Raw genomic sequence first — 57,056 nt, forward strand, 5'->3', positions numbered from 1 at the left:
TTGCAGTCGGATATCAAAATCCCGGCCGACCTCACTGCGAGTGTCCATAGCGCTTCGGCGATCGGTGAGCAGTACGTGGATCTAGTGCCGCGCAGCGGCAAGGGCCCGACGCTCAAGAACGGTGACGTCATTCCGCAGGATCGCACCACGATTCCGCCGAACATCAATTCGCTGCTGTTGGCGGCTACTCGCGGTTTGGACGCGATCCCGCGCAGCAACCTCAAGACGGTGGTCGACGAGTCCTACACCGCGGTGGGAGGGCTCGGGCCGGAACTGTCCCGATTCATCGGTGGCGGAGCCACATTGGCCATCGATGCCCGCAAGAACCTGGACGCGATCCTGACCTTGATCGACGAACCGATGCCGCTGCTGGACAGCCAGATCGACTCCGCGGATTCGATTCAAGCTTGGGCCGCGCACCTGGCCCACATCACCAAAGACGTTCAGACGGCCGAGCAAAATGGCGGCAACTTCGGCGGATGGCTGAACAAGATCGGCCCGACGTTCGACACGCTGCGCCAAGTGATCGATCGAGTCGAACCGACGCTTCCGCGTGCGGTGTCCAACCTGGACAAGGTCGGTGAGGTTGGGTTGACGTATCGCGACAATCTGGAGGCGCTGCTGGTGCAGGTGCCGCAGATTGTTGCTGATGCGCAGGCGATCCATTTGCCGGATAAGGATCTCAAGGGTCCGTATCGGGGTCTCGGGTTGAGCTTCAACCTGAACCTGAACTGGCCGCCTCCGTGTACGACCGGATTCTTCCCGGTTCAGCAGCAGCGTTCGGCGGTGTTCGAGGACACTCCGCCGCGTCCGCCGGGGCTGGTGTATTGCCGAATACCGCAGGATTCGCACTTCAATGCCATCCGGGGTGCGCGGAACTACCCGTGTGAGACGCGTCCGGGCAAGCGGTCTGCGACGGTTAAGTTGTGCGAAAGCGATGAGCCCTACATTCCGCTCAACGATGGCTATAACTGGAAGGGCGATCCGAACGCGACGCTGACCGGACAGGGTGTTCCACAATTCGATCCGGCGGAGCCTATTCCTTCGGGATTCCCCGGGGGGCCGCCGGCTCCGACGGGGCAAGCGCCAGCGGCTTCGCTGGGGCAGGCGCCGCCGATCGCGGCAGCCGAATTTGATCCGGCGACCGGGGAGTATGTTGGTCCGGACGGGCAAAGGTACAAGCAGCCCACGCTGGCTGGGGTGCCGGCAAGGAGCGAACATGGCAGCAAATGCTGACACCCCCGACGGGGAACTGAAAAAGACAGCGGAAAACGCAACTTCAGACGGCGACGTCGACGAGGCCGAGGATTACGATGCCGCGGTCGCAGACGACGCCACCGACGACGCCGCTGACGAAGACGACGCCGGCGAAGAAGGTGCCAGTGAAGACGACGCCGGCGAAGAAGGTGCCAGTGAAGACGACGCCAGCGAAGAAGGCGCCGACGACGAGGATGCAGCGCCGGCCAAGCGACGCGTGTCGCAGCTGCGGCTGGCCGCGATCGTCGGGGCGGTCATCATCGTTGCCTTGGCGGCCACCGTCGGGTGGCTGGGTTTCCGCTCGTATCAGTCGCATCAGGCCGAAGCGGAACGGCAGATGTTTCTGCAGATCGGGCGGCAGTGCGCGCTCAATTTGACGACGATCGATTGGCAGCATGCCGAGGGAGACGTTCAACGCGTTCTTGACTCGGCGACTGGTCAGTTCTACGACCAATTCTCCAAGCGCAAGCAACCTTTCATCGACGTCCTCAAGAAGGCACAGTCCAAGTCGGTGGGAACGATCACCGAAGCGGGCGTGGAATCCGAGTCGGGTGACAAGGCGCAGGTGCTCGTCGCCGTGTCCATCAAGACCACCAACCTCGGTGTGGAGGATCAGGCGCCGCGGCAGTGGCGAATGCGAATCACGGTGGAAAAGTAAAACCAGAAGGGGGATCAGCCGCTGTGGGGGTTCGAACCGACGCTCAACGTAAGCAGGCCTCAGCGAAGGCGAAGACGACTGATCCAGCCGACAGCGATCGGGACGACACCGAAAACTTATTGCGTGCAGAGGATTCCAGGGAGACAGACGCGATCGACACCGACGGGGAAGATGGCGAACAGAGCCCGGATATCGGCGAACCGGCCGAGGCGAAAAGCCGGCGGCCGTGGGCACGCGCGCGTAGCGTCATGGGCCGGCGGACAAGCCATCGTCCGCAACCTCGCGCCGGTGGCCAAAGTAACACCAAGTCCGAGACCGCCGACGACGAATCCGCCCAGCCGCTCGAGGAACCACTTGACGACGCCGCAGCGGAAACGCCTTCGGACGACCCGGATCTGTTGGATGCATTGGACAGTGACGAGGCCGAGGCCGCCCTATCCGACGATGCTGACGCCGAAGATGCGGCCGAAGGATCGACGAAAGTCAAACGCCGCATCAGCTGGCCGCAGGTGGTGGTGTACGGGTTGCTACCCGCTCTGGCATTGGTATTGGCCGGGGCTGCGGGCTTTTTGAAATGGCAGGATTCCTCGGCTCGCGAGACACAGCTCGCGCGCATCGAATCGTTGGCGGCCGCAAAGGATTCCACGATCGCGTTGCTGTCGTATAAGTCCGACACCGTGGAAAAGGACTTGGAAGCCGCCAAAGGTCGCATGACCGGCGCGTTCAAGGATTCCTACTCGCAGTTGATCAACGATGTGGTGATCCCTGGCGCCAAAAAGGAGCACATCTCCACCACGGCCACCGTGCCGGCCGCTGCTTCGGTGTCGGCAACTCCCAGCCACGCGGTGAATCTGCTTTTCGTCAATCAGACGGCGGTCGTTGACAAGGGCCAGCCCTCCGACTCCATGTCGTGTGTGCGAGTGACGTTGGACAAGGTCGACGGACGTTGGTTGATTGCCGGATTCGATCCGGTGTAGGGCTACAGCGTGACGCGCGACGGCGCGATGTCCTGGCACACCGTCGAGGGCGTGGCCGGGCTGTTACTACCCTCCAGGATGTCCGCGCATCCCATCCCCTTGACGATGTACGTCGCCCCCGGCCGGTAGGGGTAGTAGACCACCGCAGCCGTGATGTCGTATCCGTTCCCGCATTGCCCGGCCGATTCGTCGCCGGCAATGGATAGGCACACGGTGGCTTCGGTGTGCGCGTGCAGTGTGCACTCGCCGGCGTGCACCGATGCCATCACCTGATTCACGCCCGAGTTGCTGACCACTTTGGGCCCGTCGAGCACGAACGAGCATTGCCCGCTTCCGCCCGGGGGAGTTGCGGCCGAACCGGCGGCGTAGTAGACCCCGAGCGGGCAAAGCGCCAAAACGGTCGAAAAGACGCCGAATGCGCGAATCATGTGCTCAGCGTAGCGTAGCTGCAAACATTTGTGACCAGCTGAATCAAAGTTAAATTACCGATATCGCTGCTGGATTACCCGGAATCGCTTGTCGCAGCTGAATTTAACCGGGCTGCCCGTACACCGCGACCGTCACGGTGCGGTCCAAGCCGTTCGTCGACGTCCACACTCCGATCTGAGTGTTGGCGCAGTTAGCCATAATTGCGTAGTAGTCGGGGCGGTTATACCAATTATTTAGAATCACCAGGCCGTTGGGCGACAGTTGCGGCAGAATGGCCACCGTCTCCGCCACGGTGCCCCTGTAACCCGCAGCTTGGGCGCGGTCTTGCGCCCCGGCTCCGTTGGAGCCGATGTCGCCGTCGAGGCTCCGCTTGTTGAGCACGTCATCGGCATGCCATTGCGCCGCCTGGTTCAGTGCCGGGTTCATTTTCAGGTCGGTCGTGCATCCGGCCTGGCGCTTGACGCCGTAGACGCTCTGGGCGACACCGTTATTGAGACGGTTGTAGTCCGCGCTGGCCGGCGGTGCGGTGATACCCAGCGCAACTATAGCGGCACTAAACATCGCGACGGTTGGGAGTGCCGCGGTGTGTCGAGCGGGCGCGCTGACGGTCATAGCTTGTGATCATTTTACAGTTGATCCTGCAAATCTACGAGTTTGGCCGCCTGGTGCTCCAACCTCGAAACGCGTTCCGCCACCGACCTACTGACCGGTTCGTCAATTCTGTAGGCGATGGTCCAGACGTACAGTGCTGCTATATTTGATGCACGATTAAAAAGGTCTAGAAATTCTGAACCTTGGCGTCCTAAAATGCTTGTGAGCGCCCGCCGAGTGGCGATAGACTTCGAGCACGATCCGCGAAGAGGGGGATTGCCGTGTCGAACAGGGTTGGGTTGGTCGCTGCAGCCGCGTTGGTGATTAGCAGCAGCGCCGCCTGCTCGTCTGAAGCGCTCGCTGAGCGGGCGGCGGGGACGTTGCCCCCGGGCTCGGCTCAGGTCGCCATCGACGGCAATACGCGCCCCGTGATGCAGTCCGTACGGTGCGCACCGCCGGAGCGGCACTTGAGCACGATCTCGGCGGGCAACGATGCGTCAGGCCTAACGGTGATGGTGTCCAACGCGGGCAAGCTCACCGTTGAATTTGTCCGGATCCGTAATCTCGACGGCTTTTCCGGCGATTACAACCAGGGTCTGGCTGGCAATGACGCCACCGTCGTCCTGAACGACAGCACGTACCAGATTGCCGGTGTCGCGGTGGGTTACGGCTCGAAGTCGCCCGAGCCGACGAAGACGCCGTTCACGATCAAGGTGTCGTGCTGACCCACTAACGCATCAGCGTGCTGACCCGCCAACGCATCAGGTAGTCGCGTCGTGCGGGGGTCTACCTGGTAGTTACCTGATGTTCGACGCCAGGCCGCCCGACAACGCGCCCAGCTGCTGGCTCCAACTGCCCCAGTCGTTACCGCCCCCGGCGCCCAAATCGAAGTGGCCATTGTGGCCGCCGGCACTGCGGTAGCTGGCGTAGAAATCGCGGCAGGTGCTCTGCCAGATATCCGGGTAGGCGCCCACCGCGCCCCCGTCGCTGGGGCTTCCGGCCGCCGGGCTGTACACCCACAGTCGGGTGTTCTGGTCAACCAATCGCACGATGTGCACATTTGGAGAATGCCATTGCCAGCGGCCGAACTGGGGAGCTCCCCCCATGTTCACCGGGTCGACGCCGCCATCGTTTTTGAGAACGTTGGTGATAGCGCCGTTGACTCCCGTTCGTTCGGGAGCGAGCACCCCGGACAACGATCCGGCGTAGCGAAATCGGTCAGGGTGGAAGGTGGCGAGCGCTACCGCAGCGTAACCGCCTTGCGCGGCACCGACGACTCCGTGCCCGCCCGGCGCCAGCCCTTTGTTGGCGGCCAACCAATCTGGGAGTTCGCTCGACAAGAAGGTATCCCACTGCTTGCCGCGATCCTGATCCCAATCGGTGTACATGCTGTAGGCGCCGTCGGCAGGTGCAACGACTGAGATTCCCTTGCCCGCAAGCATATTCATCGCGTTGCCGGCCGTCACCCAGTTGCTCACACCCGGCGCGGCGTTGAACGCGTCCAAGAGATACACCGCGTGCGGTCCACCGCCCAGAAAGGCCACTGGGATGTCACGACCCATTGCCGCCGACGGCACCATGAGGGATTCGAAGTTCGGTGCTGCCTTGACGGTAGCGGTGGAACCGGTTGTCGCTGTGATGCCCCACAGTGCGACGGCGAGGATGACAGCGCTGGCAACCCGCATCGACAAAGCTTTCACATCAACCTCATTCGTCTACCGCCACACCAATTGCGGTAATTCAATTGGCAATTGCTAAACAGTCAACCACTATTCGCTGCTGCGCGGCAAGATCCGGAGCGGTCAAACGCGTCCGATAATCCGGCGCTGTCACTTTGCTCTGCCAGCGAACGTGAGGCGGCGCGTGGATCGAAGGTTATGTTGCCAGGCCGGCGGACGATCGTTGGTGGAGATCATCAGGCGCTGGGGTCGGTGTCGAACATGATGACGTCAAATACGCGAACGATCTTTCGCTCGGCACGCTCGACGGCCTAGACTCGAGCTTGTTAGGTTGAGGCGAAGCCAAAGCAGTACGGAAAAGGTGATCACAGATGGATCAGTACCCCGACTACGACGCGAGTGACGAGCTGGAATACGGCATTGCGGCCCTCGCGTGGCTTGCCAGGGGGCAATACCCGCCGCCGTACTACGGATCGAACTAACGCACGTCTGAGCCGCGGGTGATCACAGGCTCTCGCGGCTAACCAGCAGAAACGCCGCATGCTTGATCGACTAGCCTGCCGGCGACCATGTCGTTGACACCGTAATCGACGAACGTCGGGTGTTGTCATCCCCGGCGTCGCGACAACCGGCAGCGGGCTGCCATTTAACGGCGTTTCAATTTCCGTGTGCGCGCCCGCGAGGTTGACCGTCACGTCGCCGCATCCTCGGCCGGCGCCTTCTGGTGCGGTCCCCGACAGTCGGGCCGAGGCGGAGACCCGTCGCCGAGGTACTCCGTATGCGCCCCCAAAGTCCACAATCCGCCGTCGCAATCGTTCGCACCGGCCGGGGGGTGCAGGGTATGGCTTTTTCGCGCGAACCGAATATGGTAGGCGTGTGAACGATCGTTCTCGCACGATTGCACAATGAAGTCAATCCGAGGAGCGCAGTCATGACGCTATTCCCCCACAGTCGGGTCGGGGTATCGCTGCCGATGCTGAATCAGCCTTACGACCGCTACCCCGAATTCGCCGCACTCGCCGAGGACGCGGGCTTCGATTCAGTCTGGGACTACGAGTTCTACCGAAACCCGTTTATTACTCATGCGCTTAACGCGCGCGCGACGTCGCGGATTCAGCTGGGCACCGGAATCGCGACCGCCGCACCGCGCACTCCCTACGAGATGGCCAATGCCGCAGCGGATGTCGACGAACTGTCCAACGGACGGGCCCTGCTGGGTCTGGGCACCGGAGGCGCCGGCTGGATGGAATGCTTCAGCGGTACGGAGATCGACCATCCGCTCAAGCGCATCCGAGAATACGTCCATGTGGTGCGCCAACTTTGGCGGCACTTCGAGACGGACGAGCCGTTCGACTTTCAGGGCGAGATCTACCGGGCATCCAGCCCGCCGCTCAACCCCTGGGGCACGCGCAATCTGGTGCGGCCACAGATACCGATCTATCTGGCGGGATTGCGGCCGGGCATGCTTCGGTTGGCCGGTGAAATAGCAGATGGTGTGTTCGGTTTCCTGCCCACGCCCTCGTTTGTCCAACAGCACGTGCTGCCCAATGTCGCTGCAGGCGCGGCGAAGGCAGGCCGCGATCCATCCGATGTCGACGTCACCGCGCTGGTGATCTGCAGTGTGTCGCACGATCGTGACGAGGCGCTGCGGCGGGCCCGTATCAACGTCGGCAACTACGTCGCCTATCCGGTGAGTTCTGTCGTCATCGATTTCATGGGACTGCAAGAGGAACGCGATTACGTGCTGCGCAGGCTCCTCGAGGACGGGCCCGCGGCGCTGGCGACCGCCGCGTCAGACGCTTTGGTGCAAGCATTTTCGGTCGCCGGTACGCCCGATGAGGTGGCCGGCCAGCTCGCGGCCTATGACGGCGTGCTGCCGCACATCGTCTTGCACACGCCGTACGTGCCGCCGATCGATCGGGAGTCAAGTGACGACGCGTTCCGGTCGATGGTGCAGGCATTCGCGCGTGTCAATGCGTGACGCGGCAACACCGTGTCTGTTTGCGCTCGGCTGACACGTGCAGCATTCGCGACCCGGGTCGCTCACCACGTCGCCAACGAGCACATCACGAATCCGCGTCCCGTGTCGTTGCGGGAGGTTCCGCCGACACCGGAGCACCTCACCGACGAATGGCTGACACTGGCCCTGTGCCGGGGAACACCGGGTGCGAAAGTTCTGGGCCACAGCCTCGGTCCGCGCAACGACGGAACCTCGTCGCGTCGAATGTTGCGGGTGGAGTTCGACGACGTGGGTCGTCAGGCCGGCCTGAACGGATGGCTTTTCACCAAGTCCGCGCCTGGATACATGACGCGGCTGGTGTCGGCCGCGGTTGGGCTGGGCAAGATCGAGGCGGCGTTCTACGCGCAGCTGCGCGCCGAATTGCCGATCGAGGCGCCGGCCACTCGACACTCGGGCTACGACCCCGCGACCAATCGTCTACTGCTGATCATCGACGACGTATCACACACCAGGGGAGCGCAATTCGGCAGTATCCTGACGCGCCAGCTGGACCGCGAACAGGCCGGGCAGATGATCGACACGCTGGCTGCGTTGCACGCCCGATTCTGGTGCACTGCGCTGCAGGGGCGCTTCGGCCGCTGGCTGCTCGACTCGTATGAGTGGATGGCGCGGTTGAACGTCACCATCAATGCTCCCAACCGGATCCTGGTGGGCTTTACGCGCGCGCGAGAGGTGATACCCGCGACGCTCTTTCGCCGACGCAAAGAAGTGCCCGAGGCACTGATGCGATCGCTGCAAATCAACGTCGCGGGCCCGCAGACGTTGCTGCACGGCGACGTGCATCCCGGAAACTGGTATGTGACAGGCGATAACCAAATGGGCCTTTATGACTGGCAATGTGTGGTGCGTGGGGGAGCGGCCCGCGATGTTGCTTACGCATTGGCCACGCATCTGACCGTCGAGAACCGTCGAGCGTGGGAGCGAGATTTGCTGGCTCGTTATTCCGATCGGCTGGCTGCGGCCGGCTGTCGAGTTCCCAACGCCGAGGCCGAATTCCTGGCGTACCGGCAACAGATGTTCCATGCCATGTTCATGTGGTTGGTCACCATTGGGCGCTACCGGTTGCAGCCCGAGATGCAGCCGAGGGATGTCGCGATGGAGAGCGTGCGCCGAACCTGCCAGGCGGCAGCGGATCTCGACTCGTTGGACGCGGTCACTGGCGGCGATTGCGATCGGGCGGAACTGGGCAGTTGAGGACCGATACGAAAGGAACCATGCATGTCCAGAAGTGTTGAATTAGGCGTGAACTACTGGCCGAGCCGGTATTTGCCGCCACAGGCCGGCGCCGAGTTCGCCAGCCAACTGGAAGCCACCGGCGTCGTCGATTGGTTCCAGACCTGGGATCAGCTGGTGAGCTTTCTCCCGCAGGCGTTGTGGCGACCCGACGTCACGCCGATGGCCCGGCTCACCGCCGACTGCGATTCGTACTACAACGCCGCCATGGTGGCGGTGCTGGCCGCGAACGCCACCACTCGGTTGAACATCACCACCACGCTGGACGCGGTCCGCAACGGTCCGGCCGAACTGCTCCAGCAGATGTTGACGTTGGCCGCGGCTACCCCCGCCACCGTGGCGCTGCAGTTTGCGGCCGGCGAGCTCAAGCAGTGTAAGCCGTTCGGGTGGAAGCGATCTCAGGGCTTGGCCCGCATGGAAGACATCTTTGTGATCGTGCGAAAGATGCTGGCGTCCGATGGACTCATCGACCATGAGGGCAAACACTGGACCTATGACGGTGCCTGGATCGGCAGCCATTTCCCCAAAGTTCCCAAACTCTGGGCGCTTGGCGGTGGCCCGCAGTTGATTGATATTGCGACATCCCACGCCGACGGGTTCATCAGCATGGTCCCGAGCGCCTTCGCCAGCCCCGACCAATGGGCCTCGCAAGTGGATGAAATCCGTGCGCAGCTCGAGCGCAAGGACCGTGATCCGCAGGCGTTCACCTGTGGCTTCTGGCCGTTTGTTCTGCTTTACCAGAACGAGGATCAGCGCGAACGCCTGGTGAACAACCCGATCACCAAGTGGATGACGGCAGCATTCGGGCGGCTTCACCACGGCGCGTGGAAAGCCGAAGGAATCGATCTGATCTTCCCCGAGGATTGGCACTACGCACTGCGGATGCTGCCGCATCAGATGAGCCGGGCCGAGGTCGACGATGTGGTAGCCCGGGTGACACCGGAAATGATCGAGAAGTCCTGGCTGATGGGAACACCGGAAGAAGTCGCCACGCAGTTGCGGCCGTGGGTAGATGCCGGCGCGGACTACATCGCGCCCAGCGACCTGGCGCCGTCGATCATGGAGCCCGAAGAACAGCCGGAGGTTCTGGCGGCCATGATCCAACTCTGCGCCGAGCTGCGCGTCGGTAGTGGCGCGGCTGTCGGAACGTAGCGAACGACTACTTGCGGCGCGTCGCGGCGAGGCGTTCCGCGAACTCCGGGGCCTGGATCGAGGTGGCCTGGGGGCCCAGCTCGGCGTCGACGGCGGCCGCGTGCAGCTTGTTATCGAGGCTGCCCGGACTGTAGGTCGCTCGCATGGTGGACTTCGTTGCGATCACGACGTCCCGCGGGGCCGATGCCGGGCCGGCGGCCAGCTCTCGGGCCGCGGCCACGGGATCGTCGGCGACTTTGAGCGCCAGACCGTGGCTCACCGAGGCGTCGGCGTCAAAACGTAGCCCGAACAGCAGCGCGGCCCGGGCTACCTGGGGTCCGACGGCGCGCTGCAACATCCACGTCATGCCGCCGCCAGGGTGAATGCCGAGCTTTTGGAATCGAGGGTCAAACAGCGCACCCGGCCCCGCGATCCGCACGTCGCAGGCCAGCGCCAGGTTGAGCCCGGCGCCAACAGCCGGCCCGTTGACCGCCGCCACCGTTGGCAGCGTGCAGTCGGCCACCGCAAGGAAGCCGTCATAGAGACGGCGTAATCCGTCCTCGGCAGCGGAGCCGAGGGCGGATAGATCCGCACCGGCGCAGAACGCCTTGCCCGCACCGGTGACGACCACGGCGTGCACGCTCGGATCGTTTTGCGCGGTGTTGACCGCGCGGCGCAAGCCGGCGGAGATCTCGTCGGTCACCGCGTTGCGCCGATCGGGGTCGTTGACGGTAATCAAGGCGACACCGCTGTCGACCTCAAGCAGTACGCGATCCACGTCAGTCCGTTCCTTTCTCGGCCGCGTTCGCGGCGGGATAGTGGGGAGCACCGATCAATGTTTGCGGCGCGGCGACGCCAGAACGAACACTCATCGCCACGCTACGAGATCGGGTGCGACAAAATCAATTCTGGTGTGAGCGATCGTTCATGGCAGTAGAGTTCGTTGACGAACGGCCTGCTCGCTGCCTACTATTGAGACGCATTATCATCAAAGATGAGCTTGTTGCGCCGACGGCAAAGGACTTGTGCGTGACCGATGTGATCGGGGTGGCGCGGTCCGCCGACGGTAACCGGTCGAAGACGCCCGAACGTCACGCTCCGGGTGAGCCCGGCATCTGGGTGCTGCTCTTCGGCGACATGATGGTGTTCACCGTCTTGTTCGCGGTGTATCTGCACCAGCGGGCCGGCAAGCCGGGGTTGTTCGCCGAGTCCCAGGGGGCGCTTAACCGAACGCTGGGTGCGACGAACACCCTGGTGCTGCTGACGAGTTCGATTCTCGTGGTGTTCGCCACTCGTGCTTTGCGTCGTCCCGAACAGCGTCGCTTCGCGCGGCCGTTGACCCTGGCCGGCGCGGTGGTGGGCTCGTGCTTCGTCGGGATCAAGGCTTTTGAGTACCACGAAAAGGTAGCGGCCGGAATCACCCCGAGCACCAACGAATTTTTCATGTACTACTTCGTGCTGACCGGACTGCATCTGGCGCACGTGATCATTGGGCTGATCGTGCTGACGGTCCTGTCGACCTTGGCCCGGAAACCGGAGCCGACCAAAACACATCTGGCCTTCTTCGAGGGCGGTGCGTGTTTCTGGCACATGGTCGATCTGCTTTGGATCGTCATTTTCCCTTTGATCTTCCTGGTGAGGTGAAACGTGAATTCGGTGGTACGGACCAATGCCTCGGTTGTTTGGTTTGTGTTGTGCGCCCTGACAGTCGTGTCATGGGCATTGGGCACTGACCACGGATTCGGCGAGGGACATCATCTGCCGGCGAGCCTGGCAATCTTCGTTGTCGCGATCTTCAAGGTCCGTCTGGTCGGCTTGTATTTCATGGAGCTCAAGATGGCCCCGCGCCCGCTGCGCGGCCTCTTCGAGGGTTATTGCCTGGCGCTGTTAGGGCTGCTGACAGGCATGTTCGTCTTCGCCTGATGTCGCCGCGAGCACGACTTTCCACATTGTGCGACATGTAGCCTCTAAACTAGGCACAACTGTTGTAAGGGAGCTCAGTGCCGAAAAACGTGAACGGTAGGACCAACGGCCGCCCGCGGGGGCGGCCGCGCCTGACCATCGACCGGGACGCGGTCGCCGACGCCGTGGCAGAGCTCTTCCATTCGGGCGGGTACGAGGCGGTTTCCATCGTTGACACCGCCGAGAAATTGTCGGTATCCCGCGCGACGCTTTACCGAACGGTCCCGACCAAGCAGGATCTGCTCGGCATCCTCTTCGAACGCAGTACCCGCGAGATCACCGAGCGAGTCGAAACCGCGATCCGCGACATTGCCGATCCAGCGGAGCGGCTTAGGGAGATGGTTCGGCTGCAGTCCGAAGCGGCGGTGCAAATGCGCAGCTATATGCCTGTTTTCTTCGACGGCGGTGACTTGCCCAACGATGTCGTCCAGCGCTGGCACAAATGGAGCCGGCAATTCGAGAAGCTGTGGGCTTCGGTGGTGGCCGCCAATATGGAGGCCGGCAACATCGAAAAAGGAGATCTGGTCGTCACCACGCGATTGATCCTCGGGATGATCCTGTGGGTGTCGCGGTGGTATCGCCCTAAGGACAAGATCACCGCCGACGAGATCGCAGAGCACGCGATAGGGCTGCTGCGGTTGGGATACGTGCCGGCGGACGATGGCAGTCGCAAGTCCGCCGCGCCGCGACGCCGGCGCAGCACCAGCCGCTAGCCGACCGCAGCGCGCACGGTCGTTCTCTCGAAACTGAGTTTCTACTCGTAGCGCCACGATCTAAGCCTGCAGTTCAGAGTACTATTTGACCGGCGATGACGTCGTCGCCGGCGAACGGGCTTTCGCACAATGATTCGACCGAAAATGTTGCGCCGGCGGCGAGATTTGCCTTATATTGAGACGGCATAGTTGAAAAAGAGACGACCCTGCTACGCGAGGTTTCGCCGTCGGGCGCTGACCGGGTGTCGTGACGCAGGAGTCGGAGGCGGAGGAACCTTCATGACCACTGCCGTATCGGCGCCCTGGGAGCGAATTCCCGAATGGGTTGAGAGGCTTCGGGTAGCGCTTGAAGACGCCAATCTTCCCACGCTGCTGCTTGTCTTACAGCACCTCACCGGTGACGGAAAGTGGACCAGTCCGCCGTTCCGCCCTTTACGGAGAAAGCCGTTGGACGACAACGACTCCGGTGGATTCTCCCCGGAGATTCAGGCACAGGTGCGGGCGTCGGCGCTCGAGGCGGTGATCGCCTACTACGAAGGTCGCCTGGAACCCGCCACGCCTTCTCCGGACGAAGTGACGCGCATGCTCGGCTGCGCCATGGTGGAAGAAGTGCCCCTCGAGTACGGCGAACTGCTTTCGGAGGAAATGGATTTCATCTCACGGGACGTCGCGATCCCGGCCGAAGCAATCCCCAGCGGCTTTCGGGTCGCGATCATCGGAGCGGGCTTGTCCGGGATCTGCATGGCCATAAAGCTGGCAGCCGCTGGCGTCGACTTCGTCATCCTGGAGAAAGACGACGACCTGGGCGGCACTTGGCTGGAGAACGTCTACCCCGGTTGTGGTGTGGACACGCCGGGCCATCTCTACGCATTCTCGTTCGCACCAAACCCGGATATCACCACTTACTTCGCCAAGCGCGACGAGGTACAGGCCTACATCCAGCGCGTTGCGGCTGAGGCCGATGTCAAGCGGCACATCCGATTCAGCACGGAGGTGGTGCGTGCACACTTCGAAACCGCCGATGCCACATGGCAGATCGAAATCAAGAACCCTGACGGCGACACGGAGACGCTCGCGGCCAATGTGTTGGTCACTGCCGTAGGCATGGTGAACCGGCCCTCGATTCCACCCATCCCGGGGCTGGACGAGTTCCCCGGGCCGGTGATGCACACCGCGGCGTGGGACACCTCGGTCGACCTGACCGACAAGCGTGTCGCCGTGATCGGGAATGGTGCTAGTGCAATGCAAGTGGTGCCATCGATCGTCGACACGACGCGTCATGTGACCGTCTTTCAACGATCAAAGCAGTGGGCCATCCCACATCCCAACTACCATCGCTCGGTCAACGAGTCCGTCCGCTTCCTGATGAGCGAGGTGCCCTTCTACATCCAGTGGTATCGGCTCCGGTCGTTCTGGAACTTCAGTGACCGGCTGCACTCGGCGCTGCGGATCGATCCGGACTGGCCCCACCCGGAGCGAGCAGTCAACGAGGCCAACGATCGTCACCGGATATTTCTCACCAAGTACATCACCGAGCAGCTCGGCGATCGGACCGATCTAATCGACGCCTGCCTGCCGGACTACCCGCCCTACGGCAAGCGTCCGTTGATCGACAACCACTGGTACAAGACGATGTGCCGCGACGACGTCACGCTGGTCACCGAAGCGGTCGAGCGCCTCAACGGTGAAAACGTGGTGACGCACTCTGGAGTTGAAGTGCCGTCCGACGTTATCGTCTTGGCGACCGGATTCAAGGTGCTGCAGTTCCTCTGGCCCATGGACATCATCGGGAACTCCGGCGAGACATTGCGTGACCAATGGGGCGCCAACGATGCCCGGGCCTACCTCGGGGTGACGGTTCCGGATTTCCCGAACTTCTTCATCGTCAACGGCCCGAACACAAATGCCGGTCACGGCGGAAGTGCGATACACGCAACCGAGTTTCAGGTCCGCTACATCATGCAGGCGATTCGTCATCTGCTTGTCAACGAGGCCGCCACCGTCGAGGTGGACCGCGACGTGTTCGAACGCTACAACGAAGAGCTCGACGAGGCATTGTCACACTGCATCTGGTCGCACAAGGGGATGACGACCTACTACCGCAATGATGCCGGACGCATCGTTGTCACCGGCCCGTGGAAGTACATCGAATACTGGAACCGGATCAACGAATTCGACGCGAGCGACTATCACGAAGTGACAGCCTCCTCGGAGGCCGCCGAGCTGTTCGCGTAAACGTCGCCGCCGGCGAAGAGGATCGAAGGTCAATGGCCGCTGACACGGACACCATGTGCACCACCGGGCAGGAAGAGCAGGCGATCCGGGATGCGGTCGGTGGAATCGCCGGCTCGTATGGACCCGCCTACTACCAGCAGCAGGTCGATGACGGTGCTAATTGCGCGGAACTGTGGGAGGCGTTGGGCGACAAGGGATACCTCGGCGTGCATCTGCCCGAGAAATACGGTGGCGGGGGACTGGGGCGGCGCGAGCTGGCGATCGTTGTCCAGGAGACCGCGCTCGCCGGCTGTCCGTTGCAGGCGATGCTGTTTTCGGCGGGAGTCACCGGAACCATTTTGAGCCGCAGTGCCACCGAAGAGCAGAAGGCGCGATGGCTGCCTGGGGTGGCCAGGGGCGAAACGCGTTTGGCGTTCGCGATCACCGAGCCCGATTCGGGGGCAAACGCCCATCGGATCTCCACCGTGGCCAGCCGCAGGGGCGAGCACTACGTCATCAATGGCCAGAAGGTGTTCATCACCGGCATGGAGTCGGCGCAGTGGGTGATGGTCGTGGCCCGCACCGGTGTCGACGAACGCAGCGGACGTGGACGTCTGTCGGTCTTCATGGTCGAAGCCGATACCCCTGGCTTGTCGTGGACGCCAATCCGAACGGTGATGAACCAGCCGGACAAAAGCCATCAGGTTTTCTTCGACAGTGTCCAAGTTCCAGTCGAAAACCTAATCGGTCTCGAAAACAACGGGCTGGCAGTGGCTTTCACCGGACTCAACACCGAGCGAATCCTGACGAGTTCAATCTGCACGGGGATCGGGCACTATGCCCTGCGCAAAGCGGTTGCCTACGCCAACCAACGGCAGGTCTGGGATCAGCCGATCGGCGCGCATCAGGCGATTGCCCATCCGCTCGCCGCCGCGCACATCCACCTGCAAGCCGCGCAGTTGGTGGCCAACCGAGCCTGCGAACTCTACGACTCCGGGGCCGAGGTTGGTGAACTAGCTAACATGGCCAAATACCTCGGCGCCGCAGCCGGTTTGGAGGCGCTCGATGCAGCGGTCTCCGCGCACGGCGGCAACGGTGTGACCTATGAGTACCAGCTCGCACCCTACTTTTGGCTGATGCGCATGCTCAACATGGGGCCGGTCTCGAAGGAGATGATCCTGAACTTCGTCGCCGAGCATTCCCTCGGGTTGCCGCGCTCCTATTGATCGCCGGCTTGCGGTGCGCGGCGGCCGTTGGTTCGGCACGGTCGAAAGTGCCAGAAGGTCATCGACATTGAACCAGCCAAGGCCGTGACGACCCGCTGACGGTCGTGCATCGTGCCCGCGTCGGCATCGGGGCATGGGTCTAGCCGACGGCGATCCCATCGAACAGGATGGTGGTGAGCTCGACGGCCTGCGTGCGCGCGTCGCGAGCGCCGTGGCTGCCCAGGTGGCCATCGACAGCCATCATGAAGCCGAGCCCGATCACGATGCGGGCGAACATCTCTTCGTCGAAGTCCTTGTGTAACCAGTCGCCGATTGTGGCGCGCGTTAGCGTGGCAATGCCGGCGAACGCGGTCTCGATGTGTTCGCGGTAGAAGTGCCGACCGCGGTCCTGGTCGGCGAACAGGACGACCCCGAGTAACGGCGCGATCTCGCTCATCGCCCGCAACAGGTCCTCGAAGAAGGTCACGGTCCGCTCGCGCATCACCGCAGTCCCCGTGCCCTGAGGCTCGTCAGGCCAGGGGCGCTCGATGATGCTTCTGACCGCGTTGCTGATCGGTCCGGCGACTGCGGCCTCGAACAGCTCCTCCTTGCTCTCGAAGTGGCGGTAGAGCATCGCGTCGTTGACGCCGGCGCGAACGGCGATCGCCCGGACCTTGGTGCCTGCGTAGCCGGTGCGGGTGAACTCCTCCCGGGCGGCGTCGATGATCACTTCGCGTCTTTCCTCGGCGCGAAGCCGTGTCTTGGGGCCTGTCATTGCCCCAGTGTACGGAGTCGGCGCCGACTAGCTAAACAAGTGAGCGCCGACTACGCTTCCGAGAAGGGCTTAATCCAGTCGGAGGAGAGGTCGACATGTCCGAGCACCGCCCATTGGAAATCGCGGTTCCGGTTGGTTTCATGCGGTATTTGTCGCCAGCGAGCTTGTCGCAGGAGGCCGCGGCGCTGCACGCAAGCGGGCTGGTCGACTATGTCCAGACCTATGACCAGATCACGGGATGGCTGCCCCGGTCGTTGTGGAAGCCGGAGTATGTGCCTGCCGCGGCCTTTTTGCCGGATGGTGATTCGATCTACGACACGTTCGCACTGACGGCGGCGATGCTGGCGCACAACCCGGAGGCCGGGGTATGCATGAGCACGGACGCGATCCGGCGCGGTCCAGTCGAGCTCGCCCAGACGCTGCTCACGCTCGGCACGCTGACCAGCGGGAAGGTGATGGTGCAGATCGGCGGGGGCGAGGTCCGGCAAGTCAGCCCCGGCGGGTGGAAACGGTCGCAGGGGCTCTCGAGCCTGGAGGACCAGCTGCGGTCTTGGCGTGCTCTGTGGCAGGCGCACGAGCCGTTCTCGATGGAGGGCAACCGCTGGAACCTCGATGACTGCTATCTCGGAATGCAGCGTCCGGTCCGACAGCCGATCGTGTGGACGGTCGGAGGTGGTCCGCGGCTGATGGATCTGACCACCAGCTACGCCGACGGCGTCAATGTCGCGATTCCCGCCGTCCAGGCTTACCCGCAATCGCACGGCGAATGGATCCGCGGCGTCAAATCCCAACTCGCGGACAAGGGACGCGATCCCGACGACTTCGGGTTCGGAGGCTGGGCCGTGATCCTGTGTCACGAGGACGAGAGCGTGATCGACCGGGCGCTGGACAACCCTGTGGTCCGTTGGGAGGCGGCGATCTGGGGGCGGTTCAACAATGGCGACTGGGCCAAGGAGGGTATCGAGTCGGCGTTCCCGACGGATTGGCATTACGCGATGAAGTTCAGGCCGATGAAGATCTCGGCCTCGGAAGCGCAGGAGATCCTCGGCCGCACCAGCCGCCAGATGGCGGAGAAGTGCATGCTGCACGGAACGCCGGCGCAGATCGCCGAGCAGCTCAAGCCGTTCGTGGATCAGGGCGTGAACTGGTTCAGCCTGACCGACTTCCTGCCGATCATGCTCGACCCAGAGGACGCCGCGCGTAGTCACGAGCGAACGCTCCAAATCGCACGCATGCTCAAGGACTACGGCCAGCATCGTCATGTCGGCACTCGCAACACCGAAAGCGTGCCGGTCGGGGCCGCCCGATGATCGGACGACCGACGTACAACCGGGTTCAGACCTACGCCTCGGACATTGTTGATGTGGCCGCGGAGGACTATTGGCAGCTCGTCACCGATTGGCCTGCGATCCTCGACTGGATGCGTGAGGAAGGCCGGCCGGTCCCGCTCATCCGCGTCGAGCTCGAGGCGGGGCACGAGGTGGGACGCTTGCCATGCACGCGCAACTGTCACTTCGACACACGCCGGCTTCCGGTCGGCATCGCGGTACCCGAGTGTGTGCCCGAAACGCTCTTGCACTGCGATCCGGTCGCCCGGTTTCTCTACTACAACATGGAGGGCGAGGGACCGTTCGGGATGCGCAACTACCTCGCGACGACCGAGGTCGACGACCTCGGCGATAAGCGCGCGCGTGTGACATTCCGCGGCCGGTTCGATCTTCCCGCCGACGCTCCAGACGCGATCGTGAAGCCGTTCATCGAGCGCATCTACGACTCGATCATCCACGACATCGCGACGACGGTCGCCGCGCGAGCCGGAGTGGTGTGAGCTGCGCATGAACCCCGATCACGTCGGCGCAGCGACCGCGCTGCCCAGCGATGCGCCGATCGAGCCCAGGACCACCCGGCCTGTCAAACTCTGGGCTGTCATCGGTTGCCTGATGTGGATTCTGCAGGTGTTTGTGTTGGTGAAATGGCTGACTGGGCCATTCTTCGAGCAAGTTCCCTCGGGGCCTGTCGATCCCCCAACATCGATGAAGGTCGCGATCGTCGCATTTCTCGTTGTCGAGTGGACCTTGTTCGCGGTGTTCGGCTACCGATGGGTCATCAGACCCCTCGTTCGAGATCGGCGGTTGTCCTTCGACGGGATGATGTTTCTCTGCTGGTGCGGGTGGTACTGGTTTTGGGATCCGTTCGGCAACTACCTCAGCATCACCTACAGCTACAACGCGTGGGTGCCCAACGTGGGTTCGTGGACGAACGATATCCCCGGGTGGAATACGCCGGGATCGCCCGGCGCGCAGGTGCCCGAGCCGTGGCTGTTCACCGGGGGTCTTTACGGCACCGTGATCGTCGCGACATCGATGCTTGGGTGTGCCATCATGCGAGCCTTGCGACGGCGATACCCGCACCTGGGCGTGGTGGGGCTACTCATCACCACCTACGTGATATTCGTTGTGCTGGCAACACTTCTGGAACTCTTGTGGATGCGCGTTGGCTTCTACACCTACCTCGCCACGCCATCGGGTCTCCCTGTTTTCTTTCCAGACACCTACTACAAATATCCCTTCGTCGAGGGCATGTTCTTTTCCGGGATGCTGACGTCAATGGTCTATCTGCGTTGGTCGATCAACGACCGCGGTGAATCGGTCGCTGGACGCGGTATCACGACCATGCGGATCGCCAACGGGCCGAAATCAGGCATCCGGTTGATGTCCATCGTGGGATTCACCAACGTGATCGTGTTTCTCGTCTTCTACGTGCCGTATCTGCTCATCTGGAGTCCGCACCCGGAAAAGGTCCCACTCGACATCCAGCGCCGCTCCTACTTCATGAACGGGTTGTGCGGGCCGCAGACACATATCGCCTGCCCGGACAAGAACGTTCCGCTGTTGAGGGAAGGCTCCGTCACGATCACGCCCGATGGCAAACTCTACATCCCCGATGGTGTCCAGTTGCCCAGCGGACCAACCACTTTCGACGAAGCGCAGCGCCTATATGAAGAAGGGCGGCGATGATGGACCGCGACGTATTACTGGGATACGCGTGTTGGGCGATCGCGACAACACTGGGAGTCGTCATCGCGATCATCATCATCGCCAGCGTCGTAACGTGGACAACCGCCTGACGCAAGCCCTCGTCAGCTTCGGCGACGAGCGCTCGCGCGCGTTGCGCCACTCCTATTGATCGCCGGCTTGCGGCGCGACAACGCCTTCGGTAATCATCCAGTCGCGCAACACATCCGCCGTATCTGCCCCGATCGGGGGAGGCGGTGTCGGACGCCGCGGGACAGTTCTACTGAACCGCGGTGCGGGTGCCGGCTGAGTTATCCCGCCGACCTCGATGAAAGTGTCCCGGGCCGCCAGGTGGGGATGACCGGCGGCTTCGGTCAGTGACAACACGGGCGCCACGCAGGCGTCGGTGCCTTCGAACACTGTCACCCACTCGTCCTGAGTCCGCGCCGAGAATGCTTGTGCGATTGCCTCCCGCAACTGTGGCCACATCGACGCATCGTCGCGCCCGGCCAGGTCTTCTGGAATCCCAAGCAGCTGAGTGAATTCGGCGTAGAACTTGGACTCCAGGGCGCCGACGGCCATCCACCGGTCATCGGCGGTGCGGTAGGTGTCGTACCAGGGCGCGCCGGTGTCGAGGAAGTTGTGCCCCCGCTGATCGACCCACTGCCCGGCGGCCATCAGTCCGTGCAAGAGCGCGGTCAGCGAGCTCGCGCCGTCGACGATCGCCGCGTCGACGATCTGACCGCGCCCGGAGCGGCTGGCTTCCCACACCGCGGCGAGCACGCCGATGACGAGAAATGTTGAACCACCGCCGAAGTCACCGACCAGGTTCACCGGTGGGACCGGCGGTTGACCGGCGCGACCGATCGAGGCGAGCGCCCCGGTGATCGCGATGTACCCGATGTCGTGGCCGGTGGCCGATGCCAACGGGCCCGACTGACCCCAGCCGGTCATGCGCCCGTAGACCAGTCGTGGGTTGACGTTCCAGCAGTCGGCCGGGCCCAGCCCGAGGCGTTCGGTGACGCCCGGCCGGAATCCTTCGAGCAACACGTCGGCCTGGGCGGCCAGGGCCAATACGGTGCGCACCCCTTCGGGCTCGCGCAGGTCCACGACGATCGATCGGCGGTTGCGCCGCAACACATCCTGTTCGGGGGGAACCGAACTGGCGGCAGGACCGGGACGCTCGACCCGCACGACGTCGGCGCCCATATCGGCCAACAGCATTGCTGCATAAGGCCCGGGACCGATACCGGCGAGTTCAATGACCTTGAGCCCGTTGAGGGGGCCTGTGGTAGAGCTCTCCGTCACGACTTGGGCCGCCGGCCCAGCCGACGACGCCAGTCGTGCATCTCGACCAGCCGAAGTACGGCGCCAACGATCCGGGCCTTGCGCGATAAGTAAGGGTACCAATGTGTTTCGGTGGGCAGGCTGACCTTCTCGCTGACCACTGCTTGGGTGCGACAGTATTTCCGGATCCCGTCGGCCCCGCCCATCCGGTGGCCGAGGCCGGATGCCTTCCAGCCGCCCATCGGCAGTGGAAATTGGAATACGTGGATCATGGCGTTGTTGATGTTGACTCCGCCGGCTTCGATACGCCGGCTTACTCGTTCGGCGCGATCCTTGCTTGCCGTCCACACGCTGGCTCCCAGGCCGTACGTGGTGTCGTTGGCCATCGCGATGGCTTCCTCTTCGCTCGACACCTTCATGATCGGCAGCAGGGGCCCGAATGTCTCCTCGCGCATGCAAGCCATCGTGTGGTCGACGTCGACCAGCACGGTGGGTGGGTAGAACAAGCCTCGCTCTGCTCGTTTTCCACCGGTGAGCACCCGTGCCCCGCGGGCCACCGCATCGTTGACATGCCGCTCGACGATCTCCATCTGCGCTTCGTTGGCCAGCGCGCCGATATCGGCGGAGAAGCTGCCGGCGGCATCGTGGCCCTGGCGGAGCTTGTTGACCTGTTCGACCAGCCGAGTGGTGAATTCGTCGTATAGCGGTGCTTCTACGTGATCCGTTCGACGGCGACGCAGGACTGACCCGAGTTGAACAGTCCACCCCAAATCGCTCCGCGAACCGTCCGCGGCAGCGGGGCATCGGACAACACGATCATCGCGTCTTTGCCGCCGAGTTCGAGGCTGACCGGGATCAGTCGCTCGGCGCAGCGGATGCCGACTTGGCGGCCGGTCTTGGTGGATCCGGTGAACTGCACCATGTCGACGGCGTCCACAACCGCCCGGCCGGTTTCGCCTCGGCCGGTTACGCAGCCGAGCACGGGAGGAGCGCCAATCTCGCTCCAGCCCCGCACCACCTCGGCCCAGCCCAACGGCGTTTCCTCGGACGGCTTGGTGAGTACAGCCGCACCGGCCATCAATGCTTGTGGCACGTCGAGCATCGGCATGCCCAGCGGATAGTTCCACGGGGTGATTACGCCGACGAGTTCGTAAGGGCGGTAACGGATGTGGAGACCCTTCGTCGCCGAGGCGGGTTCGTACGGGCGACGAGTCTCGTCGGCCAGGAATTCTGCGCCATGCTTGGTGTAGTAGTTGATGACCTCCATGCACACCAGCAGTTCGATCTGCGCATCACCCCAGGATTTTCCGGCCTCGCGGTGAACCAGGCCGAGAATGCGGTCCTGGTTGTCGACGATCCAATCCAGCCAGCGCCGCAGATACGCCGCGCGGCCTTGCGGACCTAATGCCTCCCACGCCGGCTGTGCCGATCGGAGCTCGCCGGCCAGCCGCGCCACTTCGTCGGCCGGCACGTTGGGAACCACGCCGGCGATCGAGCCGTCGGCGGGGTTATGTACCTCGACCACCGCAGCTTCGGCAGGCTTTTTGGGCTGACTCTTCGGTGGGGTCTTCGCAGTAGTCAACGTCAGTCCTCTATACGAATCGCAGCAACGGGACACATCATTGCGGCTTCCTCAACCGCTTTGCGCCGATCCTCGCCGGGGTGGGCATCGAGTACCGTCACCCATTCCTTGTCGTCTTCGATTTCGAATACGTCTGGTGCGGCGATCGTGCACTCTCCGTGCAGTTCGCAGCGATCGTTGTCGACGATGACCTTCATTCGCGTCGGTCCCGGTGCTCAGGCGGGGGTGATGGTGACAGGCAGTTCGTATACGCCCCTCGAATAAGCATCGCGGATGTAGCTGATGTCCCCGGCGGGGGTGATGTCCTTGGTCCGCCGCAGCAGTTCTTCCATCAGGATCTTCATCTCCAGTCCCGCGACATGCTTGCCCAGGCACTGGTGCGGGCCGCGGCCGAAGCTGACATGTGGGTTCTTCTCGCGGGCCAGGTCGAAGTTGTTGGGATTATCGAACGCGCGCTCGTCGAAATTGCCGGCGGCGAACAGCATCAGCACGATATCGCCTTCTTTGATTTCTTGACCGTGTAATTCGTGATCGGCGGTGGCGGTCCGCACCAGATGTGTGAACGGGGTTGCGATGCGCACGATTTCCTGAATCGCGCTACCGGGGATGTCGTTGGCGCGTTCGCGCAGCCAGGCCATCTGTTGCGGGTTGCGCATCAACTCGTGCATGCCGTGGCTCAGTGCGGTGCGGTTGCTTTCGGCGGCTCCGGAGGCCAGCAACGCCACGTTGCCCATCAACTCGTCCTCGGAAATGACATCAGCCCCCGCCTGAACCAGCTGCGTGATCACGTCGTCGCCGGGTTCGTTGCGCTTGACCTCGCCCAGCTCGACCGCGTAGCCAAGCAGCGCGAAGATCGCCTGCATCACGTACTCGAAGGAGGGGGTGATGCGGGTATCGAATGGCGCGGCGAACGTGTCGACCCAGGCGAAGAACTTCTCCCGGTCGCCGCTGGGGACGCCCAATACGTCGCCGAGTGCCTCCATCGGCATCGCGTGACCGATGTCGGTGACGAAATTGAACGTGCCCTTTTCCAGGGCCGCGTCGACGATGTTGACGGCATACTCGCGGAACTTGTCCTCGAGTTTCTTGACCATCCCGGGCGTGAACGCCTTGCTCATCACCCCCCGCTGGGTGCGGTGCTTGGCGCCATCCATCGTCAGCATCGCCGGCTTGCCCCCGACCTTCGGGTCGAGCGGGGTCACCTTCCACATGTTGACCCCGCCGCGGTCGGCGGCGTAGAGCTCGGAATTACGGTCGACCGCCCAGATGTCGTCGTGGCGGCTGACGATCCAGGCGCGATCGATCAGCATCGGATCGTTGAATTCGTGCAAGTAGCAGGGTGCCTCATCGCGCAGATAGGCGTACTGCTCCAACGGCAGCCCGAACGTCGTTGGGTCGCCGTTGGCGTAAGTGTCGGCGTCCAGTACGCGGATGTCGGGTTTTGCCGTCGTCATCTATCGACTCCTCATCGAGAAACACAAGAGATCGGGGGCCCTCGGGCCGATCCGCCCCCTACGGATTATGAGTTAAGCAGTCGCAATTATGGTTGGTGGGTGTGGAGAGTGTCAAGCGTCATAGTCGCTCCGTAACGTGTCGGGGGTCATAGGCGAAAGGCCAGGTCAGCGGGATGGGCGCAGGCCGAACGTGGACGAGATGATGTCGCGCTGGATCTCGTTGGTTCCCGCGTAGATCGTGGGAGCGATGCTGAGTCTCAGGTGCCGCTCCATGTCGAATTCCGTGCTGTAGCCGTAGCCACCCATCATTTGAACACCTTCTAGCGCAACCTTTTTCGCCGTCTCGGTCACTTTCACCTTGGACATCGAGGTGGCGCGGACCCATTCCTCGGGTGCCCCGATCTGGTGTTCGATGTGGTGCACGGTCGCGTAGGTGAGCGCCCGTGCGGATTCGATCTCGATGGCCAGGTCGGCGATGCGATGCCGGAGAGCTTGGAACGACCCGATCGGGGCGCCGAACTGTTCGCGCTCGGCGACGTAGGCCAGCAGGTCGTCGAAGGCGCGTTGCGCCATGCCCAGGCCCTGTGCTGCGCAGACCATTCGTTCGCCGTTCAGGCCGGCCATGATCTGCTTCCACGCGTTGCCCTCGGTGCCCACGACCGCCGATTCGGGAACGAACACGTCGGTGAAAAACAGGTCGTTGACCTCGCTGCCGCCCATCGTCGAGATCGGGCGGATTTGCAGGCCTTCCGTGTCGGTTGGTACCTCCAGCAGCGTCAGGCCGTCATGCGGCTTGACACCGCGCGAGCTGCGCACCACTACCAGGATCGTGGTCGCGAATTGCGCGTCGGAGCACCACGTTTTTTGGCCCCGCACCCGCCAGCCGCCGTCGACCTTCTCGGCTTTACAGCTGACGCCCGCCGCGTCCGAGCCGGCGCCGGGTTCGGAAATGCTGATCGACATCACTTTGCCCGAGCAGATGGCGCCCAGCGCCGACACCTTCTGCTCCTCGGTGGCAAACCGCTTGTAGATGCCGGCGACGGTATGAGAGCTGCCCGCGCCGTGAACGGGCGCCAGGCCGCGCCAGAGTTGCTCGAACAAGATGACCTGCTCGGTCAATCCGCCGCCGCTGCCACCGTACTCTTCGGGTATCGAGACTCCGAGATAGCCTGTGTCCGCGAGCTTTTGGTAGAGACCCGGATGGTGCTGTTCGGCGCCGTTGTCGGGCAACGCATCCCGCTGCTCGCGAGTGCCGCATTCCTTGCGACAGAAGTCGCGCACGGCGACGCCGAAGTCCCGCTGCTCTTCGGTGAGTCCCACCGCGTCCATCTCAGCTCCTTCACAGAACGACCGCTCGCGTCAACGAAGGTTAGCGTAGTCCGGCACTTGTAGTCACAGTGGTTCGGTTCGCTTCGAATGGTAGGCGGGGGCTTTTGACCGGTCAACACCGCTATCATCAGGCCTTGCTAAGGCTTGAGCGGTTGAGGGGGTCGCTCCGGCCTAAGCGGTGTCGCGACCGAGTTGGGGTTCTCGGGGTGAGCAGTCGAGATAACGGTCGTTTACGATGGGTGAATAGCACTGATACAGTCGATTCCGGCTTGAGAAGGAGCGTTATGGGATATCCGCTGCCGCGCGAGACGGCGCTTCGAGGTCCATTCGCGCCGATGCGGTTCGAGGCGACCGTCGAGGAATGCATCGTCAGTCAGGGTGAGATCCCCAAAGACCTCGCCGGTGGCTACTACCGGGTGGGCCCCACCTGGAAGCGTCCGACCAAACAAGGCACCAACCCATTGCTGAGTATGGACGGAATGGTCCAGGCGATCACGTTCGAGAACGGGCGTGCGGACTTCCGCAACCGCTGGGTGCGGACCCCGAAGTACCTGCTGGAGGAGAAGCACCAACGCGGCATGTTCGCCTGGACGGACGGTGGCTTTCACGACTGGCGCGACTTCGCGTACGGCGACGTGGAACGAGACCGCGACAACGCGTACACGCCGCAGGGGACCAACAACATCAACGTGTTCCCGTTCGCGGGCCACATGGTGGTGTCGGGAGAGCAGGGCGGCGCCCCGATCGCCATCGACCCGATCACGTTGGAGACCAAGGGCATCGTCGACTGGTCACCTGCGCTGTCGCCGGGTTTGCACGAGCCGGTGGTGTTCGGCGATTGCTCCTTTGCCGCGCACCCGAAATGGGACCACGACACCGGTGTGCTGTACGGCTGGACCTACCGTGACGTCGCGCCGTTCGTCACCTTGCACACCGTTCATCCCGACGGCCGCGTCGACTCCCGTGAGATATGGGATGCGCCGTATAACACAGTGGCCCACGATATTTGGCTCACCCCGGAATGGATGGTGATGCCGTTCCAGCCCTTCACCGTGAGCAAGGAGCGTATCGGGAAGGGGCTCGGCATCTGGGGCTGGGAAACCGACTTGCCGATCACCCTGGCGCTGATTCCCCGCCATGACCACGAAGCCGAGATTCGCTGGATCACCACCGGATTGCCCGCGCAGTACGTGATGCACACGATGCAGGCCAACGTCCGCGACGGCAAGCTGCTCTTGGACGCACCGATCTTCAACAGGCCGCCGTTCCCATTCGAACAGGATTTCGCGGAAGGCGACGAGGTCGCATTGTTCTTCTCGATCGCCTCGAGCAGGCTGGGCCGCTGGACGGTCGACCTGGCCACCGGTGACACGAAGAGCGAACTGCTATCGGATCGGCCCAGCGAGCTTCCCAAGGTCGACGAGCGGTTCTTCGGCAAGGGTTACCGATGGGGCTATCAGGTTGGCGGCGTGGTGAAACGCAACGGGATGTCGATGAACAGCCTGGTGGTCACCGACATGGAGACTTTGTCGGACCGGGTGTACCAGATCCGCGACGGACAACCGGCCGCGGTGCTGGAGGCCAGCTTCGCGCCACGCCACAAAGACTCGCCGGAGGGCGATGGTTATGTGATCGTCCCGGTCTCGTGGTGGGCCGAGAAGCGCAGTGAGTACATGATTTTCGACACCGACGACATTACCCAGGGGCCCATCTGCACGATCGAGCTGCCATTTGCCTTCGGCTGGACTCCACACGGTCACTGGATGGACTTCCGGTAAGTGACCCTCGCGCAGACACGATCGGTTTTCACTCGGGAGCACGAGCAGTTCCGCGACGAGGTGCGCCGGTTCCTCGACGCCGACGTCGTGCCGGAATATTCGAGTTGGCTGGCTGACGGCAAGCCCTCGCGTCGGTTTTGGCACGGGGCGGCCAAAGCCGGCATCTTGGGGATCGGTGTCCCGGAGCAATTCGGCGGCCTGCCCGGGTCGGACTATCGGCACAGTGCCGTCGTCACCGAGGAGATTCAGGCCCGAGGCCTCGCCATCGGAGGCTTACGCGTACAGACGGATATCTGCCTGCCCTATCTGCTGCACCACGGCTCCGACGAACAGCGCGCCAGATGGCTGCCCCGAATGGCGTCCGGTGACGTTGTCGTCGCGCTCGGACTCTCCGAACCCGGAGCCGGCTCCGACCTCAAGGCGATGTCGACCCGGGCCCGCCGGTCCGGCGATCACTACGTAGTGAACGGCGCCAAGACGTTCATCTCCAATGGCGCGGCTGCCGACCTGGTAATTCTGGCGGTCAAAACCGATCCGGACGCGGGTCGGCGCGGGATCAGCCTGCTGCTCGTGGACACCTCCACGCCCGGCTTCGCGCGCGGCCGCAAGCTGGACAAGCTGGGCCTTCGTGCGCAGGACCTAGCTGAGATCTCGTTCGCCGACATGCAGGTCCCGGTCGAGAACCTCCTTGGAACCGAGAACGACGGGTTCACCTATCTGACGTCCAACCTCGCCCAGGAGCGGTTGTCGATCGCGGTGAATTCACAGGCCGCGGCCAGCGCGGCGCTGTCCTGGGCAGTCGAGGATCACCAGCACACCGCCGGGGCGAGCCAGGACGTCAAGTTCACGCTGGCCCAGTGCGCGGCCGAGGTGGCGGCTGGCCAAGCCCTGATCGACCAGGCACTGTCGCGTCATGTCGAGGGGCGGCTCAGTGGCAGCGATGCCGCGATCGCCAAGCTGTACTGCACCGAGTTGCAAGGCCGGGTGGTGGATCGTTGCCTGGCGATCGCTGATCCGTCCACCGCGCTGCGCGGTGACTCCCGGTTGGGCAACGCCTATCTCGACGGCCGGGTGAGCCGGATTTACGGTGGATCCAGCGAAATCATGAAGGTAATCATCGGCCAGAGTCTTGGCCTGTGAGAGGCTGAAAGCGTGACGCCCGACGAAAAGATCCTGGCTGCCGCCGAGAAACTGTTCTTTGAACGCAGTTTCGACGGTGTCGGCGTCGACGAGATCGGCAAGGTTGCCGGCACCACCGGGTCGGCGATCTATCGCCACTTTCCCAGCAAAGATGCGATCCTGGCGGCCCTTTTCGACAAGACGCTCGACACGATTCTGGTGCGCCTCGGGGAGCCCGACGACGATCCCATCGCCGAGCTGAACAAACTGGTGCGTGCGTTTGTGGGGCTGGCGAAAAGTCACGAGCGATTGGTCTCGATTTGGCTGCGCGATCAGCGCTCGCTTGCCGAGCGCTATCGCCGGGAACACGACCGCAGGCACCGCCGCATCAATCAGCGGTGGATCGATTGTCTGAAGCGGTGTTTTCCCGATCGTTCGACTGACGAGATCACCACTGCCACACGAGGTGTGCAGTTGCTGTTGCTGTCCGAAGCGCTGCGGCCGCCCGGCGGACGACGTGCCAAGCAAGCGGAGGAGCTGCTGGCACAGATGGCATTGGCGTCGATCGGCGCGTTGGAGTTGGAAGCCGCCGCTAAGCGCTGACGAATTCCACCAGGGCGGATTCGAATACGTCCGGTGCCTCGAGCATTGGGTAATGCCCGCAGTCGGGGATTTCTACGAGGGCGGCGTTCTTCAGCTGCTTCTGCAGCCAGCGGGCCCCCTTCGCCGAGTGCACGGGGTCGTTGGTTCCGATGACCTGCAACACGGGTTGCTCCACCCGCGGGATGTCGGCCAGCAGATCGGTCGTCAGCAACGATCGGTAACAGGCCACCGCGGCCCAGGAGGGCATCCGAAGCGAGCAGCGGACCAGCCAATCGACCGTTCGCGGATCCGGCTCGTGCGCGAATGCCGAGGCGATCGTGCGATATCGGGCGCCCACGCGGTTGGCGTGCTCGTCGGCGACCATCCCTGCCAGTAGCGGCTCGGGCGGGCCGCCGAAGGGAAAGTCTTCGCTTCGGCTGGCGCGAACGCCGTTGGACCCCACCAGCACCAGCTCGGTGATCAGTTCGGGCGCGGTCGCCGCGGCACGAAATGCCACCTGCCCGCCGAACGAGTGGCCAACCAGCGTCGCGGTGCCGACGCCGAGTCGTTGCAGCGTGATGACGAGATCAGCTGCGAGCCGGTCGATGTCGTAACCTCCCAGTGGATTGTCGGACAGCCCGTGACCGCGTTGGTCCACGCATAGGACACGAAAGCCTCGTTCGGTGAGCACCCGCACCTGGCGATCCCACAGCTCGTGGTCGAGGCCGAAGCCCGAAATCAGCACCACGGCAGGCCCATCGCCCAGATCCTGAACGTGAACCCGTACCCCGTTGTCGGCGTCGACAAATGCCACTTTAGGTATCACCTCCGATCATGTAGATTTACGGCCATATTTATGAGCTTATCGATCTTAATAATACGGGGGAAGGCCTGATGAGCACCAGCCTCGAAACGTTGTCCGTTGCCTCCGGGAGTGACGGCGTCTGCGAGATATCGCTGGCTCGCCCAAAGCTGTTGAATCGGTTCGACAATCAGGCCCAGTTCGAATTGGCCGGAGTGCTCGAAGATCTCGCGAAAGACGAAGGTGTCCGCGCTGTCGTGTTGGGCTCAACCGGAAAAGCATTCTCCGCCGGGGGAGACTTCGACTTGATGCAGGCGGCCCACGACGACGCCGATGCACGACGCGAAACCGTGGACGCCGGGCTGCGACTGGTGCGGTCCTTTATCGATCTGCCTCAGCCCATCATTGCGGCGGTGCAGGGGCCGGCGATCGGACTGGGCGCAACCGTGGCGCTGATGTGCGACGTCGTGGTGGCGGCGCGCAACGCCAAGCTGGCCGACACCCACGTGAAGGTCGGGCTTGTTGCCGGCGACGGAGGTTGTCTGGTGTGGCCGCAGGCGGCCGGGATGCTACGAGCCCGACGTCACCTACTTACCGGTGATGCACTCGACGCCGCCACCGCCTACCAGCTTGGTATGTGACCGACCTGGTCGATCAGCCCGACGAGGCGTTGCCGTGTGCCCGCGAAATCGCAAGGCGCATAGCTGATCTAGCACCGATGGCGGTTCAGGGCACCAAGCGCGCGCTGAATCATGTGACGTCGCTGCGGGGTGCGGAAGTGGTCGAGTTGGCGTTCGAGCTCGAAGAGCACACCCTGACGAGCGACGACCTGGTCGAAGGTATTGCCGCCTTCAAGGAAGGCCGCGCCGCCAACTTCGTCGGCCGCTGACTTCTTGACAATTCGACTCCTTGAATCTAATGCTGATTCAACGAGCGCTCTGCCCGCCACCACCGCAAAGGATGTCAGCCATGAAGCGTCGCACTTCGCTGGTAGCCGCAACTGCCGCCGTCTGGGGCGTCGCGGGGACGCTGGCACCGCCGGTACACGCCAAGCCTGCGCCCGAGGTGGAGTACGTGTACAACGTCTCGGTGCGCCGGCATTACAACTTTCCCAATAACGACGCGATCGGCTACGGCTACGGGATCTGCAACAAGGTCACCGCCGGCGAGGGCTACCCGCAACTGATGGGTGACGTGAATAACGACGTCACACCCAACGACGAGTTCGCGGCGAACTACCTCGTCTCGTATGCGGTCGACAACTTGTGTCCCGCACAGATCCCGCAGCTGCGGAACTCGGCGCAGGGCTATCGCCCGCCGCCCGGTCAAGAGTATTTCGGTAGTCCCGGCGCGGAATAGCGGCCGTCCGACGCCGTCGTGCCTAAGGCATGGTGGAGCCGCCGCTGACCGAGATGATCTGGCCGGTCACCTGTCGAGCCGCCGTCGGCGAACAGAACCACGCGGTGGCCCGGCCGACATCCTCGGCGGTGGTCAGACGGCCAGCGGGGTGCCCTTGACCATGTAGTCGATTTGGTCCTGGTTGAACAGTTCGTCTTCGCCGGCCCACAGACTCGATTCGCCGACCGCCTCGGGGCTCTCGGGAATCACCAGGCCGGGGCAGATGGCGTTGGACCGGATGCCATGCCGGCCGTGTTCGCGCGCCACGGTGCGCGCCAAGGCTAGTAGCGCGGCCTTGGACGTCCCGTACACGCCGGTACGGATCTGGCCGAACGCCGCGTCGCTGGAGATGAACGCGATCGCGCCGCCGCCGGCGTCTTTCATCGGGCCGATCGCGGCCTGGGTGGCGGCGACGGCGGTATAGAGGTTCACCTCGATGGTGCGCTGCCATTGATCGCGGTCGGTCTCGGTGGCGATGAATCCCTGTCCGCTCCACCCCGCGTTGTTCACCAGGACATCGATGCCACCCCAGTTGTCCAGAGCGGCGCCGATCGCGGTTTCGGCTCCGCCGGGGGCCGTCAGGTCGGCAATCGCGACTTCCACGGCGCCCGCGCCCTTGGCTTTGGCTTCGTCGCGAACCCGCTCCGCCTGTGACTTGTCGATGTCGCTGATGACGACGCGAGCACCTTCTTCGGCGAACACATGGACGATCCCGCGCCCGATGTTCGATGCGCCTCCGGTGACCACCACACGTGCGCCAGCTAGGCCAAGGTCCATGGTCTGCTCCCTGTCGTCGGCGGTTGTTGCGACTGCCATGTTAGTTTAACGTAGATTAGAAATCGTGATTATTTGGTTGGATGTGGAGGATTTAGTGCATGGTTGAGTCGCTGCTCGACCAGCGGGTCGCCGTCGTCACCGGCGCAGGTCAGGGAATCGGACGCGAGATCGCGCAATCACTTGCCGAACACGGCGCCCGGGTGGTGCTCGCCGACATCGACGCCGAACTCGTCGACAAGGCGGCCACCGAGATCGGCGGGATTGGCGTCACGTGCGACATCACCTCCGAGGAGCAAGTACACGACCTCGTCGGGGCCGCCGTCGGCAATTTCGGCCGTCTGGATGTGTTCGTCAACAATGCCGGCATCACCCGCGATGCTTCCTTGAAGAAGATGACGGTTTCGGATTTCGACGCCGTCATGGCTGTGCACCTGCGCGGCACCTGGTTGGGCGTGCGCGAGGCGTCAGCGGTTATGCGCGAACAGAAGTCGGGCAGCATCATCAACATGTCCTCCCTGTCGGGCAATCCGGGGCAGACGAACTACAGCGCGGCCAAGGCAGGCATCGTCGGACTGGCCAAGGCCGCGGCGAAGGAAGTTGCGCACCACAACGTGCGAGTCAACGCGATTCAGCCCGGCCTGATCCGCACCCCGATGACGGCGGCGATGCCACCCGCGGTCTTTGCCGAGCGCGAGGCCGCCATCCCGATGAAGCGGGCAGGTGAACCCGCGGAGGTCGCCGGCGCGGTGGTCTTTTTGGCATCGGATCTCTCCAGATATGTGACGGGCGCGGTCATCGAAGTCGGCGGGGGTCGAAATATATGACGCTGCTGTGGATGCCGCCGACGGCATTGGGGCAATCACGCTCAATCGGCCCGAGCAGATGAACGCGCTTACGGTCGCGCTGGGCGGCGAACTGGAACGGGCGATCCTCGAGCTGGGCGACGATCCCGGGGTGAACGTGGTCGTCATCCGGGGGCCGGGGGAAACTTCTGCGCGGGCGGCGATTTCAACGAAGTCGAGTCGCTGCGCGCGAGTGGCCCCCGGGCACTGCGCCCGCTGTTCGAGGCCTTCCGCCGCGCCTGCGAGGCCATCGCACGGGTGCAGGCCCCGGTGATCGCCGCGGTGGAGGGTGTCGCCATGGCCGGCGGGTTCGAGCTGATGCAGGCCAGTGACATCGTGCTGGTCAGCGACGACGCCAAGATCGCCGACAACCACGTCAAGTTCGGGATGATCCCGGGCGGCGGCAGCACCCAGCGGTTGAGCCGCTTGGTGGGGCGGCAGGAGGCGCTGGGCCTGCTGTTATCCGGCGACCGCATGTCCGGGGTGGACGCGGTACGTCGTGGGTTGGCGTATCGGAGCTTTCCGCAGGCCGAGTTCGCGCGCGGGGTGCACGGGTTCGCAGCGGACCTGGCCGGTCGGCGCCGTGAGGCCGTAGTCTCCATTAAGCGGCTCGTTTATACCGGCCTCGGGGCCCCGCTACCCAGCGGATTGGAGCACGAAATCGATTGCGTGGTCGACCACATCTGCGGTGGCGTCGGACAGAATGGCGCGACCGCCTTCCGGCAGCGAGGAACTAGCTAATGACTGTTGCAGAAACCAGCTTGCCCGTCGCGCTCGACGTGGCCGACGGTGTCGCGCGGCTGCGGTTGAACCGGCCCGAGGCATCCAACGGGATGAACGTCGAATTCCTCAAGGCGTTGCACGACGCGGCTTTGACATGGCACGCCGATCCCGCCGTACGCGTCGTTCTGCTGACCGGTGAAGGCCGAAACTTCTGCGCGGGCGGCGATATTCACACCTTCGAGTCGAAGGGGGCGGACCTTCCGGACTACCTGCGGGAGGCGACCGCATGGCTGCAGTTGGCCACCGCCGCGTTGATCCAGCTTCGCGCGCCGGTGGTTGCCGCGGTACAGGGCTTCGCCGCCGGCGGCGGCGGATTGGGATTGGTCTGTGCGTCCGACATTGTCATCGCCGCGCAGTCGGCGAAGTTCTTTTCGGGGGCGGTCCGCGTCGGCATGGCGCCCGACGGTGGCTCCTCGGTCACGCTGACCCAGCTGGTCGGTCTGCGTCAGGCGTTGCGAATTCTGCTGACCAATCCGACGCTGAGCGCCGCCGAAGCGTTGCAGATCGGACTGGTCACCGAGGTCGTCGACGATGCCGAACTCTTCAGCCGCGCAGAGCAAGTCGCGGCCGACTTGGCCGCGATGCCGGGTCGGGCGTTGTCGGCCACCAAACGGCTGGTCTGGAGCGGGGTCGGCGCGTCGGTCGAACAGCGACTGGCCGAGGAAGCGCGTACCGTCTGCGAGTTGTCCGGCACGGCGGATGCGCTCGAGGGCCTGCGTGCCGTCATCGAACGGCGTAAACCGAACTTCACGGGACAATGAGTAGCGATTCTGTCATCGTCGAGAATCGCGGCCCGGTACGGATCGTCACGCTGAACCGTCCCGAGAAGCGCAACGCGGTCGATATTGCGGTCCGGCTCGAGCTCGGCGGCGCGATCGAGGATGCCGGACAGGACGATTCGGTCCGGGCGATAGTGCTGACCGGCGCCGGCAGTGCGTTCTGCTCGGGCGGGGACATCACGTCGATGGAACGGATGCCGCCGGGGCGCGCAATGGAGCGGACACAATTGGCTCAGCGGGTGATTCGGGCCATTTGGAACGCGGGCAAACCCGTCGTCGCCGCTGTGGAGGGCAGCGCTTTCGGTGCGGGAGTTGCCCTGGCCGCCGCCTGCGATCGCGTCGTCGCGGCACGCGGCGCGCGCTTCGCCACCACGTTCACCAATGTCGGATTAGCCGGCGACATGGGCACATTCGCATCGCTGCCGTCGAGGGTCGGAGTCGCTCGCGCACGCCAGATGCTGATGATGCCGACGCCCATCGACGCGCCCACGGCGCTGGACTTGGGACTCGTCGATGCCCTCGTCGACCCCGGTACGGCACTGGCGGCGGCACTCGCCGATGCGGAACGGTTAGCTGCCGGGCCGACGCGCGCGTACGGGGTGATCAAGACGATGTTGGCCGCCGGATCCGCGCTCAGCCCCTTCGAACTCCTCGACCTCGAGGCCGAACACCAATCTCAGCTCTTCGACTCCGACGACTTCGCCGAGGGGATCGCGGCTTTCCGTGAAAAGCGACGTCCGCAGTTTGGATCGGCACCGCCGTGACCGCGAAGTTGTCTGCACGCCTTGAGTGGTCGTATCTGGAAGCCGATGCCAGCATCGCGCTCGAGGACTACACCGTGGGTGCCCTGCTGGCGGCGCGCGCCCGCACCCACGGTGCGGTCACTGCTCTGGTGGGCCGCGCGCATGGCGACGGCGCGGAGGTCCGATTAACCTACCGGGAGCTGTTCGACGAAGCCTGCCGCGTCGCTACCGCGCTGGCCCGCCTCACCACACCCGGCGACTACGTCGCACTGTGGGCGCCGAATATGGTCGAGTGGCCGATCATCCAGTACGGCGCGGCACTCGCCGGTGTCGTTCTGGTTGCGCTGAATCCCGCGTTGCGTGGCCCCGAGTTGGCCTACGCGCTGGGGCATTCCCGCGCCAAGGTTCTGATCCACGCCGACCGCAGTCGCAATTACGACACCGCCGCCGTGGTCAACGAGATCGACACGCGCTTCCTCGGCGCCCGCACCATCAGTCTGTCGGCACGCGGTGAATGGCGAAGCGACGAAATCGATGCCGCCGCGATAGACCGCGCGCCGGCCGACCCCGAGCTGCCGGTGATGTTGCAGTACACCTCGGGGACGACCGGCAGGCCCAAAGGGGTGCTGTTGCGCCATCGTTCGCTGGTCAATGTCGCCAAGCTGACCCTGGAGACCGCGAGCATTCCCGCGGGTGCGGTGACCGTGAATCCCCTGCCGATGTTCCACACGGCGGCTTGTGTGGTCGGCACATTGGGCCCGCTCTGGATCGGCGGTACCGAGGTGCTGGTTGACCGTTTTGGGCCGACCGTCCTGCTCGATACCATGCTCCGCGAACACGCGACGGTCCTATTCTTCGTGCCCACGATGTTGGCGGCTCTCGTTGCCGCGCAGCGCGACTCCGCGCAGCGGGCGCCACACCTTTCAACCTGTCTCGGCGGTGCCTCTACCGTTTCGGCCGGCCTCATCCAGGCCGCCGAACAGACCTTCGGGGCGACAGTGGTCAATGTGTTTGGGCAGACCGAGCTTTCGCCGGTGCTCACCGCGACCCGGCCCGACGACACTCGGGTCGACCAACTCCGGACCGTGGGCCGCCCGCTTCCTCAGGTCGATTGCAAAGTCGTCGACCCGGCCACCGGGGCGGTGGTGGCGGTGGGGCAACCGGGGGAGATCTGCGCGCGCGGATATCAGCAGATGATTGGTTACCTTCGCGACCCCGAGGCCACGGCGGCGGCAGTGGATGCCGACGGGTTCCTACATACCGGAGATCTCGGGGTGATGGACGAACGCGGGTACTTGACGCACACCGGCCGACTGAAGGACCTCATCATTCGCGGTGGGGAGAACATCGCGCCCGCCGAAATCGAGGCGTGTCTGGCCGATCATCACATGGTCGCCGAGGTCTGCGCGTTCGGTCTTCCCGACGACCGGCTTGGCGAGATCGTTGCCGTCATCGTCATCGCCCGCGGTTCGTTACCGGCGGATGCGGCCGACCAGTTCTGTACGCACGCAAGCCAACAACTGACACCGCACAAAATTCCGCAGCGTTGGTTCGTTACCGAAGAACTACCGAAAACACCGACCGGCAAGGTGCGCAAGTTCGCCCTGCCCGACCTCATCGCGCAAGGCGCGGTGCGCGAACTGTTCCGAAAGGAGCCCGAACAATGACCTCACTCATCGATTCGGCGGCCGGCACCGGCAGCCGCTACGACCAGTTGATCAAACGAGACAAGGTGCACGGGTCGCTCTACACCGATCCCGGCATCTTCGCCGAAGAGCTGCGCAGGATCTGGTACCGCACTTGGGTTTTCGTCGGGCACGAGAGCGAAGTGTCGCAACCCAACGACTACGTGCGCAAGCGGCTCGGCCTGCAGGACGTGATCATGACCCGCGACCGCGACGGTGAGCTGCATCTGCTCCTCAATCGGTGTGCGCATCGCGGCAACCAAGTCTGCGATGACGTCGGAGGCAATTCGTCGACGTTCCGCTGCTCGTATCACGGTTGGACCTTCCGCAACAACGGTGATCTCGTCGGATTCCCGTTCTTCAAGGGGTACGGCGAGCGCAAACTCGACCTGAATCTGGGTCGCGTTCCCCGGATGGAGACCTACCAGGGGTTTGTGTTCGGTAGCTTCGCGGCCGATGGCCCAGGGCTCGTCGAACACCTCGGCGCGGCCGCCGGCGAGATCGACCGGCTGGTGCGACTGTCGCCGGAAGGAGCGGTCGAGCTCACCGCGGGATGGCTTCAGCATCGGACGCGGGCGAACTGGAAGCTGCTGGCGGAGAACGAAACCGATGGATACCACCCCCAGTTCGTGCACGGCTCGATTTTCGGTGTCACCGGCAGCCCCATCGGTGCCCTGTACAGCGATGCGTCCACGGCGGTGACGCGCGACCTGGGACAGGGCCACAGCGAGAACGACCTGCGTCCAGAATTCCGGAAGTTCGCCGAGCCGATGCGCTGGTTCGGGACCACCGAGGCGCGGGTGCCGAACTATGTTGCGGCCATGCGTTCGCGGTACGGCGACGAAGCCGACAAGATCATGATCGAGGGCGGCCCGCACGTGATGGTCTTCCCGAATTTGTTCATCGCCGAGATCCAGGTCTTCAACATCCAGCCGGTCGCCGTCGGTGAGTGCACGCAGTACTCCACGGCCGTCCAGATGGTCGGCGCACCGGAGCTGAACCAGCGCATGGTCTCCCAGTGCATGGGCTCGGTCGGGCCCGCCGGCATGCTGCTGGCCGACGACACCGAAATGTATGAACGCAACCAGGCCGGGCTCGAGTGCCTGACACCGGAATGGCTCGACGTTCGCCGCGGGCTGAACCGGGAACAGGTCGACGAGAACGGTTTCACCATCGGCGGAGCTACCGACGAGACCGGTATGAGGGGCTTCTGGTCGCAGTACAAGACGCTGATGGAGACGGAATTGTGACCAGCACGTTGGATGACCGCGCAACTTTGGGCCCCGTGCCTGACGGTTTCGACCGTTGGGAAGTGGAGCAGTTCCTCTACCGCGAAGCGCGCTATGCCGACGAGTCCGACTATGACTCGTGGGAAGCGTTATGGACCGACGACGCGCTGTACTGGGTTCCGGTCGCCGCGACCAGCGACCCGACCCGCACGATGTCGGTGATCTACGACAACCGCAGCCGTATTGCCACCCGCCTCAAGCAGGTTCGCACCGGGAAGCGCTACGCTCAGGCGCCGCCGTCGAATCTGCGCCGGCTGATATCCAACATCGAATTCCTCGGCGGCCGAGCCAATTCCAACGGCGGCAAGGACTTAGAGCTGGCAGCGAATTTCATCGTGCTGGAGTCTCGGGCGCGGGGTAGCCATCTGTGGGGCGGACGGACCACCTACCGGCTGCGCCGCCAAGACGGTGAATTGCGGCTGGTGTACAAGAAGGTCGTCCTGGTGGACAACGGCGAGCCGATTCCGACGCTGGGCTTCCTCATCTGAGTCGTGATGATGATTGAATTCGGCGACGGCGACGCAGTGGAGGTACCGGGGGTGGGTCCGGTGATCAGCAGTGAATTCGCACAAATATCAGTGAGTTTCGATACGGCCGGCAATTCTCCGCGGCTGCGCCTGGAGGATCTTCGCACCGACCGTGTTCGTTACCTTGACGCATTGGAGTTGGAGACCATTATCTGGATGTCAGACGAGCAGCTGACCGCTTTGATCGATCCCTCCGCGGGACGCTGGCGGGGCGACACGTGAGGCGCGCCGCGATAGTACGCCCACTGCGCACTGCGGTCGGGACCTTCGGCGGGAGCCTGCGGCCGCTGCGGGCCGAAGACCTCTCCGCGCGCGCGATTGAGGCAGTCGTCCAGCGCAGCGGAGTGGATCCCGCCGTGATCGAAGACGTCGTATTCGCACAGTCTTACGCCAATTCCGAGGCACCGTGCATCGGACGTTGGGCCGCATTGCACGCCAATCTCCCGATCAGCGCACCCGGGTTGCAGATCGACCGTCGCTGCGGCGGCGGCCTGCAGGCCGTGGTGACCGCCGCGATGATGGTGCAGACCGGGGCCGCCGACGTCGTATTGGCCGGTGGCGTGGAATCGATGAGCAACATCGAGCACTACACGACGACCGCGCGGTGGGGTTCGCGTTCCGGCAACCAGGTGCTGTACGACCGACTCGACCGCGGCCGCGAATTGTCCCAGCCGATCTGGCGATTCGGCCCGATCAGCGGCATGATCGAGACCGCCGAGAATCTGGCCGCCGACTACGGCATCGACCGCGAAGCCGCCGATGGCTTCGCGGCACGCAGCCATCAGCGGGCCGCCGCGGCCCAGCAGGCCGGCCACTTCGACGACGAGATCGTCACCGTGCAGGTGCCCCAGCGCAAAGGCGAACCAATGGAATTCGCCGACGACGAGGGCATCCGTCCCGACACCACCGTCGAAACGCTGAGCCGACTGCGTCCGATGATGAAAGACGGCACCGTGACGGCCGGCAACTCCAGTCAGCAGAACGACGCCGCGGCGGCGTGCCTGGTGGTCGCGGAGGACCGGCTCGATGACCTCGGTCTGGAGCCGCTGGGTTTCCTCGAGGGCTGGGCGGCGGTCGGTTGCGAGCCGTCGCGGATGGGCATCGGACCCGTCGGGGCGGTTGAAAAGCTATTCCGCCGAACGGGGTTAGGATTCGACGACCTGGACCTGATCGAGGTCAACGAGGCGTTCGCGGTGCAGGTGCTCGCCGTGCTGGCCGGTTGGGGTGTCAAGCTCAACGACGTCGACGACCGGCTCAATGTCAACGGTTCGGGCATCTCGCTGGGGCATCCTATCGCGGCGACCGGCGTGCGGATCCTGACCACGATGCTGCATGAGTTGCGCCGGCGGGGTGGAGGACTGGCACTCGAGACCATGTGCATCGGCGGGGGACAGGGTTTGGCCGCGATCTTCCGCGGGGCCAATTGATGAAGGCTCTGGTCGGCTACGCCAGTTACCTGCCCGGCTATCGGCTGGCCGGCGCCGACATCGGTGTCCGCCGGAGTGATCGCGTCGTCGCGGCGTTTGATGAGGACAGCACCACCATGGCGGTGGCGGCCGCAGCCGCCATACCCCCGTCGGACTCGGCCAACGCGCTGTATTTCGCCACGAGCACACCGGCTTACGCGGACAAGACCAACGCCACGGCGATCCATGCCGCGCTGGGCCTGCCTTTCGACGCGTTGGCCGTCGACTTCTGTGGATCTGGCCGCAGCGGTTTCGCCGCCATCCTCGCCGCGGCGAACTCCGGCGGGATCGCGGCCAGCGCCGACGTGCGGGTAGGCCGGCCGGGATCGGCCGACGAGAAACTCGGTGGCGACGGCGCGGCCGCGCTGCTCTTCGGCGATGACCAGCCCGCGATCGCCGAGGTGCTCGCGGTTACGTCGCTGACGGCGGAGTTCCTCGACCGCTGGCGCGCAACGACTTCGGTGACCGGCGAGCAATGGGAGGAGCGGTTCGGCGCCGAACGCTATGCCGAGCTGATCCGCACCGCGGCCGAGCGGGTGCTGGACGCCGCGGGGTTGACCGGGGTCGACCATGTCGTGCTCACCTGTCCCAACAGCGGGATCGTCAAACGCGCGGCGACGCTGGTGAAGGGGGATAAGTCGGTCGTCACGTCGCCGATCGGCTTCTCGGGTGCCTGCGACGCCGCCCTGGCGCTGTGCGGTGTCCTCGACACCGCGGAAGCCGGGGAGACCGTGCTGATGCTGTCGGCGGTCGACGGGTGCGATGCACTGTTGCTGCGGACCACCAGCGCGCTGCCCCAAGCGCGGCAACCGCGTCCGGTCGCCGCGCAGCGCGAGGGTGGTGTGACGGTCAGGTATCTGACCTACCTGTCGTGGCGCGGACTGGTCGAATTGGAGCCACCGCGCCGTCCTGAGCCCGACCGGCCGTCCGGGCCTGCTTCCGGGCGTTCGGCGCCGTGGAAGTTCGGTCTTCGCGGTTCGCATTGTGCGGAATGCGGTTTCATCCATCTGCCGCCGGCGCGGGTCTGCAAGCGCTGCGGTGCGCCCGATCGGATGACCGCCGTGCCGGTGGCCGGCCTGCGCGGCTCCGTCGCCACCTACACCGTTGACCACTTGGCGCACTCCCCGTCGCCGCCCGTCGTTTCGGCCGTCGTCGATGTGGCCGGCGGTGGGCGATTCACCTGCGAGGTCGCCGACGCCGAACCCGAACTCTTGGAGGTGGGTGCCCCCGTCGAGTTCACCTTCCGGCGGTTGTTCACCGCGGGTGACGTCCACAACTATTTCTGGAAGGCCCGAGTGGACGGGAGAAGCCATGGCTAGCAAGGGAATAGCCGGCAAGGTCGCGGTGGTGGCAATGGGTTGCTCGCGGTTCGGTGAGCGCTGGGATAGCTCCGCCGATGACTTGCTGGTCGAGGCGATCGCCGACTGCATGGCGACGGCGCCCAATCTGGGCAGGGAAGACATCGACGCCTACTGGCTCGGCACCCTGAGCTCGGGCATGTCGGGTCTGACGTTGAGCCGACCATTGGGCGTCGGGGACAAGCCCGTGACCCGGGTCGAAAACATGTGTGCCAGTGGATCGGAAGCATTCCGCAACGCGTGCTATGCGGTCGCCGCCGGTGCCTACGACGTGGCGATGGCGGTCGGGGTGGAGAAGCTGAAGGACTCCGGCTTCTCGGGGCTGCTGCGCCAGGATCCACCCGGCGACGGCACGGCACCCGAACTCTCGATGACCGCGCCCGCGGCATTCTCCTTGCTCGACCCCGCCTACTGCGCGAAATACGGTGTACCCGCCGACGAGATGCGCGACGCGATGACGCACGTCGCGTGGAAAAACCACGTCAACGGAGCTCGTAATCCCAAGGCGCAGTTCCGGTCTCCGGTGGCCAAGAACAAGATCGACAGCGCGCCGAAGGTGGCCGGGCGCCTCGGTGTGTTCGACTGCTCCGGGGTCTCCGATGGCGCCGCGTGCGCCGTCGTTGTCCCCGCCGAGCACGCGTTGCGTTACACCGATACGCCGATGTACGTGCAGGCGCTCTCGCTGGTTGCCGGCTCGGGATTGGGTGCCGCGGACCCGGATTACGACTACACCAGCTTCCCCGAAGTCGTGCGCTCGGCCCGCGATGCCTATCAACAGGCGGGTATCGACGATCCGCGCACCGCGTTCTCGCTGGCCGAGGTGCACGATTGTTTTACACCGACGGAGATCGTGCTGATGGAGGACCTCGGCTTCGCCGATCCCGGCCAGGCTTGGAAAGACGTCCTGGCAGGCGATTTCGATGCCGACGGGCGACTGCCGATCAACCCCGACGGCGGGCTGAAGTCGTTCGGGCACCCGGTGGGTGCCAGCGGACTGCGGATGCTGTACGAAGCCTGGCTGCAGTTTCGCGGCGAGGCCGGCCAGCGACAACTGTCCGATCCGCACACCGCGCTGACGCACAATCTGGGCGGGCGCCCGGGCACCTGTGTGTCCTTTGTGTCGGTGGTAAGCCGAGCACCTGGTCGCTAAATCTGGTTATTGCCCGGCGCACGGCACGAGGTGACTTCCCATCGGGTCTTGCGACACGTTTGTTCGTCGTGACGACGGCCCGTCGTGGTGGGCCATGATCTTCGTCCCACCGTGCGGGCAATGTTCGCGATGGTGCTCTCAGCCGCTCTGCACGGCGACTGGATGGGACTCGGCAAGAAGGTCTCCTACAAACGCATGATCGACGCGATGACCCAGCTCACCGTCCGCGGCTTGCAGGTGCCGGAAGGCCAAGTCCGGAAACGCAATTCTTGAGCATAAAGGAGCCTCGAGCTCACCCGGGGGGAACGGAGCCGAATCGGCCGCGGTCGAGCGCCTCGAGGAGCTGACCGACAATCCACTCCAGCGCCGCCTTGTCCGGGGGCAAGGTTGCCTGCTCGTAGCCGACGAGCAGGTAGACAGCCCAGTCGGCAAACAGTTGGGCCTGGCGTTCGTCGCGCAGAATCTGCACCGCGCATTCCACCAGGATCTGGTGGCGCTCGCGGTCGACATCCACCTGTACTGCGTGCACGTCGGCGTCCGCGCCGCTCCACGCGCGGATCGCGGCCTCGGCGCGGTGTGGCAGATTCAGGCCGATATCGATGATGCTGTCTATCCGTCGACGCGGATCGGGCTCGGTGCGGATCCACTCCACCAGCCGCACGGTGTTGGCCTGCCGCCAGTGCTCGACGAGCTGCCGCGTGTACGTCGGCCAATTATCGAAGAAGTGGTAAAAAGAGCCGGTACTGACGCCCAGCCGATTGCACACCTCGGCCAGCTTCAGCCCGCCATACCCGAGGTCGGACAGCACATCCAGGCCTGTCTCGAAGTAGGCCACCCGGGAGACACCGCTCACCATCTCTGGGACTTTAGTTCGTGCCGTGCGACGTGCGCTTTCAGGATGGCCGAACCACCTCCCGATCGATCCGGCGGTCCAGATTTCGGGGGGCCCGTCGGCGTCGCTGGTGCTGGTGGCCGGACGGTCGTCATCTTGACGGTCACAAAAATTCTAAACTAGATTAAACTCTGAGCGCAGTAACGCGATACCAGGTGGAGGAACAGAGTGCCCGGAGTGCAGGACAAAGTCGTGATCGTGACTGGAGCCGGTGGGGGATTGGGGCGGGCTTACGCGCGATTCCTCGCCGACAATGGCGCCCTCGTCGTCGTCAACGATCTAGGTGGGGCTCGAGACGGCTCCGGATCGGGCACCAACATGGCCGACACGGTGGTCGAAGAGATCCGCGGTAATGGCGGCCGGGCGGTCGCTGACTACTCCAGCGTGGCCACTCGGGAAGGGGCCGACGCGATCGTCGCGACCGCCCTGGAACACTTCGGTGCCGTCCACGGCGTGGTCAGCAACGCGGGAATCCTGCGCGACGGCGCATTCCACAAGATGAGCGATGAAAACTGGGATGCCGTGATCAAAGTCCATCTGTACGGCGGTTACCACGTGACTCGCGCGGCGTGGCCGCACCTGCGTGAGCAAAAGTTCGGCCGCGTCGTGATGGCGGCCTCGACCAGCGGGATCTACGGCAATTTCGGCCAGGCCAACTACGGCGCCGCAAAGCTCGGACTGGTTGGACTGATCAACACCCTGGCCATCGAGGGCGCGAAGTACGGGATCACGGCGAACGCGATCGCGCCGATGGCGGCCACTCGGATGACCGCCGACATCGCGCCCCAGGAGGTCCTGGACAAGCTGGACCCGGACCATGTCGCGCCAACCGTCGGCTACCTCGTTTCCGAAGAGAACCACGAGTCCGGCTCGGTGTTCGTCGTCGGCGGTGGACTAGTGCAGCGGGTTGCACAGTTCCAGAATGACGGTGTCACGTTCGCCGCGCCCCCGAGTCTCGAGGAGATCACCAAGCGCTGGTCGGAGATCAGCGACATGTCGAACGCGAAGCTCGGCACCAATCCCGTGGGATAGCCACGGGGCTGGCGTGATTCGAGCGGTCAATTGACCACGAGTATCGAGGCGCGACGGGAATCGCTTCGCCGGAGTTTCCCGGTGTGGAGACCGTGTGCCCTGGCGCGGTGGCTGGACGGTTGCGCCGACCGATACGGCGATCGTCCCCTGGTATTGGCCGACGACCATCGGCTCAGTTACGCAGATGTGGCGGCTGAGTCTCGACGCCTGGCCGACGGTCTGGCGGCGCTGGGTGTTCGTCCGGGTGATCGGGTCGCGATGATCATGGCGAATTACCCGCAGTTCGTCACGATCAAGTTCGCCATTGCACGAGTCGGGGCGATCGCGGTCCCCGTCAACTTCCTTTACCGAGACGACGAATTACGCTACGTCCTCGACGATTCCGGATGCCGGATCGTGGTCACGATGACGGGTTTCCGCGGCCTCGACTATCAATCGATGCTTGATGGGATCATGCCCGGTTGGGAGTCTCCCGGGCCGGCGGCACCTTGGAAAGTGGTGTTGCTCGACACCGACGGGCGGGCCCGCCCGGGCAGTCTGACGGTGGACGGCCTCGCCGTTCTTGGAGACGAAAACCACGGCGCCAGCGAGGGATTGGCCGTAGAACCGGACAGCGCCGCCGACATGCTCTACACCTCCGGCACTACTGGTTCGCCCAAGGGTGTGCTGGTTACGCACGATGCGGTGCTGCGGACGGCGTATGCCTCGGCGCTGACGCGAGCCTACGAGGACGGCCGACGCATACTGTTTTCGTTGCCGTGCTACCACATGTTCGGCTATATCGAAGGCTTGTTGTCGGTCACGTTCGTGGGCGGCGCGATCATCCCGCAGACGGCATTCAGCGCCGAGCGTTATTTCGCCGGAATCGAGCGCCATCGAGCCACCGACGTGCTGTGTGTTCCCACCATGGCCGTTGCGATGGTGGAGAACCCGGCCCGCCGCCAGTACGACCTCAGCTCGCTCAATGCCATGCTGTGCGGATCGGCTCCGGCGCCGGTATGGCTGTGGCGACAGATCGAGAAGGACTTCGGCGTCAGTGAGATTGTGACCGGATATGGGATGACCGAATGCGGTGGCGCGATGACACTGACGCGACCCGAGGACCCGTTGCACCTGACTTCCGAGACCGTTGGAAAGCCGAAAATAGCTGGTGCAGCGTCGATCCCGGGAACCGATGCACTCGCCGTCTACAAGGCAGTGCATCCGGAAACGGCGCGGGATCTGCCGGTCGGCAGCGAGGGCGAATTGGTCTCGTCCGGGCCGACTGTGATGCTGGGGTACTGGAATCGTGCCGCGGATACCGAAGCGGCGCTGCGGGACGGCTGGCTGCACTCCGGCGACCTCGGTCGTGTCCGCGCCGATGGCTACCTCGAGGTGACCGGGCGCGGCAAGGATCTGTACAAAAGCGGTGGCGAACTGGTGATGCCCAAGGAGATTGAGGATCTCCTGGCGGCGCAGGACGAGATCAGCCAGGTCTTTGCCGTCGGGCTGGTCGACGACTGCTGGGGCGAAATCGGTTGTGTCGTCGTGGTTCCGGCACCAGGATCGGCATTGACCGAAGACGATGTGCTCGATATCTGCCGCGCCAAGCTGGCGCGCTTCAAGGTACCCAAGCGAGTGGTCTTTTACCGCGCGGAGGATCTGCCGACCACGTCGACCGGCAAGGTTCAAAAGTTCCGGCTCATCGAACAGCTCACGGCGACCCGTCACTGACGCACGATTTGGCGATGCGGCAAAGGGTTTGGATGCGCTCAGACTGCGGCAGCAACGCGTGTCTGGGCGTCCGCCCGCATCCGCGCGACGGCGACGGTGACACCAACCAGCATCACGAACGCGACGACGCCGGTGAGGAGGTACTGCCAACTCGCAAAACCACCGCCGTAATAACCGGCCGTGACACCCCACCAGAGCACGGCCATGGCCGCGAAACAGCCGTAGATGAGTGGAGACTGGGCAATGGCGGATCGGCGACGCAAGAGCAGGGCGGTGGTCGACAATGGAAGCAGGAACAGCGTGATTGCCGGTGCCGCTTGGTAGAGCGGATCGTCCCAGACGACCTTCATGTACTCCCAGACGACCACGAATGCCGGCGCGCCGCCGACGACCAATGCGCTCCATTGGGCCTGGGTGCCGTTCGGTAGGTATTCGGTCCGTCCGACCTTGAGGGCCTGAGCAAAAAAGACGAGTTCGAGGATGAGCGCGGTGAGCAAGCCGAGCCAGAACAGCTTGAGGAACCAATGGTCGTACACGTTGAACCAGGTGTTGAAGCGCACCACGACGCCGAAATCGTGCGCAAACCACAGGAACGTGCACGGCAGCGGAATCGAAATCCATCCTTCGCGCCGGGTCATGACCACCGCGGTGATCATCCCGATGTTTTGCAGGACCATCGCCAGGCCGAATCCGACCAAGATCGGGATGGTGTGGTTGTCGATGGCGGCGAGGATCGCACCCGTGTCGTACATGGTGAGGCATGGTAGTCAGCACTGCCGGGCGCCGTGAAGCCTTTACCATAAGTCAACTTATGGTAGCGTTCCTGTGACAGAGGTCATAGCCTGTGGTCATGGGGCCAATTTCAAGCAGGGGGCACCTGTCTGGGGCGGGATTTTAATCGAAAGTAAATTTAGGGAGAACAATGGGGTTCAACGACTCGGCCGAGGTCCGCAAGTACATCGGTGGCATCTTCGAGACGGCCTTCGATGACGAGGAGATCGGTCCCAAGCTGGTCGCAACCGGGATTGTCGTGGCGTTCGACTTCACCGATCCTGAGGCCGTCGTGGTGATCGATATGGGAAACAAGTCGGTCCGCGAGGGTCTGGAAGGCGCTCCCGCGCCGACAGCGACGATGTCCATGACCGCCGACACCGGCAACGGGTATTGGCAGGGAAAGGTCAACCTGCCACTGGCCATGGCCAAGAAGAAGATCAAGGTCGATGGCAATGTGGCGAGCCTGCTCAAGCTGGCGCCGCTCGGCAAGAAGTTGTATCCGGGCTATATCGACCGACTCAAGAACGACGGTCGCGACGACCTGCTCGTCTGAACGCATGTTTCCAGGCACACATGCAGCGTCCGCGCCCGATCGGCCGGCCGTAATCCTGGCCGACTCGGGCCGGACGCTCACCTATGGACAGCTTGACGACAACTCGGCTCGGCTGGCGTCGGCGCTGCACGCCATGGGTTTGCGTAAGGGTGACGTCATCGCCATGCTCTCGGATAATGCAGCCGAGGCGTTCGAGATCTATTGGGCGGCATTGCGTTCCGGTCTGTACATCACCGCAGTCAACTGGCATCTGGCGCCAGACGAAGCGGCCTACATCGTGCGCGATAGCGGGGCCCGGGTGGTCTTCGCCTCCCGCGGCGTGCGGGAGCTGGCCGAGCAACTGCTCGACCTGGCCCCCGATGTGCGGCACTGGTACGCGTTCGGCGGGGAGGTCTCGGGATATCGGCCGTACGGCGAGCTATTGGCCACGGCCGGAACACGATTGGCCGACCAGCCGCGTGGCGCGGAGATGCTGTACTCGTCGGGCACCACGGGACGGCCCAAGGGCATCAAGCCGCATCTGCTGCCGATCCAGGTAGACGAACCCGGGGACCCGCTGGTCGGATTGTTGGCGCATGTCTTCAAGATCTCCAGCGACGACGTATACCTTTCGCCGGCGCCGATTTACCATACCGCCCCGCTGAAGTGGTGTGCCGGTGTCCAGGCATTGGGCGGCACCGTCGTCGTGATGGAGCGTTTCGACGCCGAGAAGGCCCTGGCCGCCATTCAGCAGTATCGGGTGACCGTCACCCAGATGGTCCCGACGATGTTCGTTCGGATGCTCCAATTGCCCGATGCGGTCCGTAACGGCTATGACGTCTCCTCGCTGCGTATCGCGGTGCACGCCGCGGCGCCGTGCCCACCTGAGGTGAAAGACGCCATGATCGGCTGGTGGGGCCCGATACTCGTGGAATACTATGGCGCGACAGAGCAACACGGCACCACGGTGATCACCACCGCCGAGTGGACGGACAAGCGCGGATCCGTCGGCAAAGCCGCGCTCGGTGTCCTGCGGATCTGCGACGACGACGGCAATGAGCAGCCACCCGGCACGGTGGGCACCGTCTACTTCGAACGCGACGTGGTGCCCTACGAGTATCACAACGATCCCGAAAAGACAGCTTCCTCAAGACATCCCGCGCACCAGAACTGGTCCACGGTGGGTGACATCGGATACGTCGACGAGGACGGTTACCTGTTTCTGACCGATCGCAAGGCGTTCGTGATCATCTCCGGCGGGGTCAACATCTATCCGCAGGAAATCGAAAACGTCCTCGCGCTGCACCCGAATGTCTTCGACGTCGCGGTGATCGGCGTGCCTGACCCGGAAATGGGCGAACAGGTCAAGGCAGTTGTTCAATTAAAGCCCGGGACAGCGCAATCCGCCGAACTGGCCGACGAGATCATCGCCTATGTCCGAGAACGTATCGCCCACTACAAAGCTCCACGCACCGTCGACTTCATCGACGCGCTTCCCCGGACAGCCACCGGAAAGCTGGTGAAGAGGAGCCTGAAGGCCCGCTATCTGGAGGCAAACGCATGAGTACCGAGACAACCCTGAAGACCGACCGCCCGCCCTTCGACCCGGTAGACATTTCCAAGCAGGCTTTCTGGGCGCAAACCTTCGACGAGCGAGAGAAGTCCTTCAAGATCTTGCGCGACGAACGGCCGGTCAGCTGGCACCGCCCGATTGAGGGCTCGATGATGGAACCCGAGATCGACGGCGTCTGGGTGGTCACCCGCCACGAGGACGTCTCCTATGTCAGCAAGACCCCGGAGATCTTCTGTTCCGGGCAAGGCATCACCTTCGAGGCGGTGCCCGAAGAGATGCTCGACGCCACCCAGTCCTTCCTGGGCATGGACGGAGCGAAACACTCCAGCCTGCGACGGCTGGTCAGCTCGGTCTTCACGCCGCGACAGGTCGCCAAGATCAAGGACCAGATCGAGCATCAGGCGAAATCCATTGTCGACGACCTGATCAAGACGAAGGACGGCGACTTCGTCCAGCAGGTGTCCAAGCGCCTGCCGATGTGGACGATCTACGAGATGCTCGGCCTGCCCGAGGACCAGCGCGATGAGGCGGCACACCTGGCCGAGGGCATGGTGGCGTGGGCCGATCCCGATGTCGCGGCCGGCCGTGAGCCCGGGGAGGTACTGACCGATTCCCTTGTGGGACTGCTTAATATCGGTATCGGTCTGGCCGAGGCGCGGCGCGAGCATCCGCAGAACGACGTGATGACCTCGCTGGTGCAAGCCGAGATCGACGGGCGGCAACTCACCGACGACGAGCTGGGCCCCTACTTCGTCCTGCTATCGGTGGCGGGCAACGACACCACCCGCACCACCACCACGTTCACGACGCTTGCTCTGCAGCAGTTCCCCGAGCAGAAAGCTTTGCTGGAGCGGGATTTCGACGCGCACATCAAGACCGCGATCGAGGAGTTCGTCCGCTGGACGACCCCGGTGATGACATTCCGGCGTACCGCGACCCAGGACACCGAGCTGCACGGCCAGCACATCCGCGAAGGCGACTGGGTGACAATGGTTTACTCGCCGGCCAACCGTGACGAGCGAGTCTTCAGTAACCCCTACGAGTTCGACATCACCCGATCGCCGAACCCCCATGTCGCATTCGGCGGCGGCGGGCCGCACTTCTGCATGGGTGCCTTCATGGGCAAGATGCAGCTGGAGTCGATCTTCCGGGCACCGAACCTGCGGGTAGGCGAACCCGAATATCTGACCGGCAACTTCATCACCGCAGTGAAATCGCTGCCCTACACCCTCGATTAGGAGAATCATGGCTGATTTCAAGGGCAAACGATACGTCGTCACCGGCGCCGCTTCGGGAATCGGACATGCGGTCGCCGAGCGATTGCTGGCCGCCGGAGCCGAGGTGCACTGCCTGGACCGCAACAAACCGACCGCCAACGTGACCCAGCACGTCGAGGTCGACCTGGCGAGCCCGAACAGCATTGACAGCGCGGTGGAGCAACTCGACGGCGAGTTCGACGGATTGATCAACGTGGCCGGCATCCCCGGTACGGCGCCCGCCGACTTGGTGATGGCAGTCAACAGCCTGGCGGTACGGCACTTGACGGAGTCGTTCTTCGACCGCCTCAAGCCAGGCGCAGCGGTCACGATCGTGTCGTCGACCGCCGGCTTCGGCTGGCCATTGCGGCTCGACGCGATACGCGATCTGCTGTGCACCGATACCTTCGAAGAGGGCGCGGCGTGGTTCAAAGCCAACCCGCAGCAGGGCAATGCGTACAACTTCTCCAAGGAAGTCAGCACGGTCTATGCCATGTCGATGGGTTTGGCATTGGGAGAGATGGGATTTCGCATCAAGGCGGTGCTTCCCGGGCCGGTGGAGACGCCGATCCTGGTCGACTTTGAGGAGTCGATGGGCAAGGACACCCTCGACGGGTTGAAGAATCTGCTGGGGCGCCATGCCGACCCCGAAGATATCGCCGACGTCGTGTTGTTTTTGGCATCCGATGATGCGCGATGGGTCAACGGACAGGCGATTGCCGTCGACGGCGGCATCAGCGGGGCGGTGGGCAGTGGCGTAGTGCCCACCCCCGAAATCTGAGGTATTTCAGGAGATTCTGTGACTATTCACGCACTGGAGACCACCACTGGCGCCAGCGTGCTTGCGGATCTGCGCCGGGTGTTCGGTACCGGCCGCACCCGCAGCGTGGAATGGCGACTGGAGCAGCTGCGTGGGATCGAGCGGTTCGTCGCCGAGCGAGAGCCGGACATCGCGGCGGCGTTGGCCGACGATCTCGGTCGCTCCCCGACAGAGGCGTGGTTGGGTGACATCGCATCGACCAAGGGCGAAGCCGTCTACGCACGCAAGCATTTGAAGCGGTGGATGCGCAAGCAGCGCGTGTCATTGCCGTTGGCGCAGTTGCCCGGTCGCGGCTGGGTCCAATACGACCCGCTGGGCGTGGTGCTGGTCATCGGGCCCTGGAATTATCCGCTGTATCTGAGCCTGGCGCCGTTGGTGGCCGCGGTAGCGGCCGGCAACTGCGCGGTGATCAAACCTTCCGAGCTCGCGCCCGCAACCTCGGCGTTACTGGCGCAGTTGCTTCCGCTGTATGTCGATCCGGAGGCCGTCCGGGTCGTCGAGGGGGATGCGGCCGTGACCCAGGAGCTGCTTGCGGCGGGATTCGACCACGCGCTGTTCACGGGCGGCACCGAGATCGGCAAGAAGATCATGGCCGCCGCCGCACCGACCCTGACGCCGGTGACACTGGAACTGGGCGGCAAGAGCCCGGTGATCGTTGCGGCCGACGCCGACATCGATGTCGCCGCCCGCCGCATCGCGTGGGTGAAGTTGATGAACTCGGGCCAGACGTGCATCGCACCGGACTATGTGCTGGCCGACCATCGCATCGTTGACGAGTTGGTCAACAAGATCGTCGCCAATGTTCGCGATTTCCGCTCGGGGGAAACAGATCCGGCGTTGCGGATCGTCAACCAACGTCAATTCGACCGCTTGGTATCTCTGATCAGCACGACCGACGGCAAGGTGGTTACCGGGGGGCGCTCGGATGGCGCCACGCTCCGGGTCGAACCGACCGTGATCGTCAACCCAGCTCCGACCGATCCGGTGATGACCGACGAGATCTTCGGCCCGATCCTGCCCGTCATAGCGGTCGAATCCCTAGATCATGCGGTCGATTTCGTCAACAGCAGACCAAAGCCACTGGCGCTCTACATCTTTGCTTCGGGCCAGACCGGCCGCGGACTGATCGACCGCATCCCATCCGGCGGCGCGGTGATCAACCATGTGGCCATGCATTGCTTGGTGCCGGCACTGCCGTTCGGTGGCGTCGGATCCAGCGGCATGGGCGCCTATCACGGCAAATGGGGCTTCGAGGCGCTGAGCCATCGCCGTGCGGTGCTGGCGAAGTCGGCCAAACCCGATCCCGGCCTGGTCTATCCGCCGTACACCCAGCGGGCCCTGAACATCATGCGAAGGATGTTCTGATGAAGGTCGCCGTCGATACCGCGAAGTGTTCGGGAATCGGATTGTGCGAGATGGCCGCGCCGGCGGTGTTCGAGGTCGGCGACGACGGCCAGGCGCAGGCAATCAATCCCCAACCGTCCGAGGACGAACGCGACGCGGTCGAGCAGGCCGTGCGTGAGTGCCCCACCGGCGCGCTATCAATCCAGGATTAGGCCCTACCCGTCCACCAGAGTTGTTGGTGGGCAGTAGTTTTCATTTGTGAGGGCTGTGGATCCGGGGTCCTGGTTAGAGTTCGGCCGGGAACGGGTCGTTCTGTCCGCTGGAGTACGGGTCGGCGTCGACCTTCTTGCGGCGTGTCACCAACTCCTTGAGTGCGCCCAGCCGGCCACCCTTGTCCTCCAGGTGGAGGTGTTTGAGCATGATGCGGGCCGCGTTCTGGCCGGGCATACCGCTGATGCCGGCCACCGGATGCGTGCCCGATCCGGTGAGGTACGGGCCATCGACCGGAGTCTTGTACCCGGCGAAACCCGCCACCGGCTTGTTCGGGCCGAATCGAGTGATGGTCGGGTCGACGTGATACACCGAACCGTCGATCGCCCAGAACCGCTCCTCGATGTCGGGGAGCATCAGCGGCCGCACGGCGACCTGCATATCCTCCACGCCCTTGTAGTACCGCTCGGCGTCCTTGAGGATGCTGTCGGTGATGTGCTTGCGGGCAACGTCCCAGCCTTCCTCGGGGAACGACGGGGTCAGGCCGGTCCAGAACCACCACAGGTCCTTGCCCGGGGGAGACATCGACGGGTCGAACGAGTTGGTCACCTGCGCCAGGCCCGGGATCGCGTCGGGCACCTTCCCCAGCACGCAGGAGCGCGCGGCATCCAGCGCCTCCTGGTAGGTGTGGTAGCAGTTGCACGCCTGCCGCAGGTCGATACCGTCGCCACGCCATTTCTCGTGTTTGGACATGTCGACACGGCCCGACAGAGCGACGTTGACCTTCGCGTCGGCAATGCCGCGCTTGCGCGTCGGGATGTGGTCGGCCGCGTTCTGCTTCTTGGGCTCCAGCACGCCGCGCGGGAGCAGCCGCGTCAACGTGGTCTTCGGGCTGCAGGCGGTGAGGACCGCGCGGCGAGCCCGAATTTCGGCGCCGCCCTTGATCCGCACGCCGGTACAGCGGTTGTTGGCGATGATCAGCTCCTCGACGGGCGAACTGGTGATCACGTCGCCATGGTTGTCTTTGATGACGCCGATCAGTGCTTTGGGCAGAGAGCCGGTACCGCCGTGGAACATCGCCACGCCGTACTTGCTCAGCACGCCCAGGTAGATCAGCGACCACCCGGACATGTCGGCATCGAATGGCATGAACGGCAGGCTGGTCAGCAAGGGTGCGCGGATCATGTCGTGCTCGAAGCTCTCTTCGATGGCTTCGGCCTGCGAGCTCGACATCCAGCGGCCCAGTGCGGCCAGCTGCTTGCGGTTCTTCACCACCGCGCGCGCGGATTTCAGGATGTTCTTGATCTCCGGCTCGGAGACGCTGGTCTGCATCATCGGCAGACCGATCTCGACCGCGGCGTCGATGACTTCGTAGAGCTCGAGCAGCGCGCGGGCGTCCTTCTTCGAGAAGTACTCCAGCTCGGCTGCGGTCTTGCGCGGGTCGCGCCACAGGCCCAACGACGCGCCATCAGCGGAGAGCTGGAAGTGCGCGGGATCAATGACGGTCTGGCGCAGCCCGTACTTGCGCGATAAGCCCAAGTCCTGATCGATGGTCGTGGTGCGGAACAGCGATGCCTGGATCGACGCCTCGTTGATCGTGTATTCGGGTGCCTCCGGGGCGAAGGGATTGGTCGACGTCATCCCGCCCGCCGTGGGGGAGGCTTCGACGACGAGAACGTCGAGCCCTGCTTTGGCCAGATACGCGGCCGCGACCAGCCCGTTGTGGCCGGATCCGACGACAACGACGTCGGCCTCACGAGGTGGGGGAGCGTCCTTCATGACCAGTCCTTCGATTGCCGGGAGCGAACGTTGCCGCGTTCTGACGTGAATCTAACTGCGATTAAAATCATATCTGACGGGATTCGTCGTGTCGATGAAGCCCTGTGCTACTTCGAGCTTCGGACCGCCATGTTCTCGGCTCGGCATCGCGAGATGCTGTCTGCGAACGATTGTTCTTGACCATGGCCACAGCCGAACTATTCTCGTTGCAGCAAAACATAAAACGTTGGCGCAGCGTCGCCAGCATGTTTGTAAATGAGCGTTAACTCCGCGGAAGAGAGTGGTCGGCATGGTTGAGTTTCGCAACTTTCGTGCCAAGATTTGCGAGGCCGACATCGGCGATCTGCGTGCTCGTCTGGAGCGGACGCGGTGGCCACACCCGGAAACCGTCTCCGACTGGTCCCAGGGCATCCCATCGGGTTACGTACGCGAGCTGGTCGAGTATTGGGCGAACGGCTACGACATGAACCGGGTCGCCAGCCGGCTCAATGCCTATCCGCAGTTCCACGCGACGATCGCCGACCTCGGCATCCACTTTCTGCACGTGCGCTCCGCGCATCGCGACGCCCGCCCATTGATCTTGACGCATGGCTGGCCGGGGTCGGTGGTCGAGTTTCTTGACGTGATCGGGCCTCTGACCGAGCCGGAATGTTTCGGCGGCGCGGTCGAAGACGCCTTTCACGTGGTCATTCCGTCGCTGCCGGGGTATGGATTCAGCGACAAGCCAACGACTCCCGGTGTGGGCATCGAGCGAATCGCCGAGGCTTGGGACGAATTGATGGTCGCGTTGGGCTACCCGCAGTACTACGCGCAGGGCGGCGATTGGGGTGGGTTCGTGACGACGGCGATGGGCATCAAGCCTCCCGCCGGGCTGCTCGGGATTCACGTCAACATGGCGCTGGCATCGCCGGAGGCGCTGGGTGGCCTTGGTGAACTGACCCCTGACGAGCTGGCTGTCGGGGGACTGCCGGCATACCTGGAACAAGAGGGTGCCTACGCCGTCCAACAGGCCACCCGGCCCCAGACGCTGGGCTACGGGCTCGCCGACTCGCCGGCCGGTCAACTTGCCTGGATCGCCGAGAAGTTCTACGCGTGGACCGACTGCAATGGTCACCCGGAAAACGCCGTTGCGCGCGACGTCATCCTGGACAACGTCATGGTGTACTGGCTGACCAACACCGCCGCCTCGTCGGCGCGCTTGTACTGGGAGAGCTTCTCGATGATCAGCTCGTTTGACGAAGTTGCCCTGCCGTCCGCGTACACCCTGTTCCCGAAGGAAATCGTTCAGGTCAGCGAACGGTGGCTTCGCACCAGGTTCACCGACCTTCGCTACTACCATGCCGTCACCAAGGGCGGCCACTTCGCCGCCTTGGAACAGCCGGAGCTCTTTGTCGACGAGGTCCGCGCCGGTATCCGCGCGCTTGCCTGATCGGCGACGGGCCCGAGCTGCCGACCTCTGGGCGCCGACCTTTGCAGACGGCGTATCGTTCGAAACGAACGCCGGTAATGCGCATACTCCCGTCAGCTAGAATCTAATCTCATGTCAAAAATTCCGAATGAGGCAGACACCCTCGTCGTCACGTTGGACGGCAGGGCCAGCTTTACTCGTATGGCCTTGGGCAACAAGGGCTATGGCATCGATTCGATGCGCCGACAGGGGTTGCCGGTGCCGCCGGCGTTCTGCATCACCACCGAGGTCTGCGCGAAGTTCTTCGCCGACCCGCAGCGCTGTCTCGACGAGATCTGGAATGACGTGCGCGACAAGATGACGTGGCTCGAAGCCGAGACATCACGCACGTTCGGGTGCGGTCCGCGGCCGCTGTTGGTCAGCGTGCGCAGCGGCGCGGCGCAATCGATGCCCGGCATGATGGGCACCGTGCTGGACCTGGGCATCGACGACGCGGTCGAAGGTGCGCTCGCGGTCGCCGGGTCCGAGGAATTCGCACGCGACACCCGAGAGTGCTTCAACGACATGTATCGCCGCATCGTGCTGGGCGGTGCTGCGGGCGCTCAAGTGCCGGCCGATCCCTGGGCTCAGCTGCGCGGGGCGATCGAGGCGGTCTTCACCTCCTGGAAGAGCCCGCGGGCGATCAGCTACCGAGCGCATCACGGGCTGGACGACGATGCCGGCACCGCGGTCATCGTGCAGGCGATGGTCTTCGGCAACCTGGCGCGCGAGTCGGGCACCGGTGTCCTGTTCTCCCGCAATCCCATCACCGGATCCAATGAGCCGTTCGGCGAGTGGCTGGCCAATGGACAGGGTGAGGATGTCGTATCGGGCAATGTGGACGTCCAACCCGTCGCCGCATTGCGGGAGGAACAGCCCGTCGTCTATCAACAGCTGATGGCCGCGGCGCGGTCGCTGGACCGTTCCGCCGCCGATGTACAAGACATCGAATTCACCGTCGAACAGGGCAAACTCTGGCTGCTGCAGACCCGCAACGCCAAACGGTCGGCTCAGGCGGCCGTGCGTCTGGCGTTGCAGCTGCGCCACGAAGGATTGATCGATGACGCGGAGGCGTTGCGCCGGGTCACCCCGACAC

54 protein-coding genes and 5 pseudogenes (2 of these 59 only partly in view) are annotated in these 57,056 nt (G+C 63.9%); 44 read left to right on the plus strand and 15 right to left on the minus strand.

Annotation, left to right across the window (positions count from 1 at the left end):
- The 3 genes and pseudogenes from G6N54_RS28530 to G6N54_RS28540 form a co-directional block, all read left to right on the plus strand.
- Positions 1–1,256, plus strand: a pseudogene (locus G6N54_RS28530) (MCE family protein); it begins 255 nt to the left of the window's first position.
- On the plus strand, positions 1,220–1,915 hold the full coding sequence (locus G6N54_RS28535) for a DUF1109 domain-containing protein (protein WP_163794072.1): 696 nt from the start codon (positions 1,220–1,222) through the stop codon (positions 1,913–1,915). Before G6N54_RS28530 ends, G6N54_RS28535 begins: the two are co-directional and overlap by 37 nt.
- 248 nt (positions 1,916–2,163) lie before the next feature.
- Positions 2,164–2,892, plus strand: coding sequence for a hypothetical protein (locus G6N54_RS28540; protein ID WP_163795079.1), 729 nt, complete (start codon positions 2,164–2,166; stop codon positions 2,890–2,892).
- Between the two features lie 2 nt (positions 2,893–2,894).
- Here the strand turns inward: G6N54_RS28540 and G6N54_RS28545 are convergent, their stop codons facing one another.
- Both G6N54_RS28545 and G6N54_RS28550 read right to left on the minus strand, forming a co-directional pair.
- A complete protein-coding gene (locus G6N54_RS28545) occupies positions 2,895–3,320 on the minus strand; it encodes a Rieske (2Fe-2S) protein (protein WP_163794074.1) in 426 nt (141 codons plus the stop codon).
- Between the two features lie 103 nt (positions 3,321–3,423).
- Positions 3,424–3,933 carry a CAP domain-containing protein gene (locus G6N54_RS28550; RefSeq protein ID WP_372513264.1) on the minus strand — a complete coding sequence of 170 codons (510 nt, stop codon included), beginning with the start codon at positions 3,931–3,933 and terminating at the stop codon, positions 3,424–3,426.
- Between the two features lie 278 nt (positions 3,934–4,211).
- On the opposite strand from G6N54_RS28550, the gene G6N54_RS28555 reads away from it, so the two are divergent.
- The gene (locus G6N54_RS28555) at positions 4,212–4,637 is read left to right on the plus strand and encodes a lipoprotein LpqH (protein ID WP_163794076.1); all 426 of its coding nucleotides are present in this window, start codon (positions 4,212–4,214) and stop codon (positions 4,635–4,637) included.
- 72 nt (positions 4,638–4,709) lie between these two features.
- On the opposite strand, the gene G6N54_RS28560 is transcribed toward G6N54_RS28555, so the two are convergent.
- A complete protein-coding gene (locus G6N54_RS28560) occupies positions 4,710–5,597 on the minus strand; it encodes an alpha/beta hydrolase-fold protein (RefSeq protein ID WP_163795083.1) in 888 nt (295 codons plus the stop codon).
- Between the two features lie 365 nt (positions 5,598–5,962).
- On the opposite strand from G6N54_RS28560, the pseudogene G6N54_RS30880 reads away from it, so the two are divergent.
- From G6N54_RS30880 to G6N54_RS28575, 4 genes and pseudogenes are all read left to right on the plus strand, one after another.
- A pseudogene (locus tag G6N54_RS30880) lies at positions 5,963–6,073 on the plus strand (CAP domain-containing protein); the annotation flags it as partial.
- A gap of 449 nt (positions 6,074–6,522) precedes the next feature.
- The gene (locus tag G6N54_RS28565) at positions 6,523–7,572 is read left to right on the plus strand and encodes an LLM class flavin-dependent oxidoreductase (RefSeq protein WP_163794078.1); all 1,050 of its coding nucleotides are present in this window, start codon (positions 6,523–6,525) and stop codon (positions 7,570–7,572) included.
- 12 nt (positions 7,573–7,584) lie between these two features.
- The gene (locus G6N54_RS28570) at positions 7,585–8,805 is read left to right on the plus strand and encodes an aminoglycoside phosphotransferase family protein (RefSeq protein ID WP_232073114.1); all 1,221 of its coding nucleotides are present in this window, start codon (positions 7,585–7,587) and stop codon (positions 8,803–8,805) included.
- 24 nt (positions 8,806–8,829) lie between these two features.
- On the plus strand, positions 8,830–9,996 hold the full coding sequence (locus G6N54_RS28575; protein WP_163794079.1) for an LLM class flavin-dependent oxidoreductase: 1,167 nt from the start codon (positions 8,830–8,832) through the stop codon (positions 9,994–9,996).
- Positions 9,997–10,003: 7 nt separating this feature from the next.
- On the opposite strand, the gene G6N54_RS28580 is transcribed toward G6N54_RS28575, so the two are convergent.
- Positions 10,004–10,753, minus strand: coding sequence for an enoyl-CoA hydratase (locus G6N54_RS28580; protein ID WP_163794081.1), 750 nt, complete (start codon positions 10,751–10,753; stop codon positions 10,004–10,006).
- A 251-nt stretch (positions 10,754–11,004) separates the two neighbouring features.
- Between G6N54_RS28580 and G6N54_RS28585 the strand changes: the two genes are divergently transcribed.
- The 5 genes from G6N54_RS28585 to G6N54_RS28605 all read left to right on the plus strand — a co-directional run bounded on the left by G6N54_RS28585 (position 11,005) and on the right by G6N54_RS28605 (position 16,090).
- Entirely contained in the window at positions 11,005–11,619 is a 615-nt protein-coding gene (locus tag G6N54_RS28585; protein ID WP_232073116.1) for a cytochrome c oxidase subunit 3 family protein, read from the plus strand.
- Positions 11,620–11,664: 45 nt separating this feature from the next.
- Entirely contained in the window at positions 11,665–11,898 is a 234-nt protein-coding gene (locus G6N54_RS28590) for a cytochrome C oxidase subunit IV family protein (RefSeq protein WP_264078302.1), read from the plus strand.
- Between the two features lie 89 nt (positions 11,899–11,987).
- The gene (locus G6N54_RS28595) at positions 11,988–12,650 is read left to right on the plus strand and encodes a TetR/AcrR family transcriptional regulator (protein WP_232073125.1); all 663 of its coding nucleotides are present in this window, start codon (positions 11,988–11,990) and stop codon (positions 12,648–12,650) included.
- A 279-nt stretch (positions 12,651–12,929) separates the two neighbouring features.
- Positions 12,930–14,885 carry a flavin-containing monooxygenase gene (locus tag G6N54_RS28600; protein ID WP_163794088.1) on the plus strand — a complete coding sequence of 652 codons (1,956 nt, stop codon included), beginning with the start codon at positions 12,930–12,932 and terminating at the stop codon, positions 14,883–14,885.
- A 32-nt stretch (positions 14,886–14,917) separates the two neighbouring features.
- A complete protein-coding gene (locus G6N54_RS28605; protein ID WP_163794091.1) occupies positions 14,918–16,090 on the plus strand; it encodes an acyl-CoA dehydrogenase family protein in 1,173 nt (390 codons plus the stop codon).
- A 139-nt stretch (positions 16,091–16,229) separates the two neighbouring features.
- Here G6N54_RS28605 and G6N54_RS28610 read toward each other — a convergent pair whose 3' ends face one another.
- Entirely contained in the window at positions 16,230–16,844 is a 615-nt protein-coding gene (locus G6N54_RS28610; RefSeq protein ID WP_163794093.1) for a TetR/AcrR family transcriptional regulator, read from the minus strand.
- A gap of 95 nt (positions 16,845–16,939) precedes the next feature.
- On the opposite strand from G6N54_RS28610, the gene G6N54_RS28615 reads away from it, so the two are divergent.
- Genes G6N54_RS28615 through G6N54_RS28625 form a run of 3 tightly spaced genes read left to right on the plus strand, consistent with a single transcriptional unit; the run spans position 16,940 to position 19,861 of the window.
- The gene (locus tag G6N54_RS28615; protein ID WP_163794095.1) at positions 16,940–18,154 is read left to right on the plus strand and encodes an LLM class flavin-dependent oxidoreductase; all 1,215 of its coding nucleotides are present in this window, start codon (positions 16,940–16,942) and stop codon (positions 18,152–18,154) included.
- Positions 18,151–18,672 carry an SRPBCC family protein gene (locus tag G6N54_RS28620; protein WP_163794098.1) on the plus strand — a complete coding sequence of 174 codons (522 nt, stop codon included), beginning with the start codon at positions 18,151–18,153 and terminating at the stop codon, positions 18,670–18,672. Before G6N54_RS28615 ends, G6N54_RS28620 begins: the two co-directional genes overlap by 4 nt.
- 7 nt (positions 18,673–18,679) lie before the next feature.
- Positions 18,680–19,861, plus strand: a complete 1,182-nt coding sequence (locus G6N54_RS28625; protein WP_163794100.1) for a spirocyclase AveC family protein — start codon at positions 18,680–18,682, stop codon at positions 19,859–19,861.
- Positions 19,862–20,023: 162 nt separating this feature from the next.
- On the opposite strand, the gene G6N54_RS30885 is transcribed toward G6N54_RS28625, so the two are convergent.
- The 5 genes and pseudogenes from G6N54_RS30885 to G6N54_RS28650 form a co-directional block, all read right to left on the minus strand.
- Positions 20,024–21,166 (minus strand): CaiB/BaiF CoA transferase family protein, encoded by a 1,143-nt coding sequence (locus G6N54_RS30885; RefSeq protein ID WP_163794102.1) that lies wholly within the window; start codon positions 21,164–21,166, stop codon positions 20,024–20,026.
- A pseudogene (locus tag G6N54_RS30890) lies at positions 21,163–22,727 on the minus strand (aldehyde dehydrogenase family protein). The gene G6N54_RS30885 and the pseudogene G6N54_RS30890 overlap by 4 nt, the downstream one beginning before the upstream one ends.
- A 2-nt stretch (positions 22,728–22,729) precedes the next feature.
- Positions 22,730–22,924, minus strand: coding sequence for a ferredoxin (locus G6N54_RS28640; protein WP_163794105.1), 195 nt, complete (start codon positions 22,922–22,924; stop codon positions 22,730–22,732).
- 18 nt (positions 22,925–22,942) lie between these two features.
- Positions 22,943–24,181, minus strand: coding sequence for a cytochrome P450 (locus G6N54_RS28645; RefSeq protein WP_163794107.1), 1,239 nt, complete (start codon positions 24,179–24,181; stop codon positions 22,943–22,945).
- 165 nt (positions 24,182–24,346) lie between these two features.
- Positions 24,347–25,510, minus strand: a complete 1,164-nt coding sequence (locus tag G6N54_RS28650; RefSeq protein WP_163794108.1) for an acyl-CoA dehydrogenase family protein — start codon at positions 25,508–25,510, stop codon at positions 24,347–24,349.
- A 284-nt stretch (positions 25,511–25,794) separates the two neighbouring features.
- On the opposite strand from G6N54_RS28650, the gene G6N54_RS28655 reads away from it, so the two are divergent.
- Genes G6N54_RS28655 through G6N54_RS28665 form a run of 3 tightly spaced genes read left to right on the plus strand, consistent with a single transcriptional unit; the run spans position 25,795 to position 29,010 of the window.
- Positions 25,795–27,288 carry a carotenoid oxygenase family protein gene (locus G6N54_RS28655; protein ID WP_170313079.1) on the plus strand — a complete coding sequence of 498 codons (1,494 nt, stop codon included), beginning with the start codon at positions 25,795–25,797 and terminating at the stop codon, positions 27,286–27,288.
- A complete protein-coding gene (locus tag G6N54_RS28660; RefSeq protein ID WP_163794110.1) occupies positions 27,289–28,428 on the plus strand; it encodes an acyl-CoA dehydrogenase family protein in 1,140 nt (379 codons plus the stop codon).
- A gap of 12 nt (positions 28,429–28,440) precedes the next feature.
- On the plus strand, positions 28,441–29,010 hold the full coding sequence (locus G6N54_RS28665) for a TetR/AcrR family transcriptional regulator (RefSeq protein ID WP_163794112.1): 570 nt from the start codon (positions 28,441–28,443) through the stop codon (positions 29,008–29,010).
- Here the strand turns inward: G6N54_RS28665 and G6N54_RS28670 are convergent.
- Positions 29,000–29,803 carry an alpha/beta fold hydrolase gene (locus tag G6N54_RS28670; RefSeq protein WP_163794115.1) on the minus strand — a complete coding sequence of 268 codons (804 nt, stop codon included), beginning with the start codon at positions 29,801–29,803 and terminating at the stop codon, positions 29,000–29,002. The two genes, G6N54_RS28665 and G6N54_RS28670, sit on opposite strands and share 11 nt — an antisense overlap.
- Positions 29,804–29,883: 80 nt before the next feature.
- Between G6N54_RS28670 and G6N54_RS28675 the strand changes: the two genes are divergently transcribed.
- The 3 genes from G6N54_RS28675 (at position 29,884) to G6N54_RS28680 (ending at position 31,150) form a co-directional block, all read left to right on the plus strand.
- Positions 29,884–30,432, plus strand: a complete 549-nt coding sequence (locus tag G6N54_RS28675) for an enoyl-CoA hydratase/isomerase family protein (RefSeq protein WP_264078294.1) — start codon at positions 29,884–29,886, stop codon at positions 30,430–30,432.
- Positions 30,429–30,680, plus strand: a complete 252-nt coding sequence (locus tag G6N54_RS31220; protein WP_264078293.1) for an enoyl-CoA hydratase/isomerase family protein — start codon at positions 30,429–30,431, stop codon at positions 30,678–30,680. The genes G6N54_RS28675 and G6N54_RS31220 overlap by 4 nt, the downstream gene beginning before the upstream one ends.
- Before the next feature lie 80 nt (positions 30,681–30,760).
- On the plus strand, positions 30,761–31,150 hold the full coding sequence (locus G6N54_RS28680) for a DUF732 domain-containing protein (protein ID WP_232073127.1): 390 nt from the start codon (positions 30,761–30,763) through the stop codon (positions 31,148–31,150).
- Positions 31,151–31,172: 22 nt separating this feature from the next.
- Here G6N54_RS28680 and G6N54_RS28685 read toward each other — a convergent pair.
- Positions 31,173–31,966: pseudogene (locus tag G6N54_RS28685) on the minus strand (SDR family NAD(P)-dependent oxidoreductase).
- A gap of 98 nt (positions 31,967–32,064) precedes the next feature.
- Between G6N54_RS28685 and fabG the strand changes: the two are divergent.
- The 12 genes and pseudogenes from fabG (at position 32,065) to G6N54_RS28745 (ending at position 42,861) form a co-directional block, all read left to right on the plus strand.
- The gene (gene fabG / locus G6N54_RS28690) at positions 32,065–32,790 is read left to right on the plus strand and encodes a 3-oxoacyl-ACP reductase FabG (protein WP_163794119.1); all 726 of its coding nucleotides are present in this window, start codon (positions 32,065–32,067) and stop codon (positions 32,788–32,790) included.
- A gap of 58 nt (positions 32,791–32,848) precedes the next feature.
- Positions 32,849–33,549, plus strand: a pseudogene (locus tag G6N54_RS28695) (enoyl-CoA hydratase/isomerase family protein).
- The gene (locus G6N54_RS28700) at positions 33,549–34,352 is read left to right on the plus strand and encodes an enoyl-CoA hydratase/isomerase family protein (protein ID WP_163794121.1); all 804 of its coding nucleotides are present in this window, start codon (positions 33,549–33,551) and stop codon (positions 34,350–34,352) included. Before G6N54_RS28695 ends, G6N54_RS28700 begins: the two are co-directional and overlap by 1 nt.
- Entirely contained in the window at positions 34,349–35,134 is a 786-nt protein-coding gene (locus tag G6N54_RS28705; protein WP_163794123.1) for an enoyl-CoA hydratase/isomerase family protein, read from the plus strand. Before G6N54_RS28700 ends, G6N54_RS28705 begins: the two co-directional genes overlap by 4 nt.
- Entirely contained in the window at positions 35,131–36,780 is a 1,650-nt protein-coding gene (locus G6N54_RS28710; RefSeq protein WP_163794124.1) for a class I adenylate-forming enzyme family protein, read from the plus strand. Before G6N54_RS28705 ends, G6N54_RS28710 begins: the two co-directional genes overlap by 4 nt.
- A complete protein-coding gene (locus tag G6N54_RS28715; RefSeq protein ID WP_163794126.1) occupies positions 36,777–38,048 on the plus strand; it encodes an aromatic ring-hydroxylating oxygenase subunit alpha in 1,272 nt (423 codons plus the stop codon). Before G6N54_RS28710 ends, G6N54_RS28715 begins: the two co-directional genes overlap by 4 nt.
- A complete protein-coding gene (locus G6N54_RS28720) occupies positions 38,045–38,575 on the plus strand; it encodes an aromatic-ring-hydroxylating dioxygenase subunit beta (RefSeq protein ID WP_163794128.1) in 531 nt (176 codons plus the stop codon). The genes G6N54_RS28715 and G6N54_RS28720 overlap by 4 nt, the downstream gene beginning before the upstream one ends.
- Positions 38,576–38,581: 6 nt before the next feature.
- Complete coding sequence (locus tag G6N54_RS28725; RefSeq protein WP_163794130.1) at positions 38,582–38,836, plus strand: hypothetical protein; 255 nt, start codon at positions 38,582–38,584, stop codon at positions 38,834–38,836.
- Positions 38,833–40,041, plus strand: a complete 1,209-nt coding sequence (locus tag G6N54_RS28730; RefSeq protein ID WP_163794132.1) for an acetyl-CoA C-acetyltransferase — start codon at positions 38,833–38,835, stop codon at positions 40,039–40,041. The genes G6N54_RS28725 and G6N54_RS28730 overlap by 4 nt, the downstream gene beginning before the upstream one ends.
- A complete protein-coding gene (locus tag G6N54_RS28735) occupies positions 40,041–41,399 on the plus strand; it encodes an OB-fold domain-containing protein (RefSeq protein WP_163794134.1) in 1,359 nt (452 codons plus the stop codon). Before G6N54_RS28730 ends, G6N54_RS28735 begins: the two co-directional genes overlap by 1 nt.
- Entirely contained in the window at positions 41,392–42,588 is a 1,197-nt protein-coding gene (locus tag G6N54_RS28740) for an acetyl-CoA acetyltransferase (RefSeq protein ID WP_163794136.1), read from the plus strand. The genes G6N54_RS28735 and G6N54_RS28740 overlap by 8 nt, the downstream gene beginning before the upstream one ends.
- Positions 42,589–42,708: 120 nt before the next feature.
- Entirely contained in the window at positions 42,709–42,861 is a 153-nt protein-coding gene (locus G6N54_RS28745) for a hypothetical protein (RefSeq protein ID WP_163794138.1), read from the plus strand.
- A 19-nt stretch (positions 42,862–42,880) separates the two neighbouring features.
- On the opposite strand, the gene G6N54_RS28750 is transcribed toward G6N54_RS28745, so the two are convergent.
- Positions 42,881–43,444, minus strand: a complete 564-nt coding sequence (locus G6N54_RS28750) for a TetR/AcrR family transcriptional regulator (protein ID WP_163794140.1) — start codon at positions 43,442–43,444, stop codon at positions 42,881–42,883.
- Positions 43,445–43,648: 204 nt separating this feature from the next.
- Between G6N54_RS28750 and G6N54_RS28755 the strand changes: the two genes are divergently transcribed.
- Together G6N54_RS28755 and G6N54_RS28760 are read left to right on the plus strand one after the other, a co-directional pair.
- On the plus strand, positions 43,649–44,512 hold the full coding sequence (locus G6N54_RS28755) for an SDR family oxidoreductase (protein ID WP_163794141.1): 864 nt from the start codon (positions 43,649–43,651) through the stop codon (positions 44,510–44,512).
- A 30-nt stretch (positions 44,513–44,542) separates the two neighbouring features.
- Entirely contained in the window at positions 44,543–46,225 is a 1,683-nt protein-coding gene (locus G6N54_RS28760; protein WP_163794143.1) for a class I adenylate-forming enzyme family protein, read from the plus strand.
- Between the two features lie 38 nt (positions 46,226–46,263).
- Here the strand turns inward: G6N54_RS28760 and G6N54_RS28765 are convergent, their stop codons facing one another.
- The gene (locus tag G6N54_RS28765; protein ID WP_163794146.1) at positions 46,264–46,977 is read right to left on the minus strand and encodes a hypothetical protein; all 714 of its coding nucleotides are present in this window, start codon (positions 46,975–46,977) and stop codon (positions 46,264–46,266) included.
- A 170-nt stretch (positions 46,978–47,147) separates the two neighbouring features.
- On the opposite strand from G6N54_RS28765, the gene G6N54_RS28770 reads away from it, so the two are divergent.
- The 6 genes from G6N54_RS28770 to G6N54_RS28795 are packed head-to-tail and all read left to right on the plus strand — an operon-like array spanning position 47,148 to position 52,736.
- Entirely contained in the window at positions 47,148–47,552 is a 405-nt protein-coding gene (locus G6N54_RS28770) for an SCP2 sterol-binding domain-containing protein (protein ID WP_163794148.1), read from the plus strand.
- A 4-nt stretch (positions 47,553–47,556) separates the two neighbouring features.
- On the plus strand, positions 47,557–49,095 hold the full coding sequence (locus tag G6N54_RS28775; RefSeq protein WP_163794150.1) for an acyl-CoA synthetase: 1,539 nt from the start codon (positions 47,557–47,559) through the stop codon (positions 49,093–49,095).
- Positions 49,092–50,342 carry a cytochrome P450 gene (locus G6N54_RS28780; RefSeq protein WP_163794152.1) on the plus strand — a complete coding sequence of 417 codons (1,251 nt, stop codon included), beginning with the start codon at positions 49,092–49,094 and terminating at the stop codon, positions 50,340–50,342. The genes G6N54_RS28775 and G6N54_RS28780 overlap by 4 nt, the downstream gene beginning before the upstream one ends.
- A gap of 7 nt (positions 50,343–50,349) precedes the next feature.
- A complete protein-coding gene (locus G6N54_RS28785; protein WP_163794154.1) occupies positions 50,350–51,141 on the plus strand; it encodes a coniferyl-alcohol dehydrogenase in 792 nt (263 codons plus the stop codon).
- An 18-nt stretch (positions 51,142–51,159) separates the two neighbouring features.
- Positions 51,160–52,545 carry an aldehyde dehydrogenase family protein gene (locus tag G6N54_RS28790; protein ID WP_163794156.1) on the plus strand — a complete coding sequence of 462 codons (1,386 nt, stop codon included), beginning with the start codon at positions 51,160–51,162 and terminating at the stop codon, positions 52,543–52,545.
- A complete protein-coding gene (locus tag G6N54_RS28795; RefSeq protein WP_163794158.1) occupies positions 52,545–52,736 on the plus strand; it encodes a ferredoxin in 192 nt (63 codons plus the stop codon). Before G6N54_RS28790 ends, G6N54_RS28795 begins: the two co-directional genes overlap by 1 nt.
- A gap of 73 nt (positions 52,737–52,809) precedes the next feature.
- On the opposite strand, the gene G6N54_RS28800 is transcribed toward G6N54_RS28795, so the two are convergent.
- Positions 52,810–54,513 (minus strand): phytoene desaturase family protein, encoded by a 1,704-nt coding sequence (locus G6N54_RS28800; RefSeq protein WP_163794160.1) that lies wholly within the window; start codon positions 54,511–54,513, stop codon positions 52,810–52,812.
- 289 nt (positions 54,514–54,802) lie between these two features.
- Between G6N54_RS28800 and G6N54_RS28805 the strand changes: the two genes are divergently transcribed.
- Both G6N54_RS28805 and G6N54_RS28810 read left to right on the plus strand, forming a co-directional pair.
- The gene (locus tag G6N54_RS28805) at positions 54,803–55,942 is read left to right on the plus strand and encodes an epoxide hydrolase family protein (protein ID WP_163794162.1); all 1,140 of its coding nucleotides are present in this window, start codon (positions 54,803–54,805) and stop codon (positions 55,940–55,942) included.
- A gap of 111 nt (positions 55,943–56,053) precedes the next feature.
- Positions 56,054–57,056 carry the 5' portion of a pyruvate, phosphate dikinase gene (locus G6N54_RS28810; RefSeq protein WP_163794164.1) on the plus strand. It continues 626 nt past the right edge of the window, so 1,003 of the gene's 1,629 nt are visible here — the first part of the coding sequence; the start codon lies at positions 56,054–56,056; its stop codon lies off the right edge, out of view.

This window comes from Mycobacterium stomatepiae, assembly GCF_010731715.1.
In the GTDB taxonomy this organism is placed as follows: domain Bacteria; phylum Actinomycetota; class Actinomycetes; order Mycobacteriales; family Mycobacteriaceae; genus Mycobacterium; species Mycobacterium stomatepiae.

Bases quoted from the DNA above. Each gene is read 5' to 3' on its own strand.
- G6N54_RS28575 (WP_163794079.1), top strand. From the start codon at position 8,830: ATGTCCAGAAGTGTTGAATTAGGCGTGAACTACTGGCCGAGCCGGTAT.
- G6N54_RS28745 (WP_163794138.1), top strand. From the start codon at position 42,709: ATGTTCGCGATGGTGCTCTCAGCCGCTCTGCACGGCGACTGGATGGGA.
- G6N54_RS28715 (WP_163794126.1), top strand. From the start codon at position 36,777: ATGACCTCACTCATCGATTCGGCGGCCGGCACCGGCAGCCGCTACGAC.
- G6N54_RS28795 (WP_163794158.1), top strand. From the start codon at position 52,545: ATGAAGGTCGCCGTCGATACCGCGAAGTGTTCGGGAATCGGATTGTGC.
- G6N54_RS28805 (WP_163794162.1), top strand. From the start codon at position 54,803: ATGGTTGAGTTTCGCAACTTTCGTGCCAAGATTTGCGAGGCCGACATC.
- G6N54_RS28565 (WP_163794078.1), top strand. From the start codon at position 6,523: ATGACGCTATTCCCCCACAGTCGGGTCGGGGTATCGCTGCCGATGCTG.
- G6N54_RS28650 (WP_163794108.1), bottom strand. From the start codon at position 25,510: ATGGACGCGGTGGGACTCACCGAAGAGCAGCGGGACTTCGGCGTCGCC.
- G6N54_RS28605 (WP_163794091.1), top strand. From the start codon at position 14,918: ATGGCCGCTGACACGGACACCATGTGCACCACCGGGCAGGAAGAGCAG.
- G6N54_RS28655 (WP_170313079.1), top strand. From the start codon at position 25,795: ATGGGATATCCGCTGCCGCGCGAGACGGCGCTTCGAGGTCCATTCGCG.
- G6N54_RS28675 (WP_264078294.1), top strand. From the start codon at position 29,884: ATGAGCACCAGCCTCGAAACGTTGTCCGTTGCCTCCGGGAGTGACGGC.
- G6N54_RS28640 (WP_163794105.1), bottom strand. From the start codon at position 22,924: ATGAAGGTCATCGTCGACAACGATCGCTGCGAACTGCACGGAGAGTGC.
- G6N54_RS28700 (WP_163794121.1), top strand. From the start codon at position 33,549: ATGACTGTTGCAGAAACCAGCTTGCCCGTCGCGCTCGACGTGGCCGAC.
- G6N54_RS28725 (WP_163794130.1), top strand. From the start codon at position 38,582: ATGATGATTGAATTCGGCGACGGCGACGCAGTGGAGGTACCGGGGGTG.
- G6N54_RS28610 (WP_163794093.1), bottom strand. From the start codon at position 16,844: ATGACAGGCCCCAAGACACGGCTTCGCGCCGAGGAAAGACGCGAAGTG.
- G6N54_RS28560 (WP_163795083.1), bottom strand. From the start codon at position 5,597: ATGCGGGTTGCCAGCGCTGTCATCCTCGCCGTCGCACTGTGGGGCATC.
- G6N54_RS28775 (WP_163794150.1), top strand. From the start codon at position 47,557: ATGTTTCCAGGCACACATGCAGCGTCCGCGCCCGATCGGCCGGCCGTA.
- G6N54_RS28620 (WP_163794098.1), top strand. From the start codon at position 18,151: ATGATCGGACGACCGACGTACAACCGGGTTCAGACCTACGCCTCGGAC.
- G6N54_RS28800 (WP_163794160.1), bottom strand. From the start codon at position 54,513: ATGAAGGACGCTCCCCCACCTCGTGAGGCCGACGTCGTTGTCGTCGGA.
- G6N54_RS28600 (WP_163794088.1), top strand. From the start codon at position 12,930: ATGACCACTGCCGTATCGGCGCCCTGGGAGCGAATTCCCGAATGGGTT.
- G6N54_RS28740 (WP_163794136.1), top strand. From the start codon at position 41,392: ATGGCTAGCAAGGGAATAGCCGGCAAGGTCGCGGTGGTGGCAATGGGT.
- G6N54_RS28770 (WP_163794148.1), top strand. From the start codon at position 47,148: ATGGGGTTCAACGACTCGGCCGAGGTCCGCAAGTACATCGGTGGCATC.
- G6N54_RS28550 (WP_372513264.1), bottom strand. From the start codon at position 3,933: ATGACCGTCAGCGCGCCCGCTCGACACACCGCGGCACTCCCAACCGTC.
- G6N54_RS28780 (WP_163794152.1), top strand. From the start codon at position 49,092: ATGAGTACCGAGACAACCCTGAAGACCGACCGCCCGCCCTTCGACCCG.
- G6N54_RS28785 (WP_163794154.1), top strand. From the start codon at position 50,350: ATGGCTGATTTCAAGGGCAAACGATACGTCGTCACCGGCGCCGCTTCG.
- G6N54_RS28615 (WP_163794095.1), top strand. From the start codon at position 16,940: ATGTCCGAGCACCGCCCATTGGAAATCGCGGTTCCGGTTGGTTTCATG.
- G6N54_RS28645 (WP_163794107.1), bottom strand. From the start codon at position 24,181: ATGACGACGGCAAAACCCGACATCCGCGTACTGGACGCCGACACTTAC.
- G6N54_RS28750 (WP_163794140.1), bottom strand. From the start codon at position 43,444: ATGGTGAGCGGTGTCTCCCGGGTGGCCTACTTCGAGACAGGCCTGGAT.
- G6N54_RS28735 (WP_163794134.1), top strand. From the start codon at position 40,041: ATGAAGGCTCTGGTCGGCTACGCCAGTTACCTGCCCGGCTATCGGCTG.
- fabG (WP_163794119.1), top strand. From the start codon at position 32,065: ATGGTTGAGTCGCTGCTCGACCAGCGGGTCGCCGTCGTCACCGGCGCA.
- G6N54_RS28535 (WP_163794072.1), top strand. From the start codon at position 1,220: ATGGCAGCAAATGCTGACACCCCCGACGGGGAACTGAAAAAGACAGCG.
- G6N54_RS28680 (WP_232073127.1), top strand. From the start codon at position 30,761: ATGAAGCGTCGCACTTCGCTGGTAGCCGCAACTGCCGCCGTCTGGGGC.
- G6N54_RS28625 (WP_163794100.1), top strand. From the start codon at position 18,680: ATGAACCCCGATCACGTCGGCGCAGCGACCGCGCTGCCCAGCGATGCG.
- G6N54_RS28705 (WP_163794123.1), top strand. From the start codon at position 34,349: ATGAGTAGCGATTCTGTCATCGTCGAGAATCGCGGCCCGGTACGGATC.
- G6N54_RS28765 (WP_163794146.1), bottom strand. From the start codon at position 46,977: ATGTACGACACGGGTGCGATCCTCGCCGCCATCGACAACCACACCATC.
- G6N54_RS28540 (WP_163795079.1), top strand. From the start codon at position 2,164: ATGGGCCGGCGGACAAGCCATCGTCCGCAACCTCGCGCCGGTGGCCAA.
- G6N54_RS28545 (WP_163794074.1), bottom strand. From the start codon at position 3,320: ATGATTCGCGCATTCGGCGTCTTTTCGACCGTTTTGGCGCTTTGCCCG.